51 protein-coding genes, 3 pseudogenes and 1 riboswitch are annotated in these 56684 nt (G+C 72.1%); of the genes and pseudogenes, 13 read left to right on the forward strand and 41 right to left on the reverse strand.

Translation table 11 applies throughout. From position 1 onward, the window contains the following. Positions 1-109: 109 nt before the first annotated feature. Both HZS56_RS16425 and HZS56_RS16430 read right to left on the reverse strand, forming a co-directional pair. Positions 110-1747, reverse strand: coding sequence for a PucR family transcriptional regulator (locus HZS56_RS16425; protein WP_216721437.1), 1638 nt, complete (start codon positions 1745-1747; stop codon positions 110-112). Positions 1748-1902: 155 nt separating this feature from the next. Next, positions 1903-4380: a type IV secretory system conjugative DNA transfer family protein gene (locus HZS56_RS16430; protein ID WP_216721438.1), complete on the reverse strand. Its 2478-nt coding sequence runs from the start codon at positions 4378-4380 to the stop codon at positions 1903-1905. A gap of 421 nt (positions 4381-4801) precedes the next feature. Here HZS56_RS16430 and gabT point away from each other — a divergent pair, with 421 nt between their 5' ends. Next, on the forward strand, positions 4802-6136 hold the full coding sequence (gene gabT / locus HZS56_RS16435) for a 4-aminobutyrate--2-oxoglutarate transaminase (RefSeq protein ID WP_216721439.1): 1335 nt from the start codon (positions 4802-4804) through the stop codon (positions 6134-6136). Positions 6137-6626: 490 nt separating this feature from the next. Next, the gene (locus tag HZS56_RS16440) at positions 6627-7328 is read left to right on the forward strand and encodes a phosphatase PAP2 family protein (RefSeq protein ID WP_216721440.1); all 702 of its coding nucleotides are present in this window, start codon (positions 6627-6629) and stop codon (positions 7326-7328) included. Here HZS56_RS16440 and HZS56_RS16445 read toward each other — a convergent pair. The 8 genes from HZS56_RS16445 to HZS56_RS16480 all read right to left on the reverse strand — a co-directional run bounded on the left by HZS56_RS16445 (position 7267) and on the right by HZS56_RS16480 (position 17103). Further along, entirely contained in the window at positions 7267-9087 is a 1821-nt protein-coding gene (locus tag HZS56_RS16445; RefSeq protein WP_216721441.1) for a chitinase, read from the reverse strand. The two genes, HZS56_RS16440 and HZS56_RS16445, sit on opposite strands and share 62 nt — an antisense overlap. 96 nt (positions 9088-9183) lie before the next feature. Further along, complete coding sequence (locus HZS56_RS16450; protein ID WP_216721442.1) at positions 9184-9642, reverse strand: hypothetical protein; 459 nt, start codon at positions 9640-9642, stop codon at positions 9184-9186. Between the two features lie 131 nt (positions 9643-9773). Continuing rightward, the gene (locus HZS56_RS16455; protein WP_216721443.1) at positions 9774-11201 is read right to left on the reverse strand and encodes an NAD(P)/FAD-dependent oxidoreductase; all 1428 of its coding nucleotides are present in this window, start codon (positions 11199-11201) and stop codon (positions 9774-9776) included. Positions 11202-11311: 110 nt separating this feature from the next. Further along, the gene (locus HZS56_RS16460) at positions 11312-12124 is read right to left on the reverse strand and encodes an ABC transporter permease (RefSeq protein WP_216721444.1); all 813 of its coding nucleotides are present in this window, start codon (positions 12122-12124) and stop codon (positions 11312-11314) included. Then, complete coding sequence (locus tag HZS56_RS16465; RefSeq protein ID WP_216721445.1) at positions 12125-13054, reverse strand: ABC transporter permease; 930 nt, start codon at positions 13052-13054, stop codon at positions 12125-12127. Continuing rightward, positions 13054-14247 carry an ABC transporter ATP-binding protein gene (locus HZS56_RS16470; RefSeq protein WP_216721446.1) on the reverse strand — a complete coding sequence of 398 codons (1194 nt, stop codon included), beginning with the start codon at positions 14245-14247 and terminating at the stop codon, positions 13054-13056. The genes HZS56_RS16465 and HZS56_RS16470 overlap by 1 nt, the downstream gene beginning before the upstream one ends. A gap of 5 nt (positions 14248-14252) precedes the next feature. After that, on the reverse strand, positions 14253-15500 hold the full coding sequence (locus HZS56_RS16475) for a polyamine ABC transporter substrate-binding protein (protein ID WP_216721447.1): 1248 nt from the start codon (positions 15498-15500) through the stop codon (positions 14253-14255). Positions 15501-15564: 64 nt separating this feature from the next. Further along, the gene (locus HZS56_RS16480) at positions 15565-17103 is read right to left on the reverse strand and encodes a gamma-aminobutyraldehyde dehydrogenase (RefSeq protein ID WP_216721448.1); all 1539 of its coding nucleotides are present in this window, start codon (positions 17101-17103) and stop codon (positions 15565-15567) included. Between the two features lie 176 nt (positions 17104-17279). Here HZS56_RS16480 and ybiA point away from each other — a divergent pair, with 176 nt between their 5' ends. Further along, a complete protein-coding gene (gene ybiA, locus HZS56_RS16485; RefSeq protein WP_374201175.1) occupies positions 17280-17978 on the forward strand; it encodes a riboflavin biosynthesis intermediates N-glycosidase in 699 nt (232 codons plus the stop codon). 55 nt (positions 17979-18033) lie between these two features. Here ybiA and HZS56_RS16490 read toward each other — a convergent pair whose 3' ends face one another. Together HZS56_RS16490 and HZS56_RS16495 are read right to left on the reverse strand one after the other, a co-directional pair. Then, the gene (locus HZS56_RS16490; protein ID WP_216721450.1) at positions 18034-18480 is read right to left on the reverse strand and encodes a DUF4190 domain-containing protein; all 447 of its coding nucleotides are present in this window, start codon (positions 18478-18480) and stop codon (positions 18034-18036) included. 58 nt (positions 18481-18538) lie between these two features. Further along, positions 18539-19219, reverse strand: a complete 681-nt coding sequence (locus tag HZS56_RS16495; protein WP_216721451.1) for a DUF4190 domain-containing protein — start codon at positions 19217-19219, stop codon at positions 18539-18541. Positions 19220-19420: 201 nt separating this feature from the next. Between HZS56_RS16495 and HZS56_RS16500 the strand changes: the two genes are divergently transcribed. After that, positions 19421-20482, forward strand: coding sequence for an adenosine deaminase (locus HZS56_RS16500; protein WP_216721452.1), 1062 nt, complete (start codon positions 19421-19423; stop codon positions 20480-20482). Positions 20483-20493: 11 nt separating this feature from the next. After that, positions 20494-21201, forward strand: coding sequence for a glycerophosphodiester phosphodiesterase (locus HZS56_RS16505; RefSeq protein WP_216721453.1), 708 nt, complete (start codon positions 20494-20496; stop codon positions 21199-21201). 216 nt (positions 21202-21417) lie between these two features. Here HZS56_RS16505 and HZS56_RS39080 read toward each other — a convergent pair whose 3' ends face one another. After that, entirely contained in the window at positions 21418-21558 is a 141-nt protein-coding gene (locus HZS56_RS39080; protein WP_374201176.1) for a hypothetical protein, read from the reverse strand. A gap of 326 nt (positions 21559-21884) precedes the next feature. Continuing rightward, on the reverse strand, positions 21885-23324 hold the full coding sequence (locus tag HZS56_RS16515) for a gamma-aminobutyraldehyde dehydrogenase (protein WP_216721454.1): 1440 nt from the start codon (positions 23322-23324) through the stop codon (positions 21885-21887). Between the two features lie 180 nt (positions 23325-23504). Between HZS56_RS16515 and HZS56_RS16520 the strand changes: the two genes are divergently transcribed. The 6 genes from HZS56_RS16520 (at position 23505) to HZS56_RS16545 (ending at position 29372) form a co-directional block, all read left to right on the forward strand. After that, entirely contained in the window at positions 23505-24005 is a 501-nt protein-coding gene (locus tag HZS56_RS16520; RefSeq protein ID WP_216721455.1) for an Lrp/AsnC family transcriptional regulator, read from the forward strand. Continuing rightward, entirely contained in the window at positions 23990-25381 is a 1392-nt protein-coding gene (locus HZS56_RS16525) for an aspartate aminotransferase family protein (protein WP_216721456.1), read from the forward strand. The genes HZS56_RS16520 and HZS56_RS16525 overlap by 16 nt, the downstream gene beginning before the upstream one ends. A gap of 193 nt (positions 25382-25574) precedes the next feature. Continuing rightward, positions 25575-26351 (forward strand): ABC transporter ATP-binding protein, encoded by a 777-nt coding sequence (locus tag HZS56_RS16530; protein WP_216721457.1) that lies wholly within the window; start codon positions 25575-25577, stop codon positions 26349-26351. Further along, entirely contained in the window at positions 26333-27838 is a 1506-nt protein-coding gene (locus HZS56_RS16535; RefSeq protein ID WP_216721458.1) for a hypothetical protein, read from the forward strand. The genes HZS56_RS16530 and HZS56_RS16535 overlap by 19 nt, the downstream gene beginning before the upstream one ends. Before the next feature lie 116 nt (positions 27839-27954). Next, positions 27955-28362 carry a VOC family protein gene (locus tag HZS56_RS16540; RefSeq protein WP_216721459.1) on the forward strand — a complete coding sequence of 136 codons (408 nt, stop codon included), beginning with the start codon at positions 27955-27957 and terminating at the stop codon, positions 28360-28362. 284 nt (positions 28363-28646) lie between these two features. Further along, positions 28647-29372 carry an LAETG motif-containing sortase-dependent surface protein gene (locus tag HZS56_RS16545; RefSeq protein ID WP_216721460.1) on the forward strand — a complete coding sequence of 242 codons (726 nt, stop codon included), beginning with the start codon at positions 28647-28649 and terminating at the stop codon, positions 29370-29372. A gap of 88 nt (positions 29373-29460) precedes the next feature. On the opposite strand, the pseudogene HZS56_RS16550 reads toward HZS56_RS16545, so the two are convergent. The 10 genes and pseudogenes from HZS56_RS16550 to rpsB form a co-directional block, all read right to left on the reverse strand. Continuing rightward, positions 29461-29954: pseudogene (locus tag HZS56_RS16550) on the reverse strand (maleylpyruvate isomerase N-terminal domain-containing protein). A gap of 59 nt (positions 29955-30013) precedes the next feature. Beyond that, positions 30014-31042 carry an ABC transporter ATP-binding protein gene (locus HZS56_RS16555; protein ID WP_216721461.1) on the reverse strand — a complete coding sequence of 343 codons (1029 nt, stop codon included), beginning with the start codon at positions 31040-31042 and terminating at the stop codon, positions 30014-30016. 2 nt (positions 31043-31044) lie between these two features. Further along, a complete protein-coding gene (locus HZS56_RS16560) occupies positions 31045-32646 on the reverse strand; it encodes an ABC transporter permease (RefSeq protein WP_216721462.1) in 1602 nt (533 codons plus the stop codon). Between the two features lie 68 nt (positions 32647-32714). Next, positions 32715-33761, reverse strand: a complete 1047-nt coding sequence (locus HZS56_RS16565; protein WP_216721487.1) for a thiamine ABC transporter substrate-binding protein — start codon at positions 33759-33761, stop codon at positions 32715-32717. A 159-nt stretch (positions 33762-33920) separates the two neighbouring features. Then, positions 33921-34026, reverse strand: a riboswitch (TPP riboswitch). A gap of 49 nt (positions 34027-34075) precedes the next feature. Further along, positions 34076-35188, reverse strand: coding sequence for a dual-specificity RNA methyltransferase RlmN (gene rlmN / locus HZS56_RS16570; RefSeq protein ID WP_216721463.1), 1113 nt, complete (start codon positions 35186-35188; stop codon positions 34076-34078). Between the two features lie 172 nt (positions 35189-35360). Next, positions 35361-36491 (reverse strand): phosphatidate cytidylyltransferase, encoded by a 1131-nt coding sequence (locus tag HZS56_RS16575; RefSeq protein WP_216721464.1) that lies wholly within the window; start codon positions 36489-36491, stop codon positions 35361-35363. Beyond that, positions 36491-37048 carry a ribosome recycling factor gene (gene frr / locus HZS56_RS16580; protein ID WP_043383156.1) on the reverse strand — a complete coding sequence of 186 codons (558 nt, stop codon included), beginning with the start codon at positions 37046-37048 and terminating at the stop codon, positions 36491-36493. The genes HZS56_RS16575 and frr overlap by 1 nt, the downstream gene beginning before the upstream one ends. Positions 37049-37226: 178 nt before the next feature. Continuing rightward, on the reverse strand, positions 37227-37985 hold the full coding sequence (gene pyrH, locus HZS56_RS16585; protein WP_216721465.1) for a UMP kinase: 759 nt from the start codon (positions 37983-37985) through the stop codon (positions 37227-37229). A gap of 207 nt (positions 37986-38192) precedes the next feature. Then, positions 38193-39029: a translation elongation factor Ts gene (gene tsf / locus HZS56_RS16590; protein WP_216721466.1), complete on the reverse strand. Its 837-nt coding sequence runs from the start codon at positions 39027-39029 to the stop codon at positions 38193-38195. A gap of 95 nt (positions 39030-39124) precedes the next feature. After that, positions 39125-40036 (reverse strand): 30S ribosomal protein S2, encoded by a 912-nt coding sequence (gene rpsB, locus HZS56_RS16595; protein ID WP_216721467.1) that lies wholly within the window; start codon positions 40034-40036, stop codon positions 39125-39127. A gap of 271 nt (positions 40037-40307) precedes the next feature. Here rpsB and HZS56_RS16600 point away from each other — a divergent pair, with 271 nt between their 5' ends. Continuing rightward, positions 40308-40973, forward strand: a complete 666-nt coding sequence (locus tag HZS56_RS16600) for a murein hydrolase activator EnvC family protein (RefSeq protein ID WP_216721468.1) — start codon at positions 40308-40310, stop codon at positions 40971-40973. 287 nt (positions 40974-41260) lie between these two features. Here the strand turns inward: HZS56_RS16600 and HZS56_RS16605 are convergent, their stop codons facing one another. From HZS56_RS16605 to HZS56_RS16685, 17 genes and pseudogenes are all read right to left on the reverse strand, one after another. Then, on the reverse strand, positions 41261-41818 hold the full coding sequence (locus tag HZS56_RS16605; protein WP_216721488.1) for a TetR/AcrR family transcriptional regulator: 558 nt from the start codon (positions 41816-41818) through the stop codon (positions 41261-41263). 127 nt (positions 41819-41945) lie between these two features. After that, positions 41946-42788 (reverse strand): RNA polymerase sigma factor WhiG, encoded by an 843-nt coding sequence (gene whiG, locus HZS56_RS16610; RefSeq protein WP_216721469.1) that lies wholly within the window; start codon positions 42786-42788, stop codon positions 41946-41948. A 290-nt stretch (positions 42789-43078) separates the two neighbouring features. Continuing rightward, positions 43079-44266, reverse strand: coding sequence for a DNA-processing protein DprA (gene dprA, locus HZS56_RS16615; protein WP_216721489.1), 1188 nt, complete (start codon positions 44264-44266; stop codon positions 43079-43081). 119 nt (positions 44267-44385) lie between these two features. After that, positions 44386-46005, reverse strand: a complete 1620-nt coding sequence (locus HZS56_RS16620) for a YifB family Mg chelatase-like AAA ATPase (RefSeq protein ID WP_216721470.1) — start codon at positions 46003-46005, stop codon at positions 44386-44388. Next, positions 46005-46367, reverse strand: coding sequence for a YraN family protein (locus tag HZS56_RS16625; RefSeq protein ID WP_216721471.1), 363 nt, complete (start codon positions 46365-46367; stop codon positions 46005-46007). Before HZS56_RS16625 ends, HZS56_RS16620 begins: the two co-directional genes overlap by 1 nt. 128 nt (positions 46368-46495) lie before the next feature. Further along, the gene (locus HZS56_RS16630; RefSeq protein ID WP_003965949.1) at positions 46496-46804 is read right to left on the reverse strand and encodes a DUF2469 domain-containing protein; all 309 of its coding nucleotides are present in this window, start codon (positions 46802-46804) and stop codon (positions 46496-46498) included. A 56-nt stretch (positions 46805-46860) separates the two neighbouring features. Continuing rightward, positions 46861-47385, reverse strand: coding sequence for an NUDIX hydrolase (locus HZS56_RS16635; protein ID WP_216721472.1), 525 nt, complete (start codon positions 47383-47385; stop codon positions 46861-46863). Continuing rightward, complete coding sequence (lepB, locus tag HZS56_RS16640; protein WP_216721473.1) at positions 47375-48151, reverse strand: signal peptidase I; 777 nt, start codon at positions 48149-48151, stop codon at positions 47375-47377. The genes HZS56_RS16635 and lepB (HZS56_RS16640) overlap by 11 nt, the downstream gene beginning before the upstream one ends. Before the next feature lie 107 nt (positions 48152-48258). Further along, complete coding sequence (lepB, locus tag HZS56_RS16645; protein ID WP_216721474.1) at positions 48259-49248, reverse strand: signal peptidase I; 990 nt, start codon at positions 49246-49248, stop codon at positions 48259-48261. Then, positions 49139-50221: pseudogene (gene lepB, locus HZS56_RS16650) on the reverse strand (signal peptidase I); the annotation flags it as partial. The gene lepB (HZS56_RS16645) and the pseudogene lepB (HZS56_RS16650), both read right to left, overlap by 110 nt. Before the next feature lie 175 nt (positions 50222-50396). Next, a pseudogene (lepB, locus tag HZS56_RS16655) lies at positions 50397-51098 on the reverse strand (signal peptidase I); the annotation flags it as partial. A gap of 45 nt (positions 51099-51143) precedes the next feature. Beyond that, positions 51144-51494 carry a 50S ribosomal protein L19 gene (gene rplS, locus HZS56_RS16660; protein WP_007444857.1) on the reverse strand — a complete coding sequence of 117 codons (351 nt, stop codon included), beginning with the start codon at positions 51492-51494 and terminating at the stop codon, positions 51144-51146. Between the two features lie 136 nt (positions 51495-51630). Then, positions 51631-52464 carry a tRNA (guanosine(37)-N1)-methyltransferase TrmD gene (gene trmD / locus HZS56_RS16665; protein WP_216721490.1) on the reverse strand — a complete coding sequence of 278 codons (834 nt, stop codon included), beginning with the start codon at positions 52462-52464 and terminating at the stop codon, positions 51631-51633. After that, on the reverse strand, positions 52464-53066 hold the full coding sequence (gene rimM / locus HZS56_RS16670) for a ribosome maturation factor RimM (RefSeq protein ID WP_216721476.1): 603 nt from the start codon (positions 53064-53066) through the stop codon (positions 52464-52466). Before rimM ends, trmD begins: the two co-directional genes overlap by 1 nt. Before the next feature lie 119 nt (positions 53067-53185). Next, positions 53186-53425, reverse strand: coding sequence for an RNA-binding protein (locus tag HZS56_RS16675; RefSeq protein WP_003973401.1), 240 nt, complete (start codon positions 53423-53425; stop codon positions 53186-53188). Between the two features lie 2 nt (positions 53426-53427). Beyond that, positions 53428-53847 carry a 30S ribosomal protein S16 gene (rpsP, locus tag HZS56_RS16680; protein ID WP_216721477.1) on the reverse strand — a complete coding sequence of 140 codons (420 nt, stop codon included), beginning with the start codon at positions 53845-53847 and terminating at the stop codon, positions 53428-53430. Between the two features lie 278 nt (positions 53848-54125). Beyond that, positions 54126-54722 carry a hypothetical protein gene (locus HZS56_RS16685; RefSeq protein WP_216721478.1) on the reverse strand — a complete coding sequence of 199 codons (597 nt, stop codon included), beginning with the start codon at positions 54720-54722 and terminating at the stop codon, positions 54126-54128. 739 nt (positions 54723-55461) lie between these two features. Between HZS56_RS16685 and HZS56_RS16690 the strand changes: the two genes are divergently transcribed. Next, positions 55462-56394, forward strand: coding sequence for a class I SAM-dependent methyltransferase (locus HZS56_RS16690; protein WP_216721479.1), 933 nt, complete (start codon positions 55462-55464; stop codon positions 56392-56394). The last annotated feature ends 290 nt before the right edge of the window (positions 56395-56684 follow it).

Raw genomic sequence — 56684 nt, forward strand, 5'->3', positions numbered from 1 at the left:
CCGCCCCGCTCCGTCCCGCCCCCGGGGGGGCTGTGCCCCGGATCCCGCTCCCGGCCCGGACGGCCTCGTCCTCAGACGCCGGACGGGCCGGCAGGCGGGTGGGGGCGCCTTACTCGGACGTCGTCGCCTTCAGGGCCAGCCACAGTTCCATGCGTACGTCCGGGTCGTCCAGGGAGCGGCCGAGGATCTCCTCCACGCGGCGCATCCGGTAGCGCAGGGTGTGGCGGTGGACGCCCAGGTCGGCCGCCGCGGCGTCCCACTGGCCGTGGCGGGAGAGCCAGGCGCGCAGGGAGGCCACCAGGTCGCCGCGGCCGGTGGCGTCGTGGTCGTGCAGGGCGCGCAGCAGGCCGTCGGCGAAGGCGCGCACGGCGTCGTCGGCCAGCAGGGGAAGGACCGACCCCGCCGCCAGGTGCTCGTGCTCCACGCAGACGCGGCGGCGGCGCCGGGCCACCGACAGCGCCTGCTCGGCCTGCTTGTAGGCGCCGGACGCGGCGATGGGGCCCGACGGCGCCGACAGGCCGATGACCAGGCCCTCCTCGTCGCCGCCTGCCAGGGGGTCCGGAGCCGGGCGGCCGGCCTCCAGTGACGCGGCGTACTCCACGCAGGCGGTGACGGCCGCGCCGCCGTCGGTGGCCAGTATCACCAGGCGTTCGCCCTCGGGCACGACCAGCACCGACTCTCCGGAGCGGGCCGCCGCGGACTCCACGACCTCGGCGAGCGTGTCGAGCCGGTCGCCGCCCGGGTCCGCGGGGCGCGGCGTGGCGGCGGAGGGCCGGGACTTGGCCGGTGCCGGGTCCGCCAGGATGATCCGGAAGGGCGCGTCCAGCAGTCCGCCGTACAGGTCCCCGGCGACCGTGCGCGCGTGGTCGGGTTCGCCGGCCAGCAGCATGCGCAGCACGGCGGCGTCGATGCGCAGGCCGGCCTCGTGCAGGGAGTTGGAGCGCTCCGTGATGAGGGTGAGCAGGGCGATGGCGGAGTGGACGGCGTACCGCTCTGCGGTGCCGAGGGCGGCGGCGGTGCCGACGGCGAGCGCCGAGCGGGGCCTGCGGGACGTGCCCAGGGAGTGCAGTTCGACCCGGTCGCCGCTGCCGGGCTGGTCCGGGTTCTCGGTTCCGCCGACCACGGAGGAGGCCGGTGCGGGGCGTTCGCGCAGCCGCTGTACGTCGGCCGTGAGGCGCGCGGCCCTGCGGCCCGCCCATCCCGGTGCGGTGGCCACCAGGGCGCCCGAGGCGTCGTACAGGGCCGCCCAGCCGTCGACCTGCCCGGCGAGGGCCGCGAGGAGGCCTTCGGGGCCGTCGGTCAGGGCACGCCAGGTCAGCTCGCGCTGGGCGGCGAAGCCCGCGGTGACGGAGCGGTACTGGTCGGCGGCGATCGCGGCGGAGACGGCCTTGCTGATGGCCAGGAAGGGGGTGCGGCGCGGTACCTCCAGGAGCGGCAGCCCCTCCTGGCGGGCCGCCGCGACCAGCGCCTCGGGGATGTCGTCGTAGTTGACGCCGACGGCGAAGCCCAGGCCGACGACTCCGGCGCCCACCAGCCGTTTCACGTACCGGCGCATCGCCGTGGCGTCCTCGGCGTCCAGCTTGAGGGCGGTGATCAGCAGGAGTTCCCCGCCCTCCATGTAGGGGACGGGGTCGGCGAGTTCGCTGACGTGCGCCCAGCGCACCGGCACGTCGAGGCGGTCCTCGCCCGCGCGCACGGTCAGTTTGAGCGCCGAGTGGTGGACGAGCGAGGCGAGCGTGGGAGGCATGGGGCCTGGGCCTTCGGGTCTGCGTCAGGTGTGCGGGGCGGGGGGCGGTCCGTACGCGGCCGGTGTGGAGTCCCTGTGGTCATTTGGCCGACCTGTATGAACGACCTGTGTCGATTCTGCCTCACCGTACGGGTCCGTGGTGCCCGGCCCGGGGCTCACCCCCGCAGGTCCACCAGCAGCGGCGGTGCGTGTTCGCCCTCGACGCTGGTCAGCGACAGCACCGCGTGCCCCGCCGGTACGGAGTTCGCCAGTTCCGACGCCGACCAGCGTTCCCGCTCGACCTGTTTCACGGTCACCGCGTCGGTCGTCACGGCCTTGCCCGTCACCAGCTTGCGCACCGCGTGGATGAACCGGGTCATCGGCTGGTCGGCGAAGACCGTGTGCTTGGCGACCTCCGTCAGCTCCACCCAGCCGGTCCCCCACGTCTGTGCGAATCGGCTGCCGTCCCAGGTGGAGACGCCGCTGAACGCCATCCGGCAGCCCACGGCGCCGTAGAGGGGTCCGTGCAGGGCCTCGGGGACGTCGCCGATGGTGCGCAGGGCGAGCAGTACTCCCGCGTTCTGTGACCGCAGCCGCTGGATGCGGCGCACGGACTCGGGGGTGACCGCGCCCGTCGCGTCGTCCAGGACCAGGCAGGCGAAGTGCGTGCGCCGGCTGTCCCGCACGACGGCGTGGAACTGCGCGAGGACCAGGCGGGTGAGCAGCCGGCAGGCCTCCTCGTGGCCGTGGTCCGGCAGATCGATCCGCACCCGGAGCGGGTGGTGGGCGACGGCCCGCAGGGAGAACGGCCGGCTTGCGGCACCGCCGCCGCCACCGCGACCGCCGCCGAAGAAGTCGGCGAACGCCGGCCGGTTCAGCAGCGCCAGCCGGTCGGCCAGGGCGCGGCCGGCGTCGCCCGGTGTGCCCGTCTGCCGGACGCGTGCCTCCAGTTCGCGGCGCATCACGTCGTTCCCGCTCGCGGCGAGGGCCTCGTTCAGCCGGGTCAGGGCGTGCTCCTCGCCCACCAGCAGTCCGTGCAGCTCCGGCAGGGAGGGGAAGCGGCCGTGCACGGCCCTGAACGGCCCGAGGAGCTGGGCCAGCGCGGTGCCGGCGCCCTGCACACCGGCCGGGTCGAGGTCCCCCACCAGGGCCTCGGCGAGGATCGCGGCCGCCTGGTCCGCGTCGTCGGACTCGGCGTACGGGTCGAGGTCGTGCACGGAGGACGGGTCGCCGACGCGCACGATGACGTCGAAGGCGCCGTCGTCGCAGAGCGGGCTCCCGGCGGCGGAGACGGCGACGACGGCACAGCTCCCGGCCAGCGCCTGGAGCGCGAGTGTTTCGGTCACCGGTTCGACGAGGGTACGGGTCTTGCCCGACCCGGAGGGGCCGACGGCGAGCAATGAGGTGCCGAGCACGTCCGGGCCGAGGGCCGCTCCGGCGTCGTGGTAGGGCAGCGGGGCGCGCTCGCCGGCCGCCCAGCGGCCGATCCGCACCTGCCCGGCCAGCAGGTCGTGGCGGCCGGACCGGCGCGGCAGGTCCCGCGCGCCGGAGGGGTGGGTCCAGGCCTCGCCGCCCCGCCGCAGGACGGTGTCGCGGAAGGCGTTCAGCGTGGCGTCCCGGCGGGCGGCGGTCAGGGCGTTCTCCACCCGGGCGCAGTCGACGTCGTTCATGCGGCCGCCGGCGACCTCGCCGGTGAGCCGGTCGGCGGCCTCGTACTGGCCGAGGTCGCGGAGCCCGGGCCACTGGGAGCGGGGTCGCACGGGCTCCTCCCCGCCGTCCGGAGCGACGGCTGCCCCGCGGGCGCCGAGCAGCGTGCGCGCGTACGGCAGCCAGTCGCCGAGGCGGGCGAACGGCCACACCACGAGCAGGGTGACGACCGCGTACAAGGTGTTGATGTACAGCTCGGACATCATGAGGTCGTAGCCGTCGGAGACCAGCACGGTGAGCGACAGCAGCGCGGTGACGACCGGTACCGCGGACCACGGGACGACCGGAAAGGCGTCGGGGAAGACGAAGCTGAGGGCGATGAGGGCGAGCAGGGCCGCGACCAGGGCGCGGGCGGGCTGGGGCCGCTGGACCACGTAGTGCCGGACGATGGCGGGCCAGCTGCCGAGCCAGGCCACCAGGAGCAGGAGGACGACGAAGGCGAAGCCCTGGTAGATCTCCAGGGCTTCCGCACCGGGCAGCGGCACGTTCCGTCCCTCGAGCCTCCTGGGTTGCGCCAGTGAGCCGCCCCACCACCAGTCGTTCGGCGTCACCAGGCGCAGAAGGGCGAACTGGAGCTTGGAGACCCCTTGCTGCCACAGCGCCCACGCCAGCATCGCCAGGACCACGGGGACCAGCATGCCCACGACCGTCACCGGAGCGATCCTCTCCGGCTCCTCCTTGGGCGGCTGGTGACGGAACCGGAAGATCCCGGTCCGGGCGGCCGGGCGCGGCGCGTCCAGCCAGTCGGTGACGGCGGACGCGGGCCCGTGCTGCGGTGCGGGCCCGGGCGGCTGCGGGGGTGCCGCGGGCGCCGCGGGTGTGCCCGGCGCCCCGGCCGGGCGCGGCGGCACCGGGGGTGCCTCCTTCGGCATCTCGGGAGGCACCGCCGGACGCGGCACCGGATTCGCATGCGTGCCCCGTGCGTCCCGGTTCCCGTCGCTGTCCATCGCCCTTGCCCCCTGACCAGCCGCTCCGTCCACCATCAGCGAGCCAATCTAACGCCCCCGCAGGGGGAGTTCACCGCTTACGCGGCCGGGCCCTCGCGCCCGTGTCCGGATGTCGCCGCACCCGTCACATGTCCACGGCGGACAACCGGCATCCCGCACAACGCCCACATGGAGCATGCCCACCCCGCGCGGCCGGTCCTAGCCTGCGAGAAAAGAAGGCAGGCGTGCACCGGAAACCGCAGGTCCCGAGCACCCTCCGGGTACTCACGGCCTGTTCCGGCACGTCCCGCGGGGCCCGTTCCCGTACGTCCCGCAGGCACCGCAGCACCGTCCCGCAGAACCACAGAACCCAGAACCACAAAACCCCAGCAGCCCAGAACCCCAGAACCCCAGAACCGCCGCAGAACTCAGGAGCCGCCCCATGACCGCACTTCCGCAGGAGCGCCGCGTCGTCACCGCCATTCCCGGCCCCAAGTCGCAGGAGCTGCAGGCCCGCCGTACGGCCGCGGTCGCGCGGGGTGTGGGGTCCACGCTGCCCGTCTTCGTCACGCGGGCCGGCGGGGGCGTCGTCGAGGACGTGGACGGCAACAGCCTGATCGACTTCGGTTCCGGTATCGCGGTGACCTCCGTCGGCGCGTCCGCCGAGGCCGTCGTCCGCAGGGCCTCGGCCCAGCTCGCCGACTTCACCCACACCTGTTTCATGGTGACGCCGTACGAGGGCTACGTCGAGGTCTGCGAGGCGCTGGCCGAGCTGACGCCGGGCGACCACGCCAAGAAGTCGGCGCTGTTCAACAGCGGCGCCGAGGCCGTCGAGAACGCCGTCAAGATCGCGCGCGCCCACACCGGGCGGCAGGCCGTGGTCGTCTTCGACCACGGGTACCACGGCCGGACCAACCTCACGATGGCGCTGACCGCGAAGAACATGCCGTACAAGCACGGCTTCGGGCCGTTCGCGCCCGAGGTGTACCGCGTGCCGGTCGCCTACGGCTACCGCTGGCCGACCGGTCCCGAGAACGCCGGTCCGGAGGCCGCCGCCCAGGCGATCGACCAGATCACCAAGCAGGTCGGCGCGGAGAACGTCGCGGCGATCGTCATCGAGCCGGTGCTCGGCGAGGGCGGCTTCATCGAGCCGGCCAAGGGCTTCCTGCCCGCGCTCCGCCAGTACGCCGCGGACCACGGCATCGTCTTCGTCGCCGACGAGATCCAGTCCGGTTTCTGCCGTACCGGCCAGTGGTTCGCCTGCGAGGACGAGGGCATCGTCCCGGACCTGATCACGACCGCGAAGGGCATCGCGGGCGGACTGCCGCTGGCCGCCGTCACCGGCCGCGCCGAGATCATGGACGCCGCCCACGCCGGCGGTCTCGGCGGCACCTACGGCGGCAACCCGGTGGCGTGCGCGGGTGCGCTCGGCGCCATCGAGACGATGAAGGAGCTGGACCTGGCCGCCCGGGCCCGGCACATCGAGTCGGTCATGAAGTCCCGTCTCGCCGCCATGGCCGAGAAGTTCGAGGTGATCGGCGACGTCCGGGGCCGCGGCGCGATGATCGCGGTGGAGCTGGTCAAGGACCGGGGCACCAAGGAGCCGGCGCCCGAGGCGACCGCCGCGCTCGCCCAGGCCTGCCACCGGGCGGGCCTGCTGGTCCTGACCTGCGGCACCTACGGCAACGTGCTGCGTTTCCTCCCCCCGCTGGTGATCGGCGAGGACCTGCTGAACGAGGGCCTCGACATCATCGAGCAGGCCCTCGCCGGTGTCTGACCCGCGGCGGGATCCGCCGGACCGGCCCCGGGCGGCAGAGCGTGTGAAGAAGGTGTGCGGGGTGCATGGCAGGACGCCGATGACCCTGTCCTGGGCGCACCGCCTGTCGTAGGTTCTACCGCAGATGAGAGATACACCCGCCCACAGGGGACTGTGGGCGGATCATCAGGCCGCGGCATCCCCAGCTTCGACCTGGTTCGTGCCTCGCGCACACCACCGGAGCCCGCGGGTTCCGGGTCTCCTCACCGATCGGACGGTCGCCCGCCCCAAACCCCCCGGGGCGCGCGGCGTTCCGGTCAGGACGCCGTCCCGGCACCCGGGCCGGCGGTTCACCGAAGGGCCGACACACTCCCCCCCTTGTGCCGGCCCTTCGGTGTTCACTCCCCCGGTTCTTCGCTGCGGCCGGTTCTCCCCTGCGGCGGTCTCCGCCCCGGCTCCTCGTGGCCGGGCGGCGGGACTGCGCACGGGCGGGCCTGCGAAGCTGGGCGTCATGCCGGCTTCCCCGATTCGCGCGCCCCTCGCCCTGCTGGGAGTGCCCGTCGTCCTCTTCGCCCTGGTCACCTGGCAGGTCGTCGCCGACGGGCCGCTGGTCCGGGTGGACGAGCGGCTGAGCCGGGCGCTCGTCCACCCGGACCGGTTCTCCGAGTTGCTGGCCGACCTGGGCAATGTGCAGGTGGCCACGCCCGTACTCCTCGTCGCGCTGGTGTACGCGGCATGGCACGGGCGGGCCTCGGGGGCGGCCCGCTGGTGGCTGCCGCCGCTCGCCGGTGCCGTGGCGATGGTGCTGGTGCCGGCGCTGGTGGTCCCGCTGAAGGAGTGGACGGACCGTCCCGGCACCCCGGCGGTGCCGCCCGCGGTCGGCTACTACCCCTCGGGCCACACCGCCACGGCGGTCGTCGCGTACGGCACGGCGACGCTGCTGCTGCTCGGGCGGCCGTGTGCGCCGGCCGTCCGCCGGGCGCTGGTCGTGCTCTGCGCCGTGCTGGTCCTCGGCACCTCCTACGGGCTGGTGCGGCGGGGCTACCACTGGCCCCTCGACGTGGTGGCGAGCTGGTGCCTGGGCGCGGTGCTGCTGGCCGGGGTCCGGTCGGTGGTGCGCCGGACCCCGTCCGGCGGTGCGGCCCCGGGCGTCAGCCGAAGTACGCGTCGAAGTTCTTCTGGAACTCCCAGTCCGAGAACCGGTCCCAGTTGATCGACCACGTCATCAGGCCGCGCAGGTCCGGCCAGGTGCCGTGGGTGGCGTACGAGCCGCAGTCGGTCTTCCTGGTCAGGCAGTTCAGGGTCTTGGTGACCTCGGCCGGTGAGACGTGGCCGTTGCCCGCGTTGACGGAGGCCGGCATGCCGATGGCGACCTGGTCGGGGCGCAGCGGCGGGAAGACGTTGTCCGCGTTTCCGGCGACCGGGAAGCCGGTGAGCAGCATGTCGGTCATGGCGATGTGGAAGTCGGCGCCGCCCATGGAGTGGTACTGGTCGTCCAGGCCCATGATCGGGCCGGAGTTGTAGTCCTGGACGTGCAGCAGGGTCAGGTCGTCGCGCAGGGCGTGGATGACGGGCAGGTATGCCCCCGCCCTCGGGTCCTGGCCGCCCCACTGGCCCGTGCCGTAGTACTGGTAGCCGAGCTGGACGAAGAAGGTCTCGGGCGCCATGGTCAGCGCGAACGCGTCGCCGTACTTGGCCTTGAGGGTCTTCACGGCCGAGATGAGGTTGACGACGACGGGGGTCTTCGGGTTCTTGAAGTCCGTGTCGTCGGCGTCCAGGGAGAGTGAGTGGCCCTCGAAGTCGATGTCGAGGCCGTCGAGGCCGTACTCGTCGATGATCGCGGAGACGGAGGAGACGAACGCGTCGCGGGCGGCGGCGGTCGTCAGCTGCACCTGGCCGTTCTGGCCGCCGATGGAGATGAGCACCTTCTTGCCGGCCGCCTGCTTGGCCTTGATCGCGGCCTTGAACTCGGCGTCGCTCTCCACGTTCGGACATTCGGCGACCGGACAGCGCTCGAAGCGGATGTCCCCGGAGGTGACCGAGGTGGGCTCGCCGAAGGCGAGGTCGATGACGTCCCAGCTGTCGGGCACGTCGGCCAGCCGGGTGTAGCCGGAGCCGTTGGCGAAACTGGCGTGGAGGTAGCCGACCAGCGCGTGGGCCGGGAGGTCGGCCTGGCCGCCGCCGTCGTCGTCCGGGCGCTGGGCGGTGGTCGCCGTGACGGTGGCCGAACGCGCCGACTCGCCGGCGTCGTTGACCGCGGCGACCTGGAAGGCGTACGCCGTCGCCGGGCTGAGGCCGGTGACGGTGGTGGAGGTGCCGGTGACCGTGCGGATCCGGGCGCCGTCGCGGTAGACGGCGTACCCCGTCGCGCCCGGCACCGCCGACCAGGACAGGGCGACGCTGGAGGACGTCGCGGTGCCGGCCGTGAGGCCGCCGGGGGCGGCCGGGGGCACTCCCGCCTCTCCGCCGGGGCCGGTCAGGGTGATGTCGTCGGCGTGGTAGGCGCCGGTGCCGTACCAGCCGTGGGTGTAGACGGTGACCTTGCTGGTCGACGGGCCGGTGCGGAAGGTCGTCGTCAGCTGCTGCCAGTCGGGGGCGGACTGGGTCCAGGCGGAGACGTCGGTGGTGCCGGTGCCGCTCGCGCCGAGGTGGACGTAGGCGCCGCGGACATACCCGGAGAGCGTGTACTGGGAGTCCGGCCGCACGGCGACCGTCTGCGCGCAGCGGGCGTTGTCGGCGCCGGCCGGGGTCGCTTCGAGGGCCGACGTGCCGCTGTGCACGGGTGAGGACACGATCGCGCCCGCGGTACAGGTCCAGCCGTCGAGGGCGGTCTCGAAGCCGCCGTTCTTCGCGAGGTCCGCGTCGGCCGCACGGGCGGCCGACGTGAGCGCGGTCAGACCGGACGCGGCGAGGGCCGCGGCCGTGAGCAGGGTGACGAGAGGGCGACGGGCGAGTGGTCTGGAGCGTTCCACAAGTGCCTCCGGACGTGGGGGAGATGAGGAGGGTGGAGCGCGCCCAACTTGGTCCAGACCAATTCCGTTGTCAACCCCTTCTGCGTCTCGCCCCCGCTATCCCTCGTTCCCCTCCACCGCGAGAGTCGCCGCCGCCTCGTGCATCGCCAGCTCCAGGAGCGAGGGGTCGGTGAGGGTGCCGGTCCCGTCCGGCGGGATCAGCCAGCGGGTGCCGCCGGACGACCGTCCGCCGGGATACGGCACCACGATCCAGGTGCCGAGTCCGGCCGTCCGGATGCCCGTGCCCACCCAGCGGGCCGCCGTGCCGGCCGGCACGAAGAAGCCCGTGCGGGCGTCGCCGAAGTCGGCGAGCACCGGGCCGGGCTGGTCCAGGACACGGGAGAGCACGTCGAGCGTCGGGCAGCCGAGCCTGCCCGGCAGGATGAGCACGTCCCAGGCCTTGCCGGCGGGCAGCAGCGCGACGCCCGAGGGGTCGCGCTCCCAGTCCCGGCGGCAGACCTCGGGATCCGGTGCGACGGATGCCAGCCACGCGAGAGCCGTCTTCGCACCAGGCATGTGGAACCTCCCTTTCACTCGTCGACGCGGGGTTGCGTCACGAGGGAGAGCGGGGTTCCCCGTCCGCATTACGCGGGTTGCCGCACTTCGTTGGGGTGAGCCGGGTCACAGGTCCGCGTGCGGCGCACGGCTCAGCTGTCGAAGCCGAGCCCGAGCCGGTCCAGCGTCCGCAGCCACAGGTTGCGCCGCCCTTCGTGCGCGTCGGCACGGGCCAGGGACCACTTGGTGAGCGCGATCCCGGTCCAGGCGAAGGGCTCGGGCGGGAACGGCAGCGGCTTCCTGCGCACCATCTCCAGCGCGGTGCACTCGGTGCGCTCCCCCGCCAGCAGGTCCAGCATCACCTCGGCGCCGAACCTGGTCGCGCCCACACCGAGGCCGGTGTACCCGGCGGCGTAGGCGACCCTGCCCCGGTGCGCGGTGCCGAAGAAGGCCGAGAAGCGCGAGCAGGTGTCGATCGCGCCGCCCCAGGCGTGGGTGAAACGGACGCCCTCCAGCTGCGGGAAGCAGGTGAAGAAGTGCCGGGCGAGCCGGGCGTGGGTCTCGGGCCGGTCGTCGTACTCGGCCCGCACCCGGCCGCCGTACGGGTAGACGGCGTCGTAGCCGCCCCACAGGATCCGGTCGTCGGCGGAGAGCCGGAAGTAGTGGAACTGGTTGGCGCTGTCCCCGAGGCCCTGGCGGTTCCGCCAGCCGATCGAGGCGAGCTGCGCGCCGGTGAGCGGCTCGGTCATCAGGGCGTAGTCGTAGACGGGAACGGTGTACGGGCGCACCCGCCGGACCAGGTTCGGGAAGACGTTGGTGCCGAGCGCGACGGTGCGGGCGCGGACACCGCCGTAGGGGGTGCGTACGGCCATGCCGGCCCCGTGCGGCCGGAGGGTCAGCGCGGGGGTGTGTTCGTGGACGCGGACGCCGAGGCCGAGACAGGCCCGCTTGAGGCCCCAGGCCAGCTTGGCCGGGTGGACCATCGCCACGCCCCGCCGGTCCCACAGTCCGGCCCGGAAGGTCGGCGAGTCGACCTGCTCCCGTACGGCGTCGGCGTCCAGGTACTCGACGCCCTCGCCGAGGCCCTCGGCGGCGATCTCCTCGTGCCAGTCCTTGAGTTGGCGTGCCTGGTAGGGCTCGGTGGCCACGTCGATCTCGCCGGTGCGCTCGAAGTCGCAGTCGAGGCCGTGGCGGGCCACCGCCGCCTCGATCGCGTCGAGGTTGCGGGCGCCCAGTTCCTCCAGCCGGTGGATCTCGCCGGGCCAGCGGGTGAGGCCGTTGGCCAGTCCGTGGGTGAGGGAGGCGGCGCAGAAGCCGCCGTTGCGGCCGGATGCGGCCCAGCCCACCTCGCGGCCCTCGACCAGCACCACGTCCAGGGCCGGGTCGCGTTCCTTGGCCGTCAGCGCCGTCCACAGTCCGCTGTAGCCGCCGCCCACCACGAGCAGGTCGCAGGTCTCGGTGCCGGTGAGGGCGGGTTCGGGGCGGGGGCGGCCGGGGTCGTCCAGCCAGTACGGGACGGGCTGGGCGTCGGAGAGGGATTTCGTCCAGCCGTTGCCGCGGCTCATGGCGCTGGGGGCCATGATGTCAACTCCCTACGGATATCAGTGGTGGCCCATTTGTCAGTGGTGACCCTTTGTCTGCGGTGGCCCTTTGTCAGTGGTGGTGTTTCTGCCAACGAATGGTGCGCCCTTCACGCCTTCCGGCGTGTGCGGCGGTTGCCGACGGCCATGGAGGCCAGCACGAACAGTACGGCGACGACGAACATGGCCGTACCGACGACATTGATCTGAACGGGCGTTCCGCGCTGCGCCGATCCCCAGACGAACATGGGGAACGTGACGGTCGAACCCGCGTTGAAATTGGTGATGATGAAATCGTCGAAGGACAGCGCGAAGGCGAGCAGCGCGCCGGCCGCGATGCCGGGGGCCGCGATGGGCAGCGTGACCCGGACGAAGGTCTGGAAGGGACCGGCGTACAGGTCCTGCGCCGCCTGTTCGAGGCGCGGGTCCATCGACATCACGCGCGCCTTGACGGCCGTCACGACGAAGCTGAGACAGAACATGATGTGGGCGATCAGGACGGTCCAGAAGCCGAGTCGGGCGCCCATGTTGAGGAACAGGGTGAGCAGCGAGGCGGCCATCACGACCTCGGGCATCGCCATCGGCAGGAAGATCAGCGAGTTGATCGCGCCCCGCGCGCGGAAGCGGTAGCGGACCAGGGCGAAGGCGATCGCGGTGCCGAGCGCGGTGGCGCCCAGCGTCGCCCACAGGGCGATCTGGAGGCTGAGCGAGAGCGAGCCGCACAGCCCGGCGACACCGCACGGGTCCTTCCAGGCGTCCGTGGAGAAACGCTGCCACTCGTAGTTGAAGCGCCCGTTCGGCTTGTTGAACGAGAACACCGTCACGACGACGTTGGGCAGCAGGAGGTACGCGAGGGTCAGCAGTCCGGCGATCACGACCAGGTGTCGTCTGAACCAGTTCAGGAGGGAGGTGACGAAGGCCATTTAAACCAGTTCCTCCGTCCCCGACCTGCGGATGTAGAGGGTGACCATGGCGAGGATCGCGGCCATGAGGAGGAACGAGAGCGCGGCCGCCGTCGGATAGTCCAGCACCCTGAGGAACTGGGACTGGATCACGTTCCCGATCATGCCGGTGTCGGCCGAGCCCAGCAGGGAGGCGTTGACGTAGTCGCCGGTCGCCGGGATGAAGGTCAGGAGCGTGCCGGAGACGACGCCCGGCATCGACAGCGGGAAGGTGACCTTGCGGAAGACCGTGGAGGGTTTGGCGTACAGGTCCCCCGCCGCCTCGTGCAGCCGTCCGTCGATGCGCTCCAGCGAGGTGTAGAGCGGCAGGATCATGAACGGCAGGAAGTTGTACGTCAGTCCGCAGACCACCGCGAGCGGTGTGGCCAGCACGCGGTCGCCGGAGGTCCAGCCGAGCCGGCCGGTGACGTCCAGGACGTGCAGGGTGCCGAGGGCGTCGACGACCGGGCCGCCGTCCGCGAGGATCGTCTTCCAGGCGAGGGTGCGGATCAGGAAGCTGGTGAAGAACGGCGCGATCACCAGGATCATGATCAGGTTCCGCCAGCGGCCCGCGCGGAAGGCGATCAGGTAGGCCAGCGGGTAGCCCAGCAGCAGGCACAGCACGGTCGCGGAGGCCGCGTAGGCGACCGAGCGCAGGAACTGCGGCCAGTACGCGGACAGCGCGTCCCAGTAGGTGGCGAAGTGCCAGGTGACCTCGTAGCCCTCCTCCAGCGAGCCCGTCTGCACGGAGGTGGAGGCCTGGTAGACCATGGGCGCCGCGAAGAAGACGACCAGCCACAGGATGCCCGGCAGCAGCAGCCAGTACGGCGTCCGGCGGCCGCGCCTGCGCGGGGGCGCCTTCTCGGGCGCGGCCGGGGCGGGCGGCGGTGGCGCCTCGGTGAGGGTGGCCATCAGGCGGCCCCGTCCCCGGCGGTTCCCGCCTCGCCCGTCGTCCCCGCGAGCACGGACTGGCCGGCGTCCAGTCCGAAGGTGTGCGCCGGGTCCCAGTGCAGGACGACGTCGGCGCCGGGCACCAGACGCGGGTCGCGGTCGATGTTCTGGGCGTACACCTCGAACTCGGGGCAGGCCGCGCAGTCGACCACGTACTGGGTGGAGACGCCGATGAAACTGGTGTTGCTGATGGTGCCGGTGATGCGGTTGCGGCCCTCGGGGACCGAGCCCGCGTCGTCCGCGTGGGTGAGGGTGATCTTCTCGGGGCGTATCCCGACCAGGACCCTGCCGCCCGCCTGGGCCGGCGCGGAACACCGGGCGCCGGGCAGCACCAGCTTGCCGCCGGCCGCCTTCACGACGACGTCGCCGCCGCCGCGGGTGTCGACCTCGGCCTCGACGAGGTTGGAGGTGCCCAGGAAGTTGGCGACGAAGGTGGTTCGCGGGTTCTCGTACAGGTCGGCGGGGGCGCCCAGTTGCTCGACACGGCCCGCGTTCATCACGGCGACCCGGTCGGCCATCGTCATGGCCTCCTCCTGGTCGTGGGTGACGTGCACGAAGGTGATGCCGACCTCGGTCTGGATGCGTTTGAGCTCCAGCTGCATCCGGCGGCGCAGCTTGAGGTCGAGGGCGCCGAGGGGCTCGTCGAGGAGCAGCACCTCGGGGTGGTTGATGAGCGCGCGGGCGACGGCGACGCGCTGCTGCTGGCCGCCGGAGAGCTGGTGCGGCTTCCTGCGGGCCTGCTCGCCGAGCTGGACCAGGTCGAGCATCTCGCCGACCTGCTTCTTCACGCTTCTGATGCCCCGCCGGCGCAGGCCGAAGGCGACGTTCTCGTAGATGTCGAGGTGCGGGAAGAGGGCGTACGACTGGAAGACGGTGTTGACCGGCCGTTTGTAGGGCGGCAGCGCGGTCACGTCGCGGTCGCCGAGGTGGACGGTGCCGCTGCTGGGCTCCTCGAGTCCGGCGATCATGCGCAGGGTCGTGGTCTTGCCGCAGCCGGAGGCGCCGAGCAGGGCGAAGAAGGATCCCCGCGCCACGGTCAGGTCGAGCGGGTGCACGGCCGTGAAGGAGCCGTAGGTCTTGCCGATGCCGGCGAGGCGGACGTCGCCGCCGCGGTCCGCCGCGTCCGGCCGGGTCTTCGTCGGGTTCGTCGTCATCGTCGTCACGCCCCAGTGAGCTTCGCGAACTTCTCTTCGTAGGCCGTCTCTTCCTTCGCGCTCAGGGACCGGAAGGAGTGCGACCCGGCCTGCATGGCCCGGTCAGGAATGATCAGCGGGTTGTTCGCCGCGTCCTCGTCGATCTTCGCCAGTTCGTCCTTCACGCCGTCCACGGGGCAGACGAAGTTGATGTAGGCGGCCAGTTCCGCGGCCGGGCCCGGCTCGTAGTAGTAGTCGATGAGCCGTTCGGCGTTCGTCTTGTGCCGGGCCTTGTTGGGGATCAGCAGGTTGTCGCTCGACGTGACATAGCCGCTGTCCGGGATGACGAAGTCGATGTCCGGGTTGTCCGCCTTCAGCTGGACGACGTCGCCGGCCCAGGCCAGGCAGGCCGCGAGGTCGCCCTTGCTGAGGTCGGAGGTGTAGTCGTTGCCGGTGAAGCGGCGTATCTGGCCGCGGTCGACGCCCTTCTGGAGCCGGTCGACGGCCGCGTCGTAGTCGTCGTCGGAGAAGCGGGCCGGGTCCTTGCCCATGTCGAGCAGCATCATGCCGACGGTGTCGCGCATCTCGGTGAGGAAACCGACCCGCCCCTTGAGCTTCGGGTCGTCGAGCAGGTCGGAGACGGAGGTGACCTCGATGCCGTCCAGGGCCTTCTTGTTGTAGGCGATGACGGCGGAGATGCCCTGCCAGGGGTAGGAGTAGGCGCGGCCCGGGTCCCAGTCGGGGCTGCGGAACTGGGGCGTCAGGTTGGCGAAGGCGTGCGGCAGGTTGGCCGGGTCCAGCTTCTGGACCCAGCCGAGGCGGATCAGGCGGGCGGCCAGCCAGTCGGTGACGACGACGATGTCCCGGCCGGTCTCCTGGCCCGCGGCGAGCTGCGGCTGGATCTTGCCGAAGAACTCGCTGTTGTCGTTGATGTCCTCGGTGTACGTGACCTTGACGCCGGTCCGCTCGGTGAACGCCTCCAGAGTGGGGTGGCGGCGGCCGCTGTCGTCGACGTCCATGTACTCGGTCCAGTTGGAGAAACGGACCTGCTTCTCCTCCTCGGAGCGGTCCTCGGCCGATACGCCGCCCTCGGTCCTGCCGGCCGCGGGGATGCCGCAGCCGGTGAGCGCGCCCAGGGCGCCGGCCGCGAGCGCGCCGCCCGCGGAGGCACGCAGCAGTGAGCGGCGGGTGGGGGCGGCTCTGCCGCACCCGAAGGAGCGCCGCACGGCGGCCGCTCGCGCCGGGGAGAGGGGTTCGGGCTCGTACTGCTCCATACGCGTGGTTGCCCTTCCGGGTGGGTCGGCCGTGCTCGGCGGCCCGGCGTGCCGGCTGTCGGTGCTACCGGTCCCCGAAGACGGTGCGGTGCCAGTCCTTGGCCGCCACCGCGGTGTTGTCGAACATGACGTGCTTGACCTGCGTGTACTCCTCGAAGGAGTAGGCGGACATGTCCTTGCCGAAGCCGGACGCGCGGTATCCGCCGTGCGGCATCTCGCTGATGATCGGGATGTGGTCGTTGATCCACACGCAGCCCGCCCGGATCTCGCGGGTGGCGCGGTTCGCCCGGTACACGTCCCGGCTCCAGGCGGAGGCGGCCAGCCCGTACGGCGTGTCGTTGGCCAGCCGGACGCCCTCGTCGTCGGTGTCGAAGGGCAGGACGACCAGGACGGGGCCGAAGATCTCGGACTGGACCACCTCGCTGTCCTGGGCGGCGTCGGCGATGAGGGTGGGCCGGTAGTAGGCGCCGCGCTCCAGCTCTCCCCCCGGTGCCTCGCCGCCGCACACCACGCGCGCGTGGGCGCGGGCCCGGTCGACGAACCCGGCGACGCGGTCCCGCTGCACGTGGCCGGCCAGGGGGCCGAGGTCGGTGCCGGGGGCGAAGGGGTCGCCGACGCGGACGGTGTCCATGAGGGCGGCGGTCCGCTCGACGAACGCCTCGTACAGCGGCCGTTGGACGTAGGCGCGGGTGGCGGCCGTGCAGTCCTGGCCGGTGTTGATGAGCGCGCCGGCGACCGCGCCGTGGACGGCGGCGTCGAGGTCGGCGTCGTCGAAGACGAGGAAGGGCGCCTTGCCGCCCAGTTCCAGGTGGAGGCGTTTGACGGTGGCGGTGGCGAGTTCGGCGACGCGCCTGCCGACGGCCGTGGAGCCGGTGAAGGAGGTCATGGCGACGCCGGGGTGGGCGACGAGGTGCTCGCCCGCCTCCCGTCCGGTGCCGCTGACGATGTTGACCACGCCGTCCGGGAGGCCGGCCGCGGTGGCGGCCTGCGCGAACATCAGGGAGGTGAGCGGGGTGATCTCGGCGGGCTTCAGCACGACGGTGTTGCCGGCCGCGACCGCCGGGAGGACCTTCCAGGCGGCCATCTGGAGGGGGTAGTTCCACGGCGCGATCGAGCCGACGACGCCGATCGGTTCGCGGCGGACGTAGGAGGTGTGGTCGCCGGAGTACTCCCCCGCCGACTGGCCCTGCAACTGCCGCGCGGCACCGGCGAAGAAGGCCGCGTTGTCGACGGTCCCCGGCACGTCGAACTCGCGGGTCAGCTTCAGCGGCTTGCCGCACTGCAGCGACTCCGCGCGGGCGAAGTCCTCGGCACGGTCGGCGAGCACGGCGGCGAAGCGGTGCAGGGCGTCGGACCGCTCGCCCGGGGTGGCGCCCGCCCAGCCCGGGAACGCCTCGCGCGCGGCGGCGACGGCGGCGTCGACGTCGTCGGGACCGGCCAGGTCGTAGGTCAGGACCTCCGCGCCGGTCGCCGGGTCCACGACGGTGTGGGTGCGTCCCGAGGTGCCCCTGGTCAGGCGGCCCGCGATGTACTGCGCCCCGGCCGCGAAGCGCTCCTGGGCCGGGAATCGGCGGTCCGGCGTGGCGTTGCCCGGGTTGTGCATGTCGGCTCTCCTCGGTCTCCCCTGCGGGGGCCGGCGTCACTCAGGCTCGATGTGAGTGACGATCCTGACAGAGCAGCAAGCCTCCAACAAGTGATTCCGTTGTTGCCATTTGGTTACGCGACGAAATCTGTCGACCAGGTGTCGAGTTGCCACGGAAAGGGCCGGACGGACTGTCAGTGGCGCGTGCCAGACTCGCGTGCATGGGGATCCCGCGCGGGGGCGACCGCGCGGGGGCGACCGCGCGGGGGCGACGACGGCTTCGAGGGGGGACGGAGGTGGAGAGTTCGTTGGAGGGTCCGGTGGAGGGCGTCGGCAGCAGGGAGGCGCTGATCGGGCGGGTCCGGGAGGGCTCGCGGATCAAGTACCTGTGCTTCTGGGGGCACCGGCCGCTCCCGGACGGGCGGATCGGGCCGGGCTGCCTGAGCCAGTGGTGGCCGTCGCCGTTCACGGTCGCCGGGGTGGAGTACGCGACGGCGGAGCACTGGATGATGGCCGGCAAGGCCCGGCTCTTCGGGGACACCGGGGCCGAGCGGCGGGTGCTGGCGGCGGGTCATCCTGCCGAGGCCAAGAAGGCCGGCCGGCTGGTGCGGGGGTTCGACGAGGCGGTGTGGGAGCGGGAGCGGCTGGGGATCGTGGTCGCCGGCAGCGTCCACAAGTTCGCCTCGGACCCTGCCCTGCGCCGGTTCCTGCTGGACACGGGCGGGAGAGTGCTGGTGGAGGCGAGCCCCGTGGACCGGGTGTGGGGCATCGGCCTCTCGGCGGACGACGAGCGGGCGAGGGACCCGGAGCGTTGGCGGGGGCCGAATCTGCTGGGGTTCGCGCTGATGGCCGCCCGGGAGCGGCTGCGCGCGGACGGCCCGGGGGACGGCGGTTGAGGGGCCGGCCGGTACCGGGCGGCCCCTTACCGCTCACCGGCCTGCCGGCACCGGCTCAGGCGAGGCTCATCAGGCTCGCGAAGGCGAGGAAGCCGAGCAGCGGCAGGATCACGGTGGCCGTGATGCCGAGCACGAGACCGGCGGTCGCCGAGCCCTTGTTGGTGGCCTCGCCCCGGCCGGCCTTTCCGCGGCCGACCGCGCCGAAGATGATCGCGAGGACGCCCAGGACGACACCGAAGAACCAGAGGAAGAGGGTCAGGCTGCACACGACGCCGATGATGCCGAGCACCAGCCCCGAGGTTCCCATGCCGTTGCTCGGCTGCATCGGCATGCCGTATCCGGGGCCCTGCGGATAACCCATCGGCGGGGCGGCCGGGTAGGAAGGTCCCTGGTTCGGATAGCCGTATCCGGGCGCGGACTGCGGGTAGGCGTAGCCTCCCGCGGGCGGCGGGCCCGGCTGCGGCGGCCCGTAGTCGGCGGGCCCCGGGTTGGAGTACGACATGAACTGCTCTCCCCTCGTTGGAGCTTGACATCGTAGGGGTGCCCCTGTGGGGAGGAGCTCAGATTTCCGCCGTCACGGAGACCGGCGCCGGGCGCGCGGCGCCGTAGTAGGGGTCGTCGTCCAGGTCCTCGTTGATCGCGGCGGTGATCCCTATGGCGATCAGGGTGATCACGACGACGCCGAGGATGATGCCGATGATGCCCATGACGAAGCCGGCCTGTGCCTGCCCGTGGTTGTTGGCGAGCCCCTGCTCCGCCTTGCGGCGCCCCTTGACGCCGAAGACCACGGCGAGGATGCCGAGCACCACGGAGACCACGCCGTAGAAGCAGAACAGGGCGCAGGCGAGGATGCCGAGCACCATGGAGGCGGTACCCATGCCGTTCTGCGGGGCCATCGGCATGCCGGGCCAGCCGTACCCCTGGCCGTAACCGGGGTAGCCGTACCCGGGTGGGGCGCCCGGCGGAACACCGGGGCCGCCGGGCGCGACCGGCGGGGGCGGTACGGCACCGTCGGGGCCGCCGCCGAACCCGGCGCTCGGCATCGATGTGACCGTGGCCTGGTCGTGCACGGTCGGCGGCTGCGGCCAGGGCGGCGTGTCACCGGCGGGCCGGGGCGGTTCCTGCGGCCGGGGCGGACCGGCGTCGCCCTCCTTGTGCAGCGACGGCCCGCTCTCGGGCGGCGCCCAGGGGTCGCGATCGGCGGCGGAGTCCTCGCCGCCCGGCCGTGCTGCGTCCGTCATGCCTTGCCCCCTGGGTCGTTCCTGCCCGTCATGCTACGGTCCCGGGCCGCCCGGCGTTCCACCGGCCTACGATGATCCCCAGGTCCTGTCGTCACATTCCGGGCAGACGGAAAGGCGACGACAGGGCCTACCCGGATCAGCCGATCACCCGCGCCCACCGCCGCCTCGCGCGGCCCGGGGCGCCGCCTTGGGGAGGAACCCATGACCGAGCACCTCGTCGACCCGGACGTCCCGCGCGACCTGCACGCCTTCATCGCCGGGCTGCCCAAGGCCGAGTTGCACGTCCACCACGTCGGCTCCGCCTCCCCGCGCATCGTGTCCGAACTGGCCGCGCGCCACCCCGACTCCAAGGTCCCCACCGACCCGGAGGCGCTGGTCGACTACTTCACGTTCACGGACTTCGCGCACTTCATCGACGTGTACCTGTCCGTCGTCGACCTGATCCGCACGCCCGAGGACGTCCGGCTGCTGACGTACGAGGTGGCCCGGGAGATGGCCCGGCAGCAGGTGCGGTACGCCGAGCTGACGATCACGCCCTTCTCGTCCACCCGCCGCGGCATCGACGAGGGCGCGTTCATGGAGGCGATCGAGGACGCCCGCAAGGCGGCGGAGGCCGAGTTCGGGACCGTACTGCGCTGGTGCTTCGACATCCCGGGCGAGGCCGGCCTGGAGTCCGCCGAGGAGACGACGCGGCTCGCCACCGACGACCGGCTGCGCCCGGAGGGCCTGGTCTCGTTCGGCCTGGGCGGGCCCGAGATCGGGGTGGCGCGCCCGCAGTTCGAGCCGTACTTCGACCGGGCGATCGCCGCGGGGCTGCACTCCGTGCCGCACGCCGGTGAGACCACGGGCCCGCAGACGGTGTGGGACGCGCTGACCCACCTGCGCGCCGAACGGATCGGCCACGGCACCAGCTCGGCGCAGGACCCGAAGCTGCTGGCCCACCTCGCCGAGCGGCGCATCCCGCTGGAGGTGTGCCCGACCTCGAACGTCGCCACCCGCGCGGTGCGCACCCTCGACGAGCACCCGATCGGGGAGTTCGTCCGCGCCGGTGTCCCGGTGACGATCGGCTCCGACGACCCGCCGATGTTCGGCACCGACCTGAACAACGAGTACGCGGTCGCCGCCCGTCTCCTCGCCCTCGACGAGCGCGGCCTCGCCGACCTCGCGAAGAACGGGGTGGAGGCCTCCTTCCTGGACGCGCCGGGCAAGGCCCGGATCGCCCAGGAGATCGACACGTACACCGCCGCCTGGCTCGCCTCCTGAGAGTTGGCCCCATGACCTCCACCTCCCCGCACGACGTGACCGCCGTGGCCCACCGCGGCGACCCCTACCGGCACCGTGAGAACACGATCGACTCGCTGTGCTCCGCCCTCGACCGCGGCGCGGACGCGGTGGAGACGGACGTACGCCTGACCCGCGACGGCGTGCCGGTGCTGCTGCACGACGAGACGCTGAAGCGGCTGTGGGAGCAGGACCGGCCGGTGCGCTCGCTGTCAGCCGAGGAGGTGCGGGGGCTGACGGCGGGCCGGGTGCCGACGCTCGCCGAGGCGCTGGCCGCGACCGCCGGCAGCCGGCTGCTGCTCGACCTGCCGGGCGGGCCGGACGAGCGGGCGGTGCGCCGCGTCGTGGACGTGGTCCGCGAGTGCGGGGCGGCGGACCGCGTCTACTACTGCGCGGGCGCGGCCACCATGCTCCACGTGCGCGCCGCCGACCCCGCCGCGGAGATCGCGCTGACCTGGACGACGGCGGCCCCGCCCTGGCCCGCGGTGCTGGCGGCGGTCCGGCCGAAGTGGCTCAACTACCGCTTCGGCCTGGTCGACCGGCCCCTGGCCGACCGCGTCCGCAGGGACGGGCTCCGCCTCTCCGTCTGGACCCCCGACACCCGCCGCACCATGCGCCGCCTGCTGGCCCTGGGCGTCGATTCGATCACGACCAACCGCGTGGAGGTGCTGACCGCCCTGAGGGGCGGCCGGGTGCGGTAGCCGGCGGGGCCGCACGCCCACGATGCCGTTCCACCGCGGTCGGTGGGCCGGTGGTTCATCAGGGCCGGGCCGGCCTTGCAGAAGAACGCGTCGTTGCCGTTGATCTCCTCGATGCAGTCGACGGAGATGCCCGTCTGCTCCTCGAACGCCTCGAGGGTGGGGCGGCGGTCGGGGTGCTCGTCGTCGGTGTCCATGGAGACAGGGCGGCAAGTCGGCTCAGGCGAGGCGTCGTTCGGTGGCGGGCCGGTCCCGCGCGGCGCGGTCGCCCGGTGCGACGTACGCGGCCGGGACGCCGCAGCCGGCCGGTGCGCCGGGCGGCCCGAGCGGGGCCGCGCCGCCCGGGCCGCGCAGCAGCACCCGGCGGGAGAGCGGAGGTGTCTTCGGGGGCAGGGGGCAGGAGCAGCGACAGGGCAGGGCAGGGCACGAGGATCCCGTCCCCTGCCCGCCGGGACAATCGAGGCTGTGCGTCGAGCGGGCCCGGCCGGGCCCGACACCCTGTCGAGCGCGGGGAGTTCACCGCGATCGACCCGCCGCACACGCGCCGAGCGCCGGGAGTTCACCACGACCGACCTGCCGCACACACCGAGCGCGGGAAGTTCACCACGACCGACCCGCCGCACACGCACCGCGGCCCCGGGCGAGACCGGGGAGGTCCCGTCCGGGGCCGCGCGCGGGGCGTCGGGTCAGGCGTCCAGCGACGTCATCACGTGCTTGATCCGCGTGTAGTCGTCGAAGCCGTACCCCGACAGGTCCTTGCCGTAGCCGGACTTCTTGAAGCCGCCGTGCGGCATCTCGGCGACCAGCGGGATGTGGGTGTTGATCCACACGCAGCCGAAGTCCAGCCTCCTGGACATCCGCATCGCGCGGCCGTGGTCCTTGGTCCACACCGAGGAGGCCAGCGCGTACTCGACGCCGTTGGCCCACTCGACGGCCTGGTCCTCGTCGCGGAAGGACTGGACGGTGATGACCGGGCCGAAGACCTCGTGCTGGATGATCTCGTCGTCCTGCTTGAGGCCGGAGACGACGGTCGGGGCGTAGAAGTAGCCCTTGTCGCCGACCCGGTGGCCACCCGCCTCGACCTTGGCGTGCGCGGGCAGCCGGTCGATGAACCCGGAGACCTGCTTCAGCTGGTCGGGGTTGTTGAGCGGGCCGTAGAGCACGTCCTCGTCGTCCGGCTGCCCGGTCTTGATCTCGGACGCGGCCTTCGCCAGCGCGCTGACGAACTCGTCGTGGACCGACTCGTGGACCAGGACGCGGGTGGCCGCCGTGCAGTCCTGGCCGGCGTTGAAGTAGCCCGCCTCCGAGATGCCCTCGACGGCCTTGGGGATGTCGGTGTCCTCGAAGACGACGACCGGCGCCTTGCCGCCCAGCTCCAGGTGGACGCGCTTGAGGTCCTTGGACGCGGACTCGGCGACCGACATGCCGGCCCGTACGGAGCCGGTGATGGAGGCCATCGCCGGGGTCGGGTGCTCGACCATCAGGCGGCCGGTGCCGCGGTCGCCGCAGACGACGTTGAAGACGCCCTTCGGCACGATCGAGCCGATGATGTCGGCCATCAGGGCCGTGGAGGCGGGGGTGGTGTCCGAGGGCTTGAGGACGACGGTGTTGCCGGCCGCGAGCGCCGGGGCGAACTTCCACACCGCCATCATCATCGGGTAGTTCCACGGCGCGACCTGCGCGCAGACGCCGATCGGCTCGCGGCGCACGAAGGAGGTCAGGCCCTCCATGTACTCGCCGGCGCCGCGCCCCTCCAGCATCCGGGCCGCGCCCGCGAAGAAGCGGATCTGGTCGACCATGGGCGGGATCTCCTCGGAGCGGGTGAGCCCGATCGGCTTGCCCGTGTTCTCCACCTCGGCCGCGATCAGTTCCTCGGCCCGCTCCTCGAACGCGTCCGCGATCTTCAGCAGGGCCTTCTGCCGCTCGGCCGGGACCAGGTCCCGCCAGGCGGGGAAGGCCGCCGCCGCGGCGGCCATGGCCGCGTCCACGTCCGCCTGCCCGGACAGGGGGGCGGTCGCGTAGGCCTCGCCCGTGGCGGGATTGACCACGTCCGTGGTCCGTCCGTCGGCGGCGTCCCGGAACTCACCGTCGATGTAGTTGCGCAGACGACGCAGTTCGGTGCTCACTGCCGGCCCTCCAAGTTCGGGTGTCCAGTAATTGAGACACCCACCCTAAACGGAGTTCCGACGTTTTCAACACCCCCACTCCCCCCGGGGTTGCGATATCCGTAGATTAGAGCGATTGAAACAACGGATTTCATCGGTCCGACCTTGCGAAACAATCGATACGTCGGGCACAGTGAAGCCGTGGCCAGTCGAAGCGCAGACCAGAAGGACTCCCGCGAGTCCCGCAACGGCACTCCCCAGTTGGACGCCGTCTCCCTCGCCATCATCGAGCAGCTCCAGGAGGACGGCCGCCGGCCCTACGCCGCCATCGGCAAGGCCGTGGGCCTGTCGGAGGCGGCCGTGCGCCAGCGCGTCCAGAAGCTGCTCGACCAGGGCGTGATGCAGATCGTCGCCGTCACGGACCCGCTCACGGTCGGGTTCCGGCGCCAGGCGATGGTCGGCGTCAACGTCGAGGGGGACGTGGAGTCGGTGGCCGAGGCGCTCACGGCCATGTCGGAGTGCGAGTACGTGGTGATGACCGCGGGCTCCTTCGACCTGATGGTGGAGGTGGTCTGCGAGGACGACGACCACCTCCTGGAGGTCATCAACCGGCGCATCAGGGCCGTGCCGGGCGTGCGCTCCACCGAGAGTTTCGTCTACCTCAAGCTCAAGAAGCAGACCTACATGTGGGGAACCCGATAATCGTGAGCACCGACCGTCCCAAGGACCTCAGCCGGACCGCCTACGACCACCTGTGGATGCACTTCACCCGCATGTCGTCGTACGAGAACGCCCCCGTCCCCACCATCGTCCGCGGCGAGGGCACCCACATCTACGACGACCGGGGCAAGCGGTACCTCGACGGCCTCGCGGGCCTGTTCGTGGTGCAGGCCGGGCACGGCCGCCAGGAGCTGGCGGAGACCGCCGCGAAGCAGGCGCAGGAGCTGGCCTTCTTCCCCGTGTGGTCCTACGCCCACCCCAAGGCCGTCGAGCTGGCCGAACGACTGGCGCACGAGGCTCCGGGCGACCTCAACAAGGTCTTCTTCACCACCGGCGGCGGCGAGGCGGTCGAGACGGCCTGGAAGCTCGCCAAGCAGTACTTCAAGCTGACCGGCAGGCCGACCAAGTACAAGGTGATCTCCCGCGCGGTGGCCTACCACGGCACTCCGCAGGGCGCCCTGTCCATCACGGGCCTGCCGGGCCTCAAGGCTCCCTTCGAGCCGCTGGTCCCCGGCGCGCACAAGGTGCCCAACACCAACATCTACCGGGCCCCGCTCTTCGGCGACGACCCCGAGGCCTTCGGCCGCTGGGCCGCCGACCAGATCGAGCAGCAGATCCTCTTCGAGGGCCCCGACACGGTCGCGGCGGTCTTCCTGGAGCCGGTGCAGAACGCCGGCGGCTGCTTCCCGCCCCCGCCCGGCTACTTCCAGCGGGTGCGCGAGATATGCGACCGGTACGACGTGCTGCTCGTCTCGGACGAGGTCATCTGCGCCTTCGGCCGGCTCGGCACGACCTTCGCCTGCGACAAGTTCGGCTATGTCCCGGACATGATCACCTGCGCCAAGGGCATGACCTCGGGCTACTCCCCCATCGGCGCCTGCGTCGTCTCCGACCGGCTGGCCGAGCCGTTCTACCGGGGCGACAACACCTTCCTGCACGGCTACACCTTCGGCGGTCACCCGGTCTCCGCCGCGGTGGGCCTCGCCAACCTCGACCTCTTCGAGCGCGAGGGCCTCAACCAGCACGTCCTCGACAACGAAAGCGCCTTCCGCGCGACGCTGGAGAAACTGCACGACCTGCCGATCGTCGGCGACGTCCGCGGCAACGGCTTCTTCTACGGCATCGAGCTGGTCAAGGACAAGACCACCAAGGAGACCTTCGACGAGGAGGAGACCGAGCGCGTCCTGTACGGCTTCCTGTCGAAGAAGCTCTTCGAGAACGGGCTGTACTGCCGTGCCGACGACCGCGGCGACCCGGTCGTCCAGCTCGCCCCGCCGCTGATCTCGAACCAGGAGACCTTCGACGAGATCGAGCAGATCCTGCGCGCCACGCTGACGGAGGCGTGGTCAAAGCTCTGATCGTCCGCTGAGACGATCATCACCGGCCCCGGCGCCGCCCGTTCGAGTGAGACACGGCGGTCCGGGGCCTCGTACTGTCCGGCCCCCGCGCGGGGACTGCCTAGCGTGCCCAGTGACCGATCGCCCCCGCCCTCGTTCCCCCGGAAGGGGGACACGAACGGGGAAACACGGATCAGAACCGAGGTGTACGCCCATGGAGGCCCCGCCGGACAACGACGTGCTCTGGGCCCGCGCCCTGCACTTCCAGCACCACGACGGCTCCCCCGCGCTCCAGGGCGTGTCGCTCGGTGTCCGTGAGGGCGAGATCCTCGCCGTGAGCGGCCCGCGCGGCAGCGGCAAGACCACACTGCTGCGCTGTCTGTCCGGGCTGGCCCGGCCGCAGGGCGGCGAGGTGTGGTTCAACAGCGTGCCGGTGCACACCATGGGTCCGCTCAGCCGCGAACGGCTGCGCCGCGACCGCTTCGGCTGGATCGACCCCACTCCGGTCCTGGTGCCCGAGCTGAACGCCTGGGAGAACGCGGCCCTCCCCCTCATGCTGCGCGGGACGTCCCGGCGGCGGGCCAAGTCCGCCGCCCTGGAGTGGCTGGACCGCCTGGACGTCGGCGGCGGGGCGCGCAGCCGCCCGCACGAGCTCCGGCAGTCCGAGCGGCAGCGGGTGTGCATCGCGCGGGCCCTCGCGGTCGCCCCGGCGGTCCTCTTCGCCGACGAGCCGACCGCTCCCCTGCACCGCGCCGACCGCGCCCAGGTGCTGCGCACGCTGACCACCGCGGCCCGCTCGCACGGCATCACCCTCCTGCTCGCCACGCACGACGCGCAGACCGCCGCCCTGGCGGACCGCGCGGTGGCGCTCCTCGACGGGCGCCGCGTGCGGACCGTGCATCTGCCCCCGCTGGCCGAGACCACGGTGGCCACCGGTGCCACCGGGGCTCCCGGAACGGAAGGCCGGGCCGCGTGCTCGCTCTCCGCCTGACCCGCGCCGCCCGCCTCGCCGTCCAACTGCGCCGCCTGCTGGTCGCGGTGGCCTCGGCGGGCACGGGCTTCCTGCTCCTGTGCGCCCTCGGGCACGCGCTGAGCCACCCCGACTCGCCCGGTGCCTCAGCCCTCCGCCTGGCCTGGTGCGCGGCCCCGCTCGCCGCCGCGGTGCACCTGGCCGTCGTCGTGGCCCGCACCGACCCCGGCACCCGGCCCCGCTCGGGACTGTCGGCGATCGGCCTGGGACCGGCACGGCTGATGGCCGTCTCGGCGACGACGACAGCGCTTTCGGGTGCGCTCGGCTCGGTGGCGGCCCTGCTCGTCTTCCTCCACCTGCGGGGCGACCTGACCGGTGGCCTTCCCGACGCCGGCGTCGCCGCCGACGCGCTGGCCGTCGGCCGGTCCCTGCCCGCGCCCGCCGTGCTGACGCTGCTGACCCTCGTACCGGCCGCCGCGTCCGCCGCGGTCGTCTGCGCGCTGCGCCCCCGGGACCCGCGTCGCGCTCCGGCCCCGGCCCCGCGCGGCTACGGTCGCTTCGGTGCGTACGGCTGGGGGAAGGCGCGCGAGACCTTCGGCGCGTACGGCCGCTTCGGCGCCCGGCTGACGAACGGGGAACAGGCCGCCCGGACCGCGGCACCGGACCGGGCCGGGACCGGCGCTCCCCCGGCCGCGGAAGCCGCCCTGCCGACCCGGGCGCCCGACGCCACGGGTCCCGCGACTGCCGCATCCGGCGCCGTCGCCTCCGGTCCCTCGGCCGACCCATCCGGCACCGCCGCCTCCGGTCCCGCGACTGCCGTCTCCGGCACCGCCGCCCCCAGTCCCACGGCTGGCACATCCGGCACCGGGACCGACGCGGACGGGCGCCGGCCGGTGCCGCGGGACTCCGTCTCCGACGCGCCGGCACCCCGTCCGCAGAGCACCGGCGTCCTCCCCTGGGGTGTCACCGCCCTCGCCGTGGGCCTCGCCGTCGAGGCCTACACCGGCGAGGCGGGCACCGCCCCTGCCGCCGGTGTCCTGCTCGGCTGGGCCCTCACCGCCCTGGGTCTCGCCCTGGCCGGTCCCGGCCTCACCCAGCTGTGCGGGCGTCTCCTCCAGGCCGCCCGCCCTGGCGCCCTGCGCCTGCTGGCCGGCCGTGTCCTCATGGAGGAGTCGCAGCGCATCGGCCGCCCGCTCGGCGTGGTCGCCGCCGTGGCGGCCGCCGCCTACGTCGCCACCACGGTGTACGACTCCGACGGCCCGGCCTTCGGCCCGCTGAGCACACTGGGTGCCCTGCTGGTGGCCGGCTGCACGCTGGCCACGCTCCTCACCGCGGCCGTGGAGGCCAAGCACGCCCGCGCCGACGCCACGGACGCCCTGCTGCGGCTGGGGGCGCCCCCGGCCACCCTGCGCGCCGCGGCCGCCGTGCGCGCCGCCGCGCTGCTCGCCCTGTTCGGTCCGCTGACGCTGCTCGTCGCGGTGCTGGCGGCGCTTCCGCTGTCCCGCTGAGCCCTCCCGGAGATTTTCCGAAGAAGTACATGCCGCACCGATGAGTTCCGTCCGTCTGCCACGTCTACCCCTTCGAACGGCAGGACGAGAACAGCGCATCCACGGGAGAGGCACCCATGTACCAGCAGATGATCTTCGTGAACCTGGCCACCAACGACCTCGGCACCGCCAAGAAGTTCTTCGCCGGGCTGGGGTGGGAGATCAACACCCAGTTCAGTGACGACAGCACGGCGTCGTTCCCGGTGAGCGACACCATCATCGTGATGGTGCACACGCCGCAGAAGTACCGTGAGTTCACGAAGAAGGAGATCGCGGACTCGACGAAGTCCAGCGAGGTGCTGATCGCGCTGAGCGCCGAGAGCCGCGAGAAGGTCGACGAGCTGGTGGAGAAGGCCGTCGCGGCCGGTGGCTCGGTCTCCGGCGAGACCCAGGACCACGGCTTCATGTACGGCCGGGCCTTCGACGACCCGGACGGCCACACCTTCGAGGTCGCGTGGATGGACCCGGCGGCGGTCCAGGGCTGATCCGTCCGCACGCGGTGGCCGGACGCGGTGGCGGGATGTGGTGGCGGGATGTGGTGGCGGGATGTGGTGACCGGACAGGGTGGCCGGATGTGGGATGCTTCCGAGACGCTGAAACGTGTCGGCAGTTAATAAGACGGCAAAGTCAACACCCTTGGCTGGCATGTGCGTTGACACTGCTTATGTGCCGCTTATAGACCAGTGAGGCTCATGGTGTGCTGGTGCCCCGTCATGGGATGTCGGCACCCCGTCCACCCCCCGCATCTGCGCTCCCGTAAAGGACAAACGTGGCAGTCCTGTCCATAATCAGCCGTACGGCGTCACGCCGTAGCGTTCGCGCCCTCGGCGTCGTCGCCGCCTCGGCGGCCCTGGCGGTCGGCGCCGCCGGCAACGCCCTCGCCTGTGACATCAGCGAGTTCTCCGCCGCCGCCAAGTGCGACGGCGAGAAGGGCGTCATCACCGTCACCGACGTCGACCCGGCCGGCATCCCGGCCACCGTCAGCGTCTACCTGCAGAACAAGGGTGCGGACGCCGAGAAGATCGGCGAGCAGACGGTCAAGGGCTCGCGCGAGGGCAGCACCATCACCTTCGCCGCGGACTGGAAGCCGAACGCCGAGTACCGCATCCACGTCAAGGCCGACCGGTACGTCGACGAGGACATCAAGCCGAACCTCACGACCCCGTCGACCCCGTGCAAGGGTGAGGACACGCCGGCTCCCGAGCCGTCGGAGAGCTCCTCCACCCCGTCCGACACCCCGTCCGACGAGACGGACTCCCCGGCTCCGGAGCCGTCCACCTCGGCTCCGGCGCCGGCGGAGAGCGAGAGCACCGCTCCGGCGACGGTGCCGGGCGACAACGCGCCGTCCCCGGCGGCGGGTGACTCCAACCTCGCCGAGACCGGTGCGAACTCCAACACCGGCATGATCGCCGGCATCGCGGCGGCCCTGGTCGTCGTCGGTGGCGGTGCGGTCTTCTTCGGCCTGCGCCGTCGCGGAGCGAACAGCAGCCGCTGACGCCCGCACCGGTTCGCCGGTTCTGCTGCACAGCGGTGGCCCGTCCCCGATCGAGGGGGCGGGCCACCGTCGTTTCGGCGCGGGAGCGTCAGCCGAACGTGGCCTTCTCCAGCCAGAGTTCGAGCAGCTTACGGTCGCCGAGCACCTCGAGTCCCGGTGCGTCGGGCGGGAGTCGGCGGTAGAAGGCCGGCAGCATGCCGGTGAGCGGTCCGCGCAGGGCCACAGTTCGTGGGTCATCCGGCGGGCCCAGAAGCCCGCCGTGTGGACCTCGAACCACGACCACGCCGGTCCGTCCGGGCCGGCCTCGCGCAGCGCGCCGGCGACCGTCTCGGCGGACTGTGCCAGCCAGGCGTCCAGTGCCGCGGCGTCCCCCGGCGTCGAGGGTCCGGCCGCTCCGGGTGCGTCGTCCACCGGAAGCTCCGCCTGGGCGCGGGTGCGGACGACGAGCTCCGTCCAGCGCAGGGCGCGGCCCACGTGCCGCGCCAGGTCCTCCAGGGACCATTCGGGGCAGGTGGGCACGGTGGTGGCGAGGTCGGCGCCGGAGGTCACGGCGGCCCGGAGCCGGTCCGTCTGCCTGCCGATCTCGTCGCAGTACCGGTCGTGCGCGAGCTGTGTCGTGCCGTCAGCCTACGAACGGGCCGTCACCCGAGCACCACGATTTCCGCCGCGTCGAACTCCACGCCGACCGCGTCGCCGACCTCGGGCGCCGTCCGCAGCGCGCAGGCCGCCTCCAGGCGGGGCGCGTCCTTCGGCTGGAGGCGGACGGCGACGTGGGTGCCGCGGAAGGTGCGGGCCGTGACCGTGCAGCGCAGACCGGTGTCGGCGGGGGCCAGACGTACGCCTGTCGGCCGCACGAGCACCGTCCGGGTGCCCTGCGGGGCGCCGTCGGGGACGGGCAGCTTGCCCCACGGCGTGTTGGCGGCCTGGCCGGCGACGGTGGCCTCGGCCACGTTGTCGAAGCCGAGGAAGCGGGCCACGAAGGCGTCGGCCGGCCGCTGCCAGACGTCGAGGGGTGTGCCGGACTGGGCGATCCGCCCGTCCCGCATCACCACGACCCGGTCGGCCAGCGCGAACGCCTCACCCTGGTCGTGGGTGACCGCGAGGACGGTGGTGCCCAACCGTCCGAACAGTTCCCGCAGTTCGACCACGAGGCGCTCCCGCAGCGAGCGGTCGAGCTGGCCCAGCGGCTCGTCCAGCATCAGCAGCCGGGGGCTGGGCGCGAGGGCGCGGGCCAGCGCCACCCGCTGCTGCTCACCGCCGGACAGCGCGGCGACCGACCTGCGGGCGGCGTCGGGGAGCCCGACAAGGTCCAGCAACTCGGCTACCCGTTCCCGTTGTTCGTCCCGGGAGGCGCCGTGCATACGGGGGCCGAAAGCGACGTTTCCGGCCACGTCCCGCTGCGGGAACAGCTGGTGGTCCTGGAACATCAGCCCGACCCCGCGCCGGTGGGCGGGCACCCCCGACTGGTCGCGCCCGTCGAGTGTCACCCGACCGGCGTCCAGCGGCTGGAGTCCGGCGACCGCCCGCAGCAGCGTCGACTTGCCGCTGCCGCTGGGCCCGAGGACGCACACCACCTCGTGCTCGGCGACCTCCAGGTCCACGGTGTCGAGCACGGCCCGGCCGCCGAAGCGGACCGTGGCGCCTTCGAGGCCCAGCAGGCTGGGTGGCATGTCTAGAACTCCCCGCTCCGGTCGGTCCGCAGTCGCTCCAGGACCACCAGGGCCACCGCGCACACCAGCATCAGAATCGTCGAAAGGGCCATCGCCTGGCCGTAGTTCATGTCTCCGGGCCGGCCGAGCAGCCGCGCCACGGCGACCGGCAGGGTCGGGTTGTCGGGCCGCGCGATGAACACGGTCGCGCCGAACTCGCCGAGCGACACGGCGAAGGCGAACCCGGCCGCGACCAGCAGCGCCCGGCGCACCATCGGCAGGTCCACCTCGCGCCACGCCCGCCAGGGCGATGCCCCGAGCACCGCGGCCGCCTCCCGCAGCCGCCCGTCCACCGACCGCAGCACCGGCAGCACGGTCCGTACGACGAAGGGGACGCCGACCAGTGCCTGGGCGAGCGGCACCAGGATCCAGGAGGACCTGAGGTCCAGCGGGGGTTCGTCCAGGGCGATCAGGAACCCGAATCCGACCGTCACGGCCGACACCCCGAGCGGCAGCATCAGCAGCGCGTCGAACCCGCGCACGAGGCGGCCCGCGTCGCGCCGGGTGAGCGCGGCGGCGGCCAGCGCGCCGATGACCACGGCGACGGCGGTGGCGGCGACGGCGTACTGGAGGGAGTTGCCGATCGCCTCGACGGGCGGGACGAGGAAGGCGCCGCCGTCCTCGCGGGTCAGCGCACGGTAGTAGCCGAAGCCGGACGCGCCCAGCGACCGCTGGACCAGGACCGCGAGCGGCAGCACCAGCAGGGCGGCGACGACGCCCAGGACCCCGGCGAGCAGCGCCCACTGGCCCCGTCCGCGCGGCCGACGCGCGGTGGTGGCGGCGTCCACCAGGGTGAGCGCCGTCTCGCGCCGCCGCACCGTCCAGGCGTGCACGGCGAGGACGACGGCGACGGCCGCGAACTGGACCAGTGTCAGCACGGCGGCCGTGGACAGGTCGAAGACCTGCGAGGTCTGCCGGTAGATCTCCACCTCCAGCGTGGAGAAGGTGGGTCCGCCGAGGATCTGGACGACGCCGAAGGAGGTGAAGGTGAACAGGAACACCATGAGCGCGGCGGCGGCCACGGCGGGCGCCAGCGCGGGCAGTGTCACCTGCCGCCAGGCCCGCAGCGGCGAGGCGCCGAGCATCCGCGCGGCCTCCTCCTGCCGGGGGTCGAGCTGGGACCACAGGCCGCCGACGGTGCGGACGACGACGGCGTAGTTGAAGAAGACGTGCGCGAGCAGGATCGCCCACACCGTGGTGTCCAGACGCACGCCCCACAGCTCGTCCAGCAGCCCGCCGCGGCCGACCAGCGCCAGGAACGCCGTGCCGACCACCACGGTCGGCAGGACGAAGGGCACGGTCACCACGGCCCGCAAGGCCTGTTTGCCGGGGAAGTCGAGGCGGGCGAAGACGTAGGCGCCGGGCAGGGCGACCAGCAGGGTCAGTGCGGTGGAGGCCAGCGCCTGCCAGGTGGTGAACCACAGGACGTGCCGGACGTCGGACTGCGCGAGCACGTCCGCGATCCGGCCGAACTGCAGGCCGCCTTCGGCGTCGAGGCCGCGTGCGACGATCGCGGCGACGGGATAGGCGAAGAACACTGCGAAGAACGCGACGGGCACGGCCATCAGCCCGAGCCGCGCCGCGCTCCCGCGTCCGGTCCCGGCCCGCGTCCGCGGCTGCTTTCCCCGGTGCCTCACTTCAGGACGAGCGAGGTCCATGCCTTGACCCACTCGTCGCGGTGGTCGGCGATCTTCGCCGGGTCCATGGTCTGGGGGTCCTTCGCCTGCGGCCCGAACTTCCGGAAGACCTCGGGGACCTGGGCCCCTTCGCGCACCGGGTGGACGAACATGTTCAGCGGCATGTCCTCCTGGAAGGCCTTGCCGATCAGGAAGTCGAGGAGCGCCTTGCCGCCCTCGGGGTTCTTCGCGTTGCTGAGCAGGCCCGCGTACTCGACCTGGCGGAAGCAGGTGCCGTCGGCGACGCCCGTGGGGGCGGTGTCCGGCTGCGGGTCGGCGTAGACGACCTCGACGGGCGGGGAGGAGGCGTAGGAGACGACGAGCGGGCGGTCGCCCTTGGCCTTCTTGCCGCCGGCCGAGCCGGAGAACTCCTCGTTGTACGCCTGCTCCCAGCTGTCGACGACCTTGACGCCGTTCGCCTTGAGCTTCTTCCAGTAGCCCTCCCAGCCTCCGTCGCCGTCCCCGTATCTGGCGGCGGTGCCGAGCAGGAACCCGAGGCCGGGCGAGGAGCTGCCGGCGTTCTCGGTGACGAGCAGGTCCTTGTACTCGGGCTCGGTCAGGTCGTCGAGAGACGTCGGCGGGGTCAGTCCGTGCTGCTTGAAGTAGGCCTTGTCGTAGTTGACGCAGATGTCGCCGGAGTCGACCGGCGTGACCCGGTGCTCGTCCTGGTCGGCCCGGTACTCGGGCAGGACCCGGTCGGAGCCCTTGGCCTCGTAGGGCTGGAACAGCCCGTTGTCGAGCGCGCGGGACAGCAGGGTGTTGTCGACGCCGAAGAAGACGTCGCCCTGCGGGTTGTCCTTGGTCAGGATGGCCTTGTTGACGGCCTGCCCGGCGTCGCCGTCCTCCAGGACCTTGAGCTTGTACCCGGACTGCTTCTCGAAGGCGGCGACGACGTCCTTCGACGCGGCCCACGAGTCGTGGCTGACCAGGGTCACGGTCCCGGAGTCCCCGGAGCCGCCGTCGCCGTCGGACGACGATCCGCAGGCGGCGAGCGTGCCGGCCATGCCGAGGCCGACGGCCAGGGCCCCGGCCTTCTTGGCGACGCGTACCGACTTCGCGACGCCGGCTGACTTGGTGATGCTCACTGATTTCCTCCTGGGTGACCAGGAGAAGACGCGGCCCTGTCCGGAGCCCCCGGCGGGGTCCCGGGCAGGGCGCAACAGCTCGAGTGGTGACCGATCTCCCTACCCAGAATGACCTGGGCCAGGTTCGGAGGGTCTGCGGCCGGTGCCGCACTCTCAGCGCTGTGGCGCTCCCCTGTCGGAATATGAAGATGTGACTGTACGGGTAACTTACGGGTGTACTTCTGCCGGTCAGGTTACCGTTCGCTCGCGGCGAGCTGACCACACGCCCCGTCGATCTCCTGTCCGCGGGTGTCCCGGATCGTCACCGGCACACCGTGCGCCGCGATCGCCTCGACGAACGCCTTCTCGTCCTCGGGCCGCGAGGCGGTCCACTTGGAGCCGGGCGTGGGGTTGAGCGGGATCAGGTTGACGTGGACGGGCCTGCCCTTGAGCATCCGCCCGAGACGGTCGCCGCGCCAGGCCTGGTCGTTGATGTCCCGGATCAGGGCGTACTCGATGGACAGCCGGCGTCCGGACCTGGCCGCGTACTCGAACCCGGCGTCGAGGACCTCGCGGACCTTCCAGCGGGTGTTGACGGGGACGAGCGTGTCGCGCAGTTCGTCGTCGGGGGCGTGCAGGGAGATGGCGAGGCGGCACTTGAACCCCTCGTCGGCGAAGCGGTGGATCGCCGGGACGAGGCCGACCGTGGAGACGGTGATGCCGCGCTGGGACAGGCCCAGGCCGTCCGGCTCGGGGTCGGTGAGGCGGCGGATGGAGCCGATGACGCGGTTGTAGTTGGCGAGGGGCTCGCCCATGCCCATGAACACGATGTTGCTGAGCCGCGCGGGGCCTCCGGGGACCTCGCCGTCCCTGAGCGCCCGCATGCCGTCCACGATCTGGTGCACGATCTCGGCGGTCGACAGGTTGCGGTCGAGGCCGGCCTGGCCGGTGGCGCAGAACGGGCAGTTCATGCCGCAGCCGGCCTGGGAGCTGATGCACATGGTCACCCGGTCCGGGTAGCGCATGAGGACGGACTCGACGAGCGTCCCGTCGAACAGCTTCCACAGTGTCTTGCGCGTGGTCCCCTCGTCGGTCGACAGGTGCCGCACGACCGTCATCAGCTCGGGCAGCAGCGCCTCCTGCAGTCCCTGGCGCGAGGCGGCGGGGATGTCGGTCCACTGCTCGGGGGCGTGCGCGTACCGCGCGAAGTAGTGCTGCGAGAGCTGCTTGGCGCGGAACGGCTTCTCACCGATCGCGGCGACCGCCTCCTTGCGCTCGGCTGGCGTGAGGTCGGCGAGGTGCCGCGGCGGCCGCTTCGCTCCGCGGGGTGCGGCAAAGGTCAGCTCACCGGGGGCGGGACGGGCCACGGTCGGACAACTCCTCAGGACGGCAGGCCTGTGGCAACACCCCGCGCCGGCGGGGACGACGGCACAACGATGCCGAAGCCAGGAGACCTCTGGAAGACCCCCGCCTCGGCGGGGACACACGGAAGGGCCCGCAGCCAGACGCCGCGGGCCCTTCCAGGCTACCTGATGACTGTCAACCCGAACCGACGAAGATCACGAACAGCAGCCACACCACGGGTGCGGTGGGCAGCAGGGAGTCCAGCCGGTCCATGATGCCCCCGTGCCCCGGCAGGAGCGTGCCCATGTCCTTGATGCCGAGGTCACGCTTGATCATGGACTCGCCGAGGTCGCCCAGGGTGGCGCTGACGGCGACGGCGAGACCGATGAGCAGGCCCTGCCACCAGGTGCCGTCGTCGATGAGGAACTGCGTGCACAGCGCGCCCGCCGCCATCGCGAACGCCACCGCGCCCAGCAGGCCCTCCCGGGTCTTGCCGGGGCTGATGCGCGGGGCGAGCTTCTTCCTGCCGAAGCGCCAGCCGACGGCGTAGGCGCCGGTGTCGCTGACGACCGTCAGTATCAGGAAGACCAGGACGCGCCAGGCTCCGTCGTCCGCCATCAGCATCATGGCGACGAACGTGGCCAGGAACGGCACGTAGAACGCCGCGAACAGGCCCGCCGTGACGTCCTTGAGGTAGCCCTCCGGCGGCTCGGTCATCCGCCACACGAGGACCGCGAGCGCCGTGAGCGCCATCGCGACCCACGCCCCCTCGGCGCCCCGCGCGTACCCGGCGACCACCATCGCGGCGCCGCCGACGGCCAGCGGCACGAGGGGCGCCCTGATGCCCTTGCGCTCCTCGAGCCGGCTGGTCAGCTCCCACAGGCCCACCACGACGGCGACCGCGATGACGCCGACGAAGACGGCCTTGACGACGAACAGCGACGCGATGATGACCACGCCGAGTCCGACGCCGACCCCTATGGCCGCACCCAGGTCGCGCCCCGCGCTCTTCTTCGGCGGCTGGGACGGCGCCGGCTGAGAGGGGTCGGGCATGGGCTCCGGATTCTGCGGCACGGCCGCGTACGGCTGCGCCGACGGGTTCTGGTCGCGATACGGCAGAGGGCCGCCCGGTCGGGCGGTCCCCCGGTCGTCGTCCTGGTCTCCGCCGTGTTCGGGTACGTCGGGCACGATGGGCATGGGGCGAGTCTGCTGCGCGTGGTGCGCATCGTACGCGGGACCCGCCGGGGCGGCGCCCTGGGCGGGTCCCCGGTCGGACGGCCCCCAGTACCCGGCTTGTGGCGGCGCTCCCCAGGAAGAGTCGTTCATCAGACCTCGAGCAGCTCGGCTTCCTTGTGCTTGAGGAGCTCGTCCACCTGGGCGACGTACTTGGCGGTGGTGTCGTCGAGCTCCTTCTCCGCGCGGCGGCCCTCGTCCTCGCCGACCTCGCCGTCCTTGACCATCTTGTCGATGGCGTCCTTGGCCTTGCGGCGCACGGAGCGGATCGAGACCTTGGCGTCCTCGCCCTTGGCCTTGGCGACCTTGATGTACTCGCGGCGGCGTTCCTCGGTCAGCTCGGGGAACACCACCCGGATGATGTTGCCGTCATTGCTCGGGTTGACGCCGAGGTCCGAGTCGCGGATCGCCTGTTCGATGTTGCGCAGGGCGCTCTTGTCGAAGGGCGTGACCACGGCCATGCGCGGCTCGGGCACGGAGAACGAGGCGAGCTGGTTGATCGGCGTCAGCGCACCGTAGTAGTCGGCCACGATCTTGTTGAACATCGCCGGGTGCGCACGGCCGGTGCGGATCGCGGCGAAGTCCTCCTTGGCAACCACGACGGCCTTCTCCATCTTCTCCTCGGCCTCGAGGAGGGTCTCTTCGATCACCACTTGCTCCTGCGTGTCTTGAGTAGGCCCGGCCGCTCCCCGTGTGGGGTGGGCGGCCGGCTGCGTCGCGTTCTTCCTGCACGGTTCCCGACCGGCGGGACAATGTCCATCCCCCGGCCCGGTCCCGTCCCCGTCCGTCCCCCGGACAGATGGCGTTCGCGGACGGGGTGTTCTCCGGTCAGTCCCGGCTGCCCTGGTCGCCCACGAGCGTGCCGATCTTCTCACCCTTGACGGCGCGGGCGATATTGCCCTCCTTCAGGAGCTCGAAGACCACGATCGGGAGGCTGTTGTCGCGGCAGAGCGTGACAGCCGTGGCGTCGGCGACCTTCAGGTCGCGGGTGATGACCTCCCCGTAGCCGAGCGCGTCGAACTTCACGGCGTCCGGGTTGGTCTTCGGGTCGGAGTCGTAGACCCCGTCCACGCCGTTCTTGCCCATGAGCAGCGCCTCGGCGTCGATCTCCAGGGCGCGCTGCGCGGCGGTGGTGTCGGTGGAGAAGTACGGCATGCCCATGCCGGCGCCGAAGATGACCACGCGGCCCTTCTCCAGGTGGCGCACGGCGCGCAGCGGGATGTACGGCTCGGCGACCTGGCCCATGGTGATGGCGGTCTGCACGCGGCAGTCGACGCCCTCCTTCTCCAGGAAGTCCTGGAGGGCCAGGCAGTTCATCACGGTGCCGAGCATGCCCATGTAGTCGGAGCGGGCCCGGTCCATCCCCCGCACCTGCAGTTCGGCGCCGCGGAAGAAGTTGCCGCCGCCGATGACCACGGCGATCTGTGCGCCGTCGCGTACGACGGCCGCGATCTCGCGGGCCATGGCGTGCACCACGTCGGGGTCGACGCCCAGGCCCCCACCGCCGGAGAAGGCCTCTCCGGACAGCTTCAGCATGAAGCGGCCGCGTACTTTGCCGTCGTCGCTCTTCTCGGCCTTGGTGGTCATGGAGATCTCGCCTCTTTATACGTGGGTCACACACACGAAGAAGGCCACTGCCGGTGGGGGCGTGTTTCGCATCCCATACGCGGCAATGGCCTCCTCGTCAGATCTGCTGTCGTCCGCCGCCGCGCGCGCGTGCGCCACGGCATGCGCGTACGGCGCCGACGACTGCTGTCGACCCTACCGGGGTCGCACGTCCGTCGCGGTACGGACTCAGATGCCGACCTTGATGCGCGAGAAGCGCTTCAGGCTGACACCGGCCTCTTCCAGCACCTTCTGGACGGACTTCTTGTTGTCCAGGGCGTAGGGCTGGCCGAGCAGCGTGGCGTCCTTGAAGAAGCCGTTGAGGCGACCCTCGACGATCTTCGGCAGGGCGGCCTCGGGCTTGCCCTCGGCGCGGGTGGTCTCCTCGGCGACGCGGCGCTCGGACTCGACGACGTCGGCCGGGACGTCCTCCTTGGAGAGGTACTTCGGCGCGAAGGCGGCGATGTGCTGGGCGATGCCCTTGGCGACCTCGGCGTTGGGCTTGTCCAGCTCCACGAGCACACCGATCTGCGGGGGCAGGTCGGGCATCGTGCGGTGCATGTACGCGGTGACGTAGCCGTCGGTGAACTGCGCGAAGCGGTCCAGGACGATCTTCTCGCCGAGGTTGGCGTTGGCCTCGTCCACGTAGGCCTGCACGGTCTTGCCGGCCTCGATCTCGGAGGCGAGCAGGGCCTCGATGTCGGCGGGGGCGGCCTTGGCGACGTGCTCGGCGATGGTCTTGGCGACGTTCTGGAACTTGTCGCCCTTGGCGACGAAGTCCGTCTCGCACTTCAGCTCGACGAGGACACCCGAGGTGTTGTCGTCGGCGATGATCGAGACGACGGCGCCGTTCTCGGCAGAGCGGCCCTCGCGCTTGGCGACGCCCTTCTGGCCCTTGATGCGGAGCGCCTCGACGGCCTTCTCGACGTTGCCCTCGGCCTCGTCCAGCGCCTTCTTGCAGTCCATCATGCCGGCGCCGGTGAGCTCGCGGAGCTTCTTGACGTCGGCGGCGGTGTAGTTCGCCATGATTCCGGAATCTCTCTCGAAGTCTGAAGATCTACGGGGCGGACGGCGGGGGCTTCGCGGGCCCCCGCCGTCCGGTACCCGAAGGTGGTGAGGGGTCAGGCCTGCTCGGCGTCCGCGGCCGGGGCGTCGGCGGCGGGCGCCTCCGCCGCGGGGGCGTCGGCGGCCGGGGCGGCCTCGGCGGCCGGGGCCTCGGCGGGCTTCTCGGCCTCGGCGGCGGGAGCCTCCGCGGCCTTCTTCTCGCCCTCGAGCAGGTCGCGCTCCCACTCGGCGAGCGGCTCGCCGGCGGCCTTGTCGCCCTCGGCGGCCTTGCCGGCACCGGAACGGGCGATGAGGCCCTCGGCGACGGCGTCGGCGATCACGCGGGTGAGCAGGGTGACGGAGCGGATCGCGTCGTCGTTGCCCGGGATCTTGTAGTCGACCTCGTCGGGGTCGCAGTTGGTGTCGAGGATGGCGACGACCGGGATGTTGAGCTTCCGGGCCTCGCCGACCGCGATGTGCTCCTTCTTGGTGTCCACGATCCAGACGGCGCTGGGCACCTTGGACATCTCGCGGATACCGCCGAGGGTCTTCTCCAGCTTCGCCTTCTCGCGGGAGAGGACCAGCAGCTCCTTCTTGGTGAGGCCGGAGGCGGCCACGTCCTCGAAGTCGATCTGCTCGAGCTCCTTGAGGCGCTGCAGACGCTTGTAGACGGTCGAGAAGTTGGTGAGCATGCCGCCCAGCCAGCGCTGGTTGACGTAGGGCATGCCGACGCGGGTCGCCTGCTCGGCGATGGCCTCCTGCGCCTGCTTCTTCGTGCCGACGAACATGACCGTGCCGCCGTGGGCGACGGTCTCCTTGACGAACTCGTAGGCGCGGTCGATGTACGACAGCGACTGGAGCAGGTCGATGATGTAGATGCCGTTGCGCTCGGTGAAGATGAAGCGCTTCATCTTCGGGTTCCAACGGCGGGTCTGGTGACCGAAGTGGACGCCGCTCTCCAGCAGCTCCCGCATCGTGACGACGGCCATGGCCGTATCTCCTTGAAGTTCTCGGTTGTGCCGCGTGAGCCGGACGGCTCCCGCGCCTGACGCCCGCGACGCGCCTGCCACTAGGGACCGAGGGGCGCTGACACCAGCCTGTGAAGGCCTCGTGTCGGGGCGTGCGAAGTCGACCCGGTGACCCGGGTCGCCACCAGAAGTGTACGGGACCCGCGGGGCACCGGGTGACGCGGTTGTCCACAACCGGGCCGCGGTCCACAGCCCCGGCCGGCCGGATGCGCCGGTGCGGGACGCTTCTCCCATGCGAGCGAGGCGATGTGCCAGTACGAGGCCGGGTGCGTGGGCGTGTGCGTCGGTGGCGCTGCTGCTGACCGTCCTGGCCCCGGGACCGACGACAGCGGCAGGGGCTCCGGAGACGTCGAGCGGGTCGGCGGGGGCGGTGCAGGTCATTGGCCGTAACTGGCCGGTCGGCACACGGCCGACGGTCCTGCGGGGCTGGGAACCTCCCGCGACCCCGTACGGGCCGGGGCACCGGGGTGTCGATCTCGCCGCGGCGGGTGGGGTGCCGGTGCGGGCGGTGGCGGCAGGACGGGTGTCCTTCGCCGGACGCGTGGCGGGGAGGGGCGTCGTCTCGGTGGAGCTGACGGGGACGGGTGAACCGCCCCTGCGGACCACGTACGAACCGGTCCGGGCTTCGGTCCGCAAGGGTGACCTGGTCGGGGCGGGCCAGGTACTCGGCGCGGTGGAGCCGGCGGGCTCACACTGCGCGGCCTGCCTGCACTGGGGCCTGCTGCGGGGCGACACCTACCTCGACCCGCTGTCCCTGCTGCCGCCGTGGCTGCTGAACACCGGTCCGTCGCGGCTGCTGCCGGTCCTGGGAGTACCGCTCCCTGAGGACAGTCGACGTCTGGAGGGCAGAGAGGCAGAGGCCCGGAGAAACGGTCGAAGCCCGGAGAGCGGTCGATGACCTGAGAACAGCCGGTCGCCATGCACCATCGGCACCCGAAGAGCCGTCCAGTGCCGGAAGCGCGCCCGGCACTGGGCGTGCGACCGGCACCGAAGCGCCCGGTGCCGCTGGGCGCCCCGCGACGGGCGGCCCGTGTGCCCACGGACCCCACAGCCGATGTACGCCCCATGACCGGTGTACGCCCCCGTGGAGCGTGAACGCCCCATGACCGGTCAGCGGCCCGTGGCCGGTGGGCGGCCGACGGCCGGTGGGTGGTCAGCAGTCAGCAGTCAGCAGATGGTCGCTGCTCAGCCGCGCACGCCTCGCAGCGCCATGGATACCGCCGCCCGTGTGATCGCCGCCGGATCCTCCGCCGCGCCCAGCTCGATCCGCCGTACGGCGGCGTCCACGACGCCCTGCAGCAGCATGGCGGCCAGCCGCGGCTGCTCGTGGCCCATCTCTCCGAGCGCCTCGACGATCATCGCGATCAGCCCTCCGTGTGCCGCCCGGATCTTCTCCCGCGCGCCGGCGTCCAGCTCGCTCGCGGAGATGGCCACGACGGCCCGGTGGCGCCGGTCCCCGACCAGTTCGAGCTGCTTGCGCACATACGCCTCGACCTTGGCCTCGGGGCTCGGCTCACCCTTCATCGCCGCTTCGACCTCCGCGGCCCAGACGGGGAAGTCGACGGCGCACAGCTCCTCGACGACCGCCGCCCGCGACCGGAAGTACTCGTAGACGGACGACCGGGCGAGGCCCGTCCGTTCGGCGAGGGCGGGGAAGGTCAGCGCCTCCGTTCCGCCGTCGGACAGCAGGGAGCGTGCCGCGTCCAGCAGGGCGGCACGCTGCATCGACCGGTGCTCGGCCACGGAGGCCGCTCGAATCCTTGGCACGTCACCACTTTACGGACGTGTCCTTCCTCGCGGGAGTCACTCACCCGGCCGCGCGGGTCCCGATGGGATGTGGAAAGCGCCACCGTCGCCTCGTAAGCGCAGGTCAGCAGCCGAATCCTGCGAGCTTGGCTCGGAGTTGCAGGACCGACTTCGTGTGGATCTGGCTGACCCTGCTCTCGGTCACTCCGAGCACATGGCCGATCTCGGCGAGGGTGAGGCCCTCGTAGTAGTACAGCGTGACGACCGTCTTCTCACGCTCCGGCAGCGTGTTGATCGCCCGGGCCAGCAGCCGCCGCAGCTCCCGGCCCTCGGCGACCTCCACCGGATCGTCGGCGGCCGTGTCCTCCAGCGTGTCCATCAGGCTCAGCCGGTCACCGCCCTCACCGCCCGCGTGCAGCAGCTCCTCCAGAGCCACCACGTTCGCCAGCGACAACTGGCTGAAGACCGCGTGGAGATCCTCCACCGGGATCCCCAGCTCCCCCGCCACTTCCCCCTCCGAAGGCGTGCGGTGCAAGCGCGCCTCCAGCGTGGCGTAGGCCCGCTCCACGTTCCGCGCCTTCTGCCGCACCGACCGCGGGATCCAGTCCAGCGCCCGCAGCTCGTCGATCATCGCCCCCCGGATCCGGGTGATCGCGTACGTCTCGAACTTGATCTCACGGTCCACGTCGAACTTCTCGATCGCGTCGATCAGCCCGAAGACCCCCGAGGAGACGAAGTCGGCCTGCTCCACATTGGACGGCAGCCCGACGCTCACCCGTCCCGCCACGTACTTCACCAGGGGCGAGTAGTGCAGGATCAGCTGCTCACGCAGCCGCTCGTCCCCCGTCGCCTTGTACGACCGCCACAGCTCGTCGAGCGTCGAGGGGGCGGACGGTCGCACGGTGCCACCGTCGCGGGCGGCTGGGGGGATCGCCGCCCGGTCGGACCCGGAGGTGTGCTGGGGCATTCGTCGCCTAGTGCCGTTCTGCCGTGATGTGGTGTGCCTGAGGCCGCCGGTCTGCTGTCTCGTTGCCGTCTGTTGTCGACCGTCTGCGTCGTCTGCATGGAGGTCCTTGTGAGCGTAGCGTGACTGGAGCGTCGCAATGCGCGAAGGACCGGGTGAGGGCCGTGCGCAGATACGTTCCGCTGGGCACCCCGCAGAGAGAACGACGATCGCTCCGCGTGATCACTCGAATACCTCAACTGCCGGGATTCCCACGGCCGTCGGGGTTCCCCCGGACGGCCGAACACGGTGCGTCAGCACGGACTCCGGCCGTCGCGAACCGAGATCATCGTCTGGCGTGTCAACTTCCAGCCGTCGCCGTGTCGTTCGACGTAACCAAGTGCTCGAAGTTCGTACAGCCTCGCGATCGCGTCGTCCTGCGAGGTCTGCGCGCGGCGGGCCGCCTCGCCCGCGGTCACCGTGCCTCTTGCCGGGAGCCCGGCCAGCACCTGCCGGGTCCTGGCTTCCAGAAGGTCGGTGGGGAGCACCGGCCCGCGCCGTTCGGGTGGCAGTTCTCCCATGTCGCCGACCAGTTCGACGACCTCGGCGGCATCGCCGACGAGTACGGCGTCACCGCGCAGCAGTTCGTGCACTCCGGCGGAGAGCGCGCTGGTGGCCGGTCCGGGCACGCCCATCGTGTGCCGGCCGAGCCGCTGGGCCGCGCGGGCGGTGACCAGCGAACCGCTGCGGTAGGCGGCCTCGACGACCACGGTGCCGCGGGTGAGGGCGGCGATGACGCGGTTGCGCAGGACGAATCTGCTCGGTGTCGGGTGGTCGCCCGGTGGCAGTTCGCCGACGACCAGTCCCTGTTCGGCGATCCGGTTGATCAGTCCGGCGTGGCCGGGCGGGTAGGGGCGGTCGACGCCGCAGGCCAGGACGGCGGCGGTGGCACCGCCCGCGCCGAGTGCGCCGCGGTGGGCGGCGCCGTCGATGCCGTAGGCGCCGCCGGAGACGACGACCCATCCACGTTCGGCGAGGCCGGCGGCGAGGGTGGCGGCCATGTGGGCGCCGTACTCGGTGCAGGCGCGGGCGCCGACGACGGCGACGGATCGCAGGGCCCACATGCGCAGGCTGGGTCCGCCCCGTACCCACAGTCCGAGCGGCCGGGCGTCCGCGAGGTCGTCGAGCTGTGCGGGCCATTCGGCGGTCCCGGGCGTCACGAAGCGCACCCCTGCGGCCCGCGCGACGGCGAGGTCGCGGCGGGGGTCGGCCCTGCTCGCGCGGGCACACAGGCCCGCCCACCGTTTTCTGCTCACGCCCGGCAGCGGGGGGCCGCCCTCGCGCAGCCGACGTACCACCTCGGTGGCGCCCCGCTCCCGTACCCACCGTCCGCCGGTCTCGTCGCCGGGTTCGACGACCCGGGTGAGGAAGACCCGCGCGAGCAGCCGGCTGTCCGCGGTGTCGCCGGGTGCGCCGTCCTCCGGGGCGCCGCGGCTCTCCACCGGACCGCCCCCGGCCGGGTGGGCCTCGGCCCCGGCGGGCACGGCGGCGGGTCCCGTGCCGGCGGGCACGGTGTCGTCGCGGAAGGGGGTGCCCTCTCCCGCCGGGGCGTCGTCCCCGGTCACCGGGAGGCTCCGAGAGCCATCGGTACGCCCCTGGGGACTCCGGTGCGCAGTTGGAGGGCCAGCGCGACGTCGGTGGCGTCCGGGCGGTCGTGGCCGACGAGGTCGGCGACGGTCCAGGCGACGCGGAGCACCCGGTCGAGGCCCCGGGCGGTGAGCACGCCCCGCTCCAGGCTGCGTTCCGCGTCCTCCAGGGCGCCCGGGGCGGCGTGCCAGCGGCTGCGCAGCTCCCGGCCGGGCACCTCGCTGTTGGACAGCCACGGGGTGCCCGTGAGGCGTGCGGCAGCCCGTTCCCGGGCCGCCCGTACCCGGTCGGCAACGACCGTGGTGGCGTCGCCCCGGCTGCCGCTGCCGGCGAGCTGGCTGCGGGTGACCCGGTCCACCTCGACGCGGAGGTCGACCCGGTCGAGCAGTGGCCCGGAGAGCCTGGCCTGGTACCGGCGGATCGCCGAGGGCGGGCACTCGCACAGGTCCTCCTTCCGGGAGAACCGTCCGCACGGGCAGGGGTTGGCTGCGAGCACCATGAGGAACCGTGCGGGGAAGCGGACCACGCCCGCGCTGCGCGCGATGACGACGTGGCCGGACTCCAGGGGCTGGCGCAGGGCGTCGAGTGCGTGGCTGCTGAATTCCGGTGTCTCGTCGAGGAACAGGACGCCGCGGTGGGCCAGTGAGACGGCTCCGGGCCGTGCGAAGCCGGGGCCGCCTCCGACCAGGGCCTGCATGGTGGCGGAGTGGTGCGGTGCGCAGTACGGGGCGGTGTCGATCAGGGGCCGGCCCGGGGGCAGCAGGCCGGCCACGGAGTGGACCGCGGTGACCTCCAGGGACTCCGCGCGGCAGAGCCGGGGCAGGACGGCGGGCAGGCGTTCGGCGAGCATGGTTTTTCCGGCGCCCGGCGGGCCCTCGAGGAAGAGGTGGTGGCCGCCGGCCGCGGCGACCTCCACCGCTGTGCGTGCCGACTCCTGGCCCACGACGTCGGCGAGGTCGTGTTCGTGCTGTGCCGCGCCCATGCCGTACATCCCGGTGGCGGCGCCCGTGCCGGGCATGCGCAGGCCCGCGAGGAGCGGATCGGGACGGCCCTGTTCGTCGTGTGGCTCCTCGGGGACCGGTTCGTCGGCGAGGACGGCGATCAGCTGGCGCAGGCTGCGCACGCCGAGCACCGAGATTCCGGGCACCAGCGAGGCCTCGGCGGCCGCGCACTCGGGCACGACCACCTGTTCGTAGCCGGCTTCCGCCGCGGCCAGTACGGCCGGGAGGATGCCGCGCACCGGTCGTACCCGGCCGTCCAGGCCCAGCTCTCCGATCATCACGATGTCGGCGAGTACGCGCGGGTCGATCCGTTCGGCAGCGCCGAGGACGGCCGCGGCGACGGCCAGGTCGAACCCGCTGCCGCTCTTGGGCACGGAGGCCGGGCTGAGTCCCACCGTGAGCTTCTTCTGCGGCCATTCGGCGCCGGAGTTCACCACGGCGGCCCGCACCCGGTCCCGGCTCTCGGTGAGGCTCTTGTCCGGCAGCCCGACCAGCGTGAACGCCGCCACGCCCGGTTCGAGGTCGGCCTGTACTTCGACGACCACGCCCTCGACGCCGACGAGCGCCACCGAGCACGTGCGCGCGAACGCCATCACGCCACCCCCCGGGCGTGCTCGACCACCGGGGCGCCGCGCTGCGGGAGGATTACGCCGACCAGGTCGATGCGGACGCCGCCGGGCGGGGCTCCTCCGTGGGTCTGGATCCAGCGCTCGGCGAGCCGCCGCAGCCGGTCGGCCTTGTCGGGGGTCACCGCGGCCATCGGGTGCTCGAAGGAGCCGCTCCTGCGTGTCTTGACCTCGCAGACGACCAGGACGTCCCCGTCCCGGGCCACGATGTCGATCTCGCCGGTCCTGCCACAGCGCCAGTTGCGCTCCAGGACCGTCATCCCGGCCCCCGTCAGCCTGCGGGCGGCGAGTGTCTCGCCGTACCTTCCCAGCGCGCTTCGTGCGTTCATGTCGGCACCACCTCCGGCGCCAACGATGAGGGCGGCTGGGCGAGCCGTTGGATCTTGGTGCACGGCCGGTCGACTGTGGACAACCTTGTCACCCACACAGGTGGGGGTCATGGGCCGCCCGGCGGACGTCAGCCTCCGGGGAGCTCCAGGTCGCTCTTGTTCAGCTCCTCAATGTTCACGTCCTTGAACGTCAAGACGCGCACCTGCTTGACGAACCTGGCCGGCCGGTACATGTCCCACACCCAGGCGTCAGCCATGGAGACCTCGAAGAACACCTCGCCCTGGACCGAGTGCACCTGCATCTCGTAGTCGTTGGTGAGGTAGAAACGCCGTTCGGTCTCGATCACGTATTTGAACAGACCGACGACGTCGCGGTACTCCCGGTAGAGCTTGAGCTCCATCTCGGTCTCGTACTTCTCGAGGTCCTCGGCGCTCATGGCATGTTCCCCTTCAGCCGTGCGGTCCCCCCATTGTGCGCCAGTGCCGCGCGCCCCTAGACGATTTCCGTGTCCAGGGCCACCGGCCCGGCCGGGGGACCTTCGTCGAGCAGCGTGCGCAGCAGCCCGGCGAGTCTGGTCGGATACACCGTCTCATGTGCCCGGGTCAGTTCCTCACACGTCCACCAGCGCGCTCCGGCGACGGTGCGCCGCTCCAGCTCGGTGAGGCCGGCGGCCTCGGTCGCGGTCTGCGTGGTCCGCGCCAGGTAGTACCACTCGTCCTGGTCCCAGCGGCGGCCCGCGAAGGGAAAGGAGCACCTGCGGCGCCACAGCACGGGCCCCAGCTCGATGTCGGTGATGCCGGTCTCCTCGACGAGTTCCCGCCGGGCGGCCTCCTCACGGGTCTCGTCGCCCTCCACTCCCCCGCCGGGGGTGAACCACCAGTCGTCGGCCGGATCGTCCGGCTCGTGGCCGTGCAGCAGCAGGATGCGGTCCTCGGGGTCGAGGAGCACGACCCGTGCCACCCTGCGCAGCCCGCCCTCGTAGGTGTCCCGCCCCGCCGGGGTCGCCTCAACGCCCACCCGCGGCCTCCGTTCCGCGCCGGGCCCGGGACTCCGCTGCCCGCTTGGCGACCGGGCCGTAGGCGGCGCCGCCCAGGATCAGCACGGCCCCGCCGGTCACCAGCGCCACGACCGTCCACAACGGGCCCGGCGAGGAGAGGCCGCCCAGGGCTTCGAAGCCGGTCGGCCGCTCGAGCATGCCGTTCATCGGCCAGACCACGGCGTCGACGCGGGCGTCGACGGCACCCCGTGACACCGTGCCGCCGGCGGCGTCGGTGAGGTGGGCGGTGGAGTCCACGGAGTTGCCGCGCTCGTCGCCGAGCAGGAAGAGGCGGCCCTCCGGGACGCTCACGGTCTGGAAGTCGCTGATCTCGGCCGGCGTCCCGGCAGGCAGGTACGGCTCGTCGATGACCTTGCCGTTGACCTTCAGCTTGCCCTTCTGGCAGCAGGAGACGGTGTCCCCGCCGACCGCGACGACCCGCTTGACCATCGGGGCGTTGGCCCAGGTCGCGTCCTTGAACACGACGACGTCGCCGCGCCGGACGTCGGCGCCGTCCACACGTTCGGCCAGCACCCGGTCGCCCACGGCGATCGTCGGCGCCATCGAGCTGGTGGGCACGGTGTAGGGCCGGTAGACCACGGCTCCCCAGGCGAATCCGCCGAGGAACAGCACCAGTCCCAGCGCCACGGCGAGTCCCGACAGCCGTTGCCCGGTCCGGCTACCCACCGGGGCCTTCTTCGCGCCGCCGCTGCGCGGGGCCGTACGTGTCGTGCTCTCGCCACCCATGGAGCGGCACCTTACCCGGCGGTACCCCATGGGTCAGCCCCCTCCGGAGGCCGGAAGGGGCTGTTCCGCTCGGCTGCCGCCGACGGTCGTACGTCCGACGGGACGCCTCAGCGGGTTTCGGCGGGGGCGGCGCGCCGGCGGCGCCACCAGACCACCGGCACCGCTCCGGCGAGGGCCAGGCCCTGGGGCGCGACCGACAGCGCGGCGGCCGACGCACGGGCCTGCAGCCCGTCCTGGCCGAAGGTCTCCGGGACGGGCAGGGTGCCCCAGCGGTTCATCGGCCAGGCGACCACGATGGCGCGGCCGACGACCTCGTCCACGGGGACCATGCCGCCGTTCTTGTCGGACTGGTTGTAGCGCGAGTCCCGGGAGTTCTGCCGGTGGTCGCCCATGACCCAGATTTTGCCCTCGGGCACCGTGACCTTGAACCGGCCGCCCTGCTCGTCGTCCGAGCACGGCGTGTTGCCCGCGTAGACGTACGGCTCGTTCAGCGCCTTGCCGTTGACCTTGAGCGGGCCGGTCTTGTTGCACTCGACGGTGTCGCCGCCGACGCCGATGACACGCTTGATCAGGTCCTTCTCGTCCGCGGACGGCATCAGGCCGATCCAGCTGAGGACCGTCTGCAGCGCGTTCGGGTCGGGCGTCGGCTCGCCCGCCAGCCAGTTGTCCGGGTCGTGGAAGACGACGACCTCGCCGCGCTCGGGTTCCGACCCGAACCAGGGGGTCAGTTTGTCGACCAGGACCCGGTCACCGATCTGCAGGGTGTTCTCCATCGAGGACGACGGAATCGAGAACGCCTGCACCAGGAACGTCTTGATCAGCAGGGCGAGGACCAGCGCGATGCCGATCAGGATCGGCAGCTCCTTCCAGAAGGAGCGCTGCTTCTTGGCCGGGGCGGGCGTCGCGGGAGGCGTCCCGCCCACCCCCTCGTGCTGGGTCCCGCCGTTCTGTCCGCCGGTCACCCTGCCGTCCTCTGCTCCGTAGCCGTACCCGGAGTCCGGTGGGCCGTCCGGGGCCGGACCGGCCGTCTCCTCGGGGCGTCCGCGGTTCTCCTCGCCGTCGTGTCCGGACCGTGCGCCAACCGCCACATCCCCCACGCCAACTCCTTACTCTCTGCCACCGCCTGCCCCGTACGCGGCGCAGGCCCACCACTCCCATAACGAGCGGGAGTTCCGCAGGGGTCGGGAGCTGAATCATCGCGTTCGGATCGTAGGGGGCAACCCTATGCGACAGCCGGGGAGCGGCGGTCGAACCGGACACCGAGTCGGACACGGACGCATACGTTTTCGGTTCGTCCAGCGTGGTCCAGTGACCGAACGGCCAGGCGATCACCATGGCCCTCCCCACCACCTCGTCCTGGGACACCGTGCCGAAGTCGGTCTCCTGGTGGGCGCGGGAGTCGGCGGAGTTGGACCGGTGGTCGCCCATCACCCACAGCCGCCCCTCGGGGACGGTGACGTCGAACGGCGTCCTGGACGGAGTGTCGCCGGGGTAGAGGTAGTCCTCGTTCAGGGGTACGCCGTTGACGGTGACCCGGCCCTGGGTGTCGCAGCACTTGACCTTGTCCCCTCCCACGCCGACGACGCGTTTGATCAGGTCCTTCTCGTCGTCGGAGGGCAGCAGCCCGATGAACGCGAGGCCTTCCTTGACCTGCTTGACGACGACCGGGTCGTCCTTCTTGGTGGTCTGCTCGCCCGCCAGCCAGCCGCCCGGGTCGCGGAAGACGACGACGTCGCCCCGCTGCGGTTCGGAACCGAACCACGGGGTGAGCTTGTCCACCAGCACCCGGTCGCCGATCTGGATGGTCTGCTCCATCGAGCCCGACGGGATCACGAACGCCTGGACGAGGAACGTCTTCAGGACCAGCGCTATCAGGACGGCGACGCCGATGAGGAGAGGGATCTCCTTGACGGCACCGCGCCTGCGGCGCCGTTTGACCTTGCGCTGGAGCTTGCGCCGCTCGGCGCGGGAACGGCCGCCGGACGGTGCGGCGGCGCGCCGGGAACCGGTGGGCAGCAGGTTCTCCGCGGGGCTGCTGGGTGCTCCACGCGGTTTGCCCCGGCTACCCATCGGCGCTCTCGGACCGGCGCGCGCCGCCGGCCACCGCACCGAACGGCCCACCGGCCACCGCACCGGCTCGCCCACCGACCACCGCGCCGGCCTGCACACCCTCTCCCTCGCCGGCCTGCGTACCGGCTCCGGTGCCGGCCCGCGCACCCGCTCCCGTGCCGGTCTGTGTGCCGGCTTCCGCGTCGGGCACGCGCGCGTAGGCGTCGGGGCGGTCGAGGTGGGTGGCGTGGCCGACGGGCCAGACGATCCAGTCGGCGCGGCCGATCAGCCGGTCCACCGGGATCATGCCGCCGCCCGGCGAGCCCAGGTGGTCGCGTGAGTCGCTGGAGCCGGACCGGTGGTCACCGAGGACGAAGAGGGTGCCGTCGGGTACGACGACGTCGAAGCCGACCGTGGACGGGCCGTCACCCGGATACAGGAACGCCGACTCGTCGACCGACTGCCCGTTCACCCGGATCCTCCCCTCCCTGTCGCAGCACATCACGTGGTCCCCGCCCACACCGACAACGCGTTTGATGTAGTCGCCGTGCCCGAAGAGCCCGGTTCCGTCGAAGACGACGATGTCGCCCCGCTGCGGCCGCCCATCGAAACGGTACGCCAACTTGTTTACGAGAACCCGGTCGCCGATCCTCAATCCGCGCTCCATGGAACCGCTCGGAATCTGGAACGGCTTGAGCACGAAGGTGCTGACCAGCAGCAGGAACAGGAGCAGCACCAGGAGCGTCACGGTGATCCGGCCGCCCGGCACCCAGTCCGTGATGCGCCCCGCCAACGCGGAACGCGACCGTTCCTCCGGGCCCTCCGGATCCGAGGGCTGCTCGGATCCGGAGGAACGGGAGGAGCGGTCGCGCTCCGTGGGCTGTGTTTCGGTGTCCATCGGGGCCAGATGTTATCCGGCCCCGGAGCGGACCTCGGAAAGCGCTCAGCTCTCGCGCTTCTCCTTGATCTTCGCCGCCTTGCCGCGCAGCTCGCGCAGGTAGTACAGCTTGGCGCGGCGGACGTCACCCTTGGTGACGAGCTCGATCTTCTCCACGATCGGGGTGTGCACCGGGAAGGTGCGCTCGACGCCGACGGAGAAGGAGACCTTGCGGACCGTGAAGGTCTCGCGCACGCCGGCGCCCTGGCGGCGGATGACGACGCCCTTGAACTGCTGCACACGGGAGCGGTTGCCCTCGATGACGCGCACGTGGACGTTGACGGTGTCGCCCGGGCGGAAGGCCGGGACGTCGCTGCGCAGCGACGCGGCGTCGACGGAGTCGAGCAGGTGAGACATTTCGTCTGCTTTCTTCGCTGATGCCACAGGTCATCAACGGAAACTAGGTGTATCGGAATCAGTGCCGTGCGGGTCGGGACGGGCGTCGTCTCCCCCTGTGGCAGGGGCGCGCTCCGGACGGACGCACAACAGCCGCCTATTGTTCCATGCCCGGGGTCCTGCGCCAAAATCGGCCGTACGGCTCCCCGTCCGGGTCGGGCTGCCAGCCGAGGATGGAGAGCATCTCGCGGTCCTTCTTGTCGAAGGACCCGGGGTCGCAGTGCTCGATCAGGTCGGGTCGGTTGGCCGTGGTGCGCCGCAGGGCCTCGTCGCGCCGCCAGCGGGCGATCTTCCCGTGGTGGCCGCTGAGCAGGACGTCCGGGATGCCGCGCCCGCGCCACTGCGGCGGCTTGGTGTGGACGGGGCCCTCCAGCAGGTTGGCCATCGCGCCGGGCGCGAAGGAGTCGTCCCGGTGGGACTCGGCGTTGCCGAGGACGCCGGGCAGCAGCCGGGCCACGGCTTCGGTGACGACCAGGACGGCCGCCTCGCCGCCGGCGAGGACGTAGTCGCCGATGGACACCTCGTACACGGGCATCCGGGTCGCGTACTCGTCGACGACGCGCCGGTCGATGCCCTCGTAGCGTGCGGGGGTGAAGAGCAGCCAGGGGCGCTCGGAGAGGTGGACGGCGAGTTCCTGGGTGAAGGGCCGGCCGCTGGGGGTGGGCACGACGAGGGCGGGCTCGCCGGAGCCGTCCTCGTAGCCGTCGGCCAGGACGGAGTCCAGTGCGTCGCCCCACGGCTCGGTCTTCATGACCATGCCGGGGCCGCCGCCGTAGGGGGTGTCGTCGACCGTGCTGTGGCGGTCGTACGTCCAGTCCCGCAGGTCGTGCACGTGCACGTTCAGCTGCCCGCGCGCGCGGGCCTTGCCGACGAGGGAGACGTTCAGCGGGTCCAGGTACTCGGGGAAGATCGTGACGACGTCGAGCCGCATCACGCCTCGTCCCCTCGGGCCGCCTCGCCGCGGCCGTCGGCGGCGTCCCGCGCGGAGGCGCTGCGTCCGTCAGCGGCTTCGTCGCGGTCGGCCCGGTCGTCGATCAGACCGGGCGGCGGATCGATGACCGCGCGCTGCTCGTCCAGGTCGATCGCGGTGACGATCTCGGCGACGAACGGCACGTAGACCTCGCTGCCGTCGGGGCGCTCCACCACGAAGAGGTCCTGGGTGGGCAGGTGGGAGATCTCGGTGATCCGGCCGACCTCCTCGCCGTCCTCGGTGACCACGTCGAGGTCGATGAGCTGGTGGTCGTAGTACTCGTCCTCGTCCTCGGGCCGCTCGTCCGGGTCGACGTCGGCGATGAGGAGGGTGTTGCGCAGCGCCTCGGCGCCGGTGCGGTCGTGGACGCCCGCGAAGCGCAGCAGCAGACGGCCGCTGTGCACCCGGCCCGTCTCGATGGTGAGCGGCCCGGCGGCGGCGGGGTCGGTGGCCAGGACGGCACCGGGTCCGAGCCGCAGCTCCGGCTCGTCGGTGCGGACCTCGACGGTGACTTCGCCCTTGATCCCGTGGGCGCGGCCGATGCGGGCGACTACGAGCTGCACTGTGGTGGTTCTCCTGTCGGAACTGCGACGAGAGCCTCCCGCGGAGAGGGGCTCCCACGACTGCGGGCCGGGGACGGCCCCATGGCCCTCCCCGGCCCGCGCCGGTGCTGCGTTTGGCGTCAGCGGACGTGGTCCACGTCGACGAGGTCGACGCGGACACCACGGCCGCCGATGGCGCCCACGACGGTACGCAGAGCGCGTGCGGTACGGCCGTTGCGGCCGATCACCTTGCCGAGGTCGTCGGGGTGGACCCGGACCTCGAGCACACGCCCGCGACGCAGGTTGCGCGAGGCGACCTGCACATCGTCAGGATTGTCGACGATGCCCTTCACGAGGTGCTCGAGAGCCTCCTCGAGCATGCTCAGGCCTCGGACGAAGAGGACTCAGCGGCGGCCTCGTCCTTCTTGTCGGCCTTCTTCTTCTGGGTGATCGCCTCACCCTTGCCCTCGTCGTCGCCGCCGACGGCGTCGAAGGACGGACGGGCCGCCTTCTCGGCCGGCTGCAGCAGCGGAGCCGGGGCGGGCTCGCCCTTGAACTTCTGCCAGTCGCCGGTCTTCTTCAGGATGGCGAGCACGGGCTCGGTCGGCTGGGCACCGACACGCAGCCAGTACGCGACACGCTCGGCGTCGACCTCCATCACCGACGGGTTGTACGTCGGGTGGTACTTGCCGATCTCCTCGATGGCCCGGCCGTCGCGGCGGGTACGGGAGTCGGCGACGATGATGCGGTAGTGAGGCGAACGGATCTTGCCCAGACGCTTCAGCTTGATCTTGACTGCCACGGGAGTGGGTTCTCCTGGATTTGACGTGGTTGGGCACGGCGGAAGAGCCGCGTGGGGTTGCGGTACCCGAGTGCCCGATGGACGCGTCAGCCGGAGGAGAGAGGGGTCCTGTGCGACTGTCGAGTACAGCTGGCCATTGTGCCACACGGGCGCAGGCCCTCGGACCGAGGGCACCGGGCCCGCCCTCGGGGCGGACGGCGCAGCCTCGACGACGTGACCCGGTACCGGTCCGGCGATTGGTCCGGTGATTGGTCCGGCTGCCACGAGCAGCCGGGCCGTCAGCTCATCCCCGCGCCGACCACCTCCGGGATGCGGAACGGCTTCCCGCAGCCGCCGCACATGATCGGGGCCTGGGCCAGCACCGACGGGACGACCCGCACGTTGCGCCCGCAGTCGCAGACGGCCTTCACGCGCACCCCTCCCCCGGAGGAGCCGTGGCGGGCGGCCGGACCGCGGAAGCTGCGGGCCGAGTCGGTCGCGGTGGCGGCGGTGTGGGCCTTCAGCGCGCGCTGGAGGCGTTCGATCGTCGGCCGGTAGCGGCGCTTCGCCTCGGGGGTGAGGGCGACCAGCGAGAAACCGCTGCTGGGATGCGGCTCCTCGGGGTGGTCGAGACCCATCTCCTCGGCGATCGCGAGGAATCGGCGGTTGTGGTAGCGCCCCGCGCGGGAGGTGTCGCGCACTCCGCGCGCGGCGGCGATGCCGTGGACTGCCTCATGGAGCAGTCGTTCGAAGGAGAGCTCGTGTCCGCAGGCGGACGACGACTCTCCGATCAGGGACTCGGGCGCGGCAAGATCGGGCAGCTCGGTGTGGTGCCGCTGAATGTCGGCCCACGCCTGCGCCAGCTCTGCGGCGAGAACAGGTGGTGTCGTGCTCACGTAATGACAACGAGCCGGAGTGCCGCTGTGTTCCTATTCCGGGGCATCCCAAATAATTTGCACGTACCAGTCAGTTGCCCCTGATGCGTCCCGACGAGGGCGGGTGCGCTGATCTGCGGAGAAGCCTCACAGCTCGTACCAAGCTGGTGCGTAGCCTGACGTACGCCCCGGCGCGCAGCGGCTGTCCACACGCCGTGGCCGGCGTGACCCGGGCGAACGCAAGGGGCGTTTCGGTCGCGGGCGCGCGGGAGTCGGACCGCCCGGCCGGTCGCGTCGGCTGACGCGACGTTACCGGGTGCGCCCCCGGCGTGCGGCAGCGCCCCTTCGCTCGCCGTGCCGGACTCCGCGCGGTGGCCGATCCGGCGCGTCGGCCTTGGCCGGAACCGCGTGTCCGGCCGGGTGGCCACGTGCCGTCATCGCCCACCGGCACGATCAGGCCAACAGGACCGGGGGACCGGGGGATCTTCAAGCGCGTCGGAGACGGGGTCCGCCGGGAGCCCCCCGCGGCCGCCCCCCGCATCGCCGCGCGGCCGGCCCCACGTTGCCGGGACGGTCGGCCCACGTTGCCGGGAAGTGAAATCTCGCCACGGTGACGGGCATCGGGCAAACCGGCTCCCGCTACCACTGGACGCCGCGGCGGGCCCGGAGTTTCCTGGCATACGGGGGGAGTGCGAGCGCACTGCACGGGGGCCATGGAATCGGGCACGGCGGCAGAACTCGGCGATTGGGGCGCTTTCCTATGACACCTACGCTCGTGCGGCAGCACACACCTCCCGCGGGGGTGGCCCCCCACGTGGACCTGCGTGCACGCGCGCGTGACTGGTCGGAGATCCAGGAGCGGATGCTCGTACCGCTCTACGAGGCCGTCTACGAGCGGCTGGACCTGGGCGACGGCACCCGGATGCTGGGCCTGGGCTGCGGTTCCGGTCTGGCCCTGCTGATGGCCGCGTCGCGCGGCGCCACGGTGACCGGCGTGGACTCCGGGTCCCCTGAGCTCCTGTCGCTGGCCCGGCGGCGGCTGCTGTCCCGGGCGCCCGGAGGAACCGGCACGCCCGACGGCCCGGACGGTCCCCGGGAGCACGGGACTGCGCGGGCACACGGGACGTGCACCACGCGCGCGCGTGGTGCCGCGGCACGGATCGTCGAGGGCTCACCCGGCGCCGCCGCGGACCCGTCGGCGCCGGCGTTCACCCTGGTGACCGCGTTCGAACCCATCGGATGCCTGGCGGGCGACTCGGAGGGCCTGGGCGAACTGCTCGAGCGGGCGACACCGCTCGCCGCGCGGGGAGCGGTCGTGGTGCTCGCCGGGTGGGGCCCGCCCGAGCGTTGTGCCACGACCTCGGTGCTGCGGGTGGCGACCCGGCTCGCGGACCCGCTGCGCAGCGCGGGCAGCTGGCGCCCCGCTCTGCGGGACGACCTGGAGGAGGTCGCCCAGCGGGCGGGACTGCGGCCGGACGGCTCGGGGCGGGTGGCCTGCCCGTTCGGTTACGCGGACGCCCGCAGCGCCGCGCGCGGGCTGCTGTCGACGGGACTGTTCGACGCGGCGATCGCGGCCACCGGCCGGGAACAGGTGGACAAGGAGCTGGCGGAGGCCCTGTATCCGCACCAGCGGCCGGACGGGACCGTGTGGATGCCGAACGTGTTCCGGTACCTCCTCGCCCGGGTCCCCTGAGCCTCCCCGTGACCTTCCCGTCGGCGTACGGCCGACGGTGTGCGACTGACGGCGTACGGCCGACGGTGTACGGCCTTCCTGCGGCACCGCCCCGCGGCACCGCCCCGCGGCACCGCCCCGCGGCACCGCCCCGCGGCACCGCCCCGCGGCACCGCCCCGCGGCACCGGCCCGGTTGCTTCGACTGGTTCGACGCGGGTGTGAACGATGTGAAGAAGCAGGTCCGGAGCTTCTGCCGTTTTCCCTGGTGGACGGTGACCCTCTAAGGTGATCCACCGTCCGGGGGAACAAC

It is taken from the genome of Streptomyces mayonensis, assembly GCF_018982965.1.
GTDB classification, from domain to species: domain Bacteria; phylum Actinomycetota; class Actinomycetes; order Streptomycetales; family Streptomycetaceae; genus Streptomyces; species Streptomyces mayonensis.

Coding starts and splice junctions, on each gene's coding strand:
- HZS56_RS16425 (WP_216721437.1), bottom strand. CDS start 1,747: ATGCCTCCCACGCTCGCCTCGCTCGTCCACCACTCGGCGCTCAAACTG.
- HZS56_RS16430 (WP_216721438.1), bottom strand. CDS start 4,380: ATGGACAGCGACGGGAACCGGGACGCACGGGGCACGCATGCGAATCCG.
- gabT (WP_216721439.1), top strand. CDS start 4,802: ATGACCGCACTTCCGCAGGAGCGCCGCGTCGTCACCGCCATTCCCGGC.
- HZS56_RS16440 (WP_216721440.1), top strand. CDS start 6,627: ATGCCGGCTTCCCCGATTCGCGCGCCCCTCGCCCTGCTGGGAGTGCCC.
- HZS56_RS16450 (WP_216721442.1), bottom strand. CDS start 9,642: ATGCCTGGTGCGAAGACGGCTCTCGCGTGGCTGGCATCCGTCGCACCG.
- HZS56_RS16455 (WP_216721443.1), bottom strand. CDS start 11,201: ATGGCCCCCAGCGCCATGAGCCGCGGCAACGGCTGGACGAAATCCCTC.
- HZS56_RS16460 (WP_216721444.1), bottom strand. CDS start 12,124: ATGGCCTTCGTCACCTCCCTCCTGAACTGGTTCAGACGACACCTGGTC.
- HZS56_RS16465 (WP_216721445.1), bottom strand. CDS start 13,054: ATGGCCACCCTCACCGAGGCGCCACCGCCGCCCGCCCCGGCCGCGCCC.
- HZS56_RS16470 (WP_216721446.1), bottom strand. CDS start 14,247: ATGACGACGAACCCGACGAAGACCCGGCCGGACGCGGCGGACCGCGGC.
- HZS56_RS16475 (WP_216721447.1), bottom strand. CDS start 15,500: ATGGAGCAGTACGAGCCCGAACCCCTCTCCCCGGCGCGAGCGGCCGCC.
- HZS56_RS16480 (WP_216721448.1), bottom strand. CDS start 17,103: ATGCACAACCCGGGCAACGCCACGCCGGACCGCCGATTCCCGGCCCAG.
- HZS56_RS16490 (WP_216721450.1), bottom strand. CDS start 18,480: ATGTCGTACTCCAACCCGGGGCCCGCCGACTACGGGCCGCCGCAGCCG.
- HZS56_RS16495 (WP_216721451.1), bottom strand. CDS start 19,219: ATGACGGACGCAGCACGGCCGGGCGGCGAGGACTCCGCCGCCGATCGC.
- HZS56_RS16500 (WP_216721452.1), top strand. CDS start 19,421: ATGACCGAGCACCTCGTCGACCCGGACGTCCCGCGCGACCTGCACGCC.
- HZS56_RS16505 (WP_216721453.1), top strand. CDS start 20,494: ATGACCTCCACCTCCCCGCACGACGTGACCGCCGTGGCCCACCGCGGC.
- HZS56_RS16530 (WP_216721457.1), top strand. CDS start 25,575: ATGGAGGCCCCGCCGGACAACGACGTGCTCTGGGCCCGCGCCCTGCAC.
- HZS56_RS16540 (WP_216721459.1), top strand. CDS start 27,955: ATGTACCAGCAGATGATCTTCGTGAACCTGGCCACCAACGACCTCGGC.
- HZS56_RS16555 (WP_216721461.1), bottom strand. CDS start 31,042: ATGCCACCCAGCCTGCTGGGCCTCGAAGGCGCCACGGTCCGCTTCGGC.
- HZS56_RS16560 (WP_216721462.1), bottom strand. CDS start 32,646: ATGGCCGTGCCCGTCGCGTTCTTCGCAGTGTTCTTCGCCTATCCCGTC.
- HZS56_RS16565 (WP_216721487.1), bottom strand. CDS start 33,761: ATGGCCGGCACGCTCGCCGCCTGCGGATCGTCGTCCGACGGCGACGGC.
- HZS56_RS16575 (WP_216721464.1), bottom strand. CDS start 36,491: ATGAACGACTCTTCCTGGGGAGCGCCGCCACAAGCCGGGTACTGGGGG.
- pyrH (WP_216721465.1), bottom strand. CDS start 37,985: ATGACCACCAAGGCCGAGAAGAGCGACGACGGCAAAGTACGCGGCCGC.
- tsf (WP_216721466.1), bottom strand. CDS start 39,029: ATGGCGAACTACACCGCCGCCGACGTCAAGAAGCTCCGCGAGCTCACC.
- rpsB (WP_216721467.1), bottom strand. CDS start 40,036: ATGGCCGTCGTCACGATGCGGGAGCTGCTGGAGAGCGGCGTCCACTTC.
- HZS56_RS16600 (WP_216721468.1), top strand. CDS start 40,308: ATGCGAGCGAGGCGATGTGCCAGTACGAGGCCGGGTGCGTGGGCGTGT.
- whiG (WP_216721469.1), bottom strand. CDS start 42,788: ATGCCCCAGCACACCTCCGGGTCCGACCGGGCGGCGATCCCCCCAGCC.
- HZS56_RS16620 (WP_216721470.1), bottom strand. CDS start 46,005: ATGGCGTTCGCGCGCACGTGCTCGGTGGCGCTCGTCGGCGTCGAGGGC.
- HZS56_RS16625 (WP_216721471.1), bottom strand. CDS start 46,367: ATGAACGCACGAAGCGCGCTGGGAAGGTACGGCGAGACACTCGCCGCC.
- HZS56_RS16630 (WP_003965949.1), bottom strand. CDS start 46,804: ATGAGCGCCGAGGACCTCGAGAAGTACGAGACCGAGATGGAGCTCAAG.
- lepB (WP_216721473.1), bottom strand. CDS start 48,151: ATGGGTGGCGAGAGCACGACACGTACGGCCCCGCGCAGCGGCGGCGCG.
- rplS (WP_007444857.1), bottom strand. CDS start 51,494: ATGTCTCACCTGCTCGACTCCGTCGACGCCGCGTCGCTGCGCAGCGAC.
- trmD (WP_216721490.1), bottom strand. CDS start 52,464: ATGCGGCTCGACGTCGTCACGATCTTCCCCGAGTACCTGGACCCGCTG.
- HZS56_RS16675 (WP_003973401.1), bottom strand. CDS start 53,425: ATGCTCGAGGAGGCTCTCGAGCACCTCGTGAAGGGCATCGTCGACAAT.
- HZS56_RS16690 (WP_216721479.1), top strand. CDS start 55,462: ATGACACCTACGCTCGTGCGGCAGCACACACCTCCCGCGGGGGTGGCC.